This is a genomic window from Peribacillus sp. NPDC097264 (assembly GCF_050277925.1).
Lineage (GTDB): Bacteria > Bacillota > Bacilli > Bacillales > DSM-1321 > Peribacillus.
Genome location: NZ_JBNNSR010000007.1, coordinates 115,344 through 171,500, shown reverse-complemented (window position 1 = coordinate 171,500; position 56,157 = coordinate 115,344). Strand labels below are relative to the sequence as shown.

The 56,157-nt window shown below is 42.4% G+C and carries 62 protein-coding genes and 2 riboswitches (2 of these 64 running past the window's edge); of the genes, 38 read left to right on the top strand and 24 right to left on the bottom strand.

Annotated features, from left to right (window positions below):
• The 4 genes from allC to ACQKL0_RS13075 form a co-directional block, all read left to right on the top strand.
• Positions 1 to 1,010 carry the 3' portion of an allantoate deiminase gene (gene allC / locus ACQKL0_RS13090; RefSeq protein WP_427651183.1) on the top strand. Its footprint begins 238 nt before the window's first position, so 1,010 of the gene's 1,248 nt are visible here — the last part of the coding sequence; the start codon falls outside the window, past its left edge; it ends in the stop codon at positions 1,008 to 1,010.
• A 14-nt stretch (positions 1,011 to 1,024) separates the two neighbouring features.
• On the top strand, positions 1,025 to 2,281 hold the full coding sequence (locus ACQKL0_RS13085) for a pyridoxal-phosphate-dependent aminotransferase family protein (protein ID WP_427592122.1): 1,257 nt from the start codon (positions 1,025 to 1,027) through the stop codon (positions 2,279 to 2,281).
• Between the two features lie 53 nt (positions 2,282 to 2,334).
• The gene (locus ACQKL0_RS13080; RefSeq protein WP_427687996.1) at positions 2,335 to 3,684 is read left to right on the top strand and encodes an allantoinase; all 1,350 of its coding nucleotides are present in this window, start codon (positions 2,335 to 2,337) and stop codon (positions 3,682 to 3,684) included.
• Positions 3,685 to 4,068: 384 nt separating this feature from the next.
• Positions 4,069 to 4,662 carry a DedA family protein gene (locus ACQKL0_RS13075; protein ID WP_402955488.1) on the top strand — a complete coding sequence of 198 codons (594 nt, stop codon included), beginning with the start codon at positions 4,069 to 4,071 and terminating at the stop codon, positions 4,660 to 4,662.
• A 43-nt stretch (positions 4,663 to 4,705) separates the two neighbouring features.
• Here ACQKL0_RS13075 and ACQKL0_RS13070 read toward each other — a convergent pair whose 3' ends face one another.
• Positions 4,706 to 4,888, bottom strand: coding sequence for a YjcZ family sporulation protein (locus ACQKL0_RS13070; RefSeq protein WP_402955491.1), 183 nt, complete (start codon positions 4,886 to 4,888; stop codon positions 4,706 to 4,708).
• A 210-nt stretch (positions 4,889 to 5,098) separates the two neighbouring features.
• On the opposite strand from ACQKL0_RS13070, the gene ACQKL0_RS13065 reads away from it, so the two are divergent.
• The 5 genes from ACQKL0_RS13065 (at position 5,099) to ACQKL0_RS13045 (ending at position 9,442) form a co-directional block, all read left to right on the top strand.
• Positions 5,099 to 5,842, top strand: coding sequence for a metallophosphoesterase family protein (locus ACQKL0_RS13065; protein WP_427687994.1), 744 nt, complete (start codon positions 5,099 to 5,101; stop codon positions 5,840 to 5,842).
• 72 nt (positions 5,843 to 5,914) lie between these two features.
• Positions 5,915 to 6,052 carry a hypothetical protein gene (locus tag ACQKL0_RS13060; protein WP_402867602.1) on the top strand — a complete coding sequence of 46 codons (138 nt, stop codon included), beginning with the start codon at positions 5,915 to 5,917 and terminating at the stop codon, positions 6,050 to 6,052.
• 151 nt (positions 6,053 to 6,203) lie between these two features.
• On the top strand, positions 6,204 to 7,127 hold the full coding sequence (locus ACQKL0_RS13055) for a cation diffusion facilitator family transporter (RefSeq protein ID WP_402867603.1): 924 nt from the start codon (positions 6,204 to 6,206) through the stop codon (positions 7,125 to 7,127).
• A 208-nt stretch (positions 7,128 to 7,335) separates the two neighbouring features.
• Entirely contained in the window at positions 7,336 to 8,025 is a 690-nt protein-coding gene (locus tag ACQKL0_RS13050; RefSeq protein WP_427687992.1) for a response regulator transcription factor, read from the top strand.
• Positions 8,015 to 9,442, top strand: a complete 1,428-nt coding sequence (locus ACQKL0_RS13045; protein WP_402868516.1) for a HAMP domain-containing sensor histidine kinase — start codon at positions 8,015 to 8,017, stop codon at positions 9,440 to 9,442. Before ACQKL0_RS13050 ends, ACQKL0_RS13045 begins: the two co-directional genes overlap by 11 nt.
• A gap of 54 nt (positions 9,443 to 9,496) precedes the next feature.
• Here ACQKL0_RS13045 and spx read toward each other — a convergent pair whose 3' ends face one another.
• The gene (spx, locus tag ACQKL0_RS13040) at positions 9,497 to 9,892 is read right to left on the bottom strand and encodes a transcriptional regulator Spx (protein ID WP_402867605.1); all 396 of its coding nucleotides are present in this window, start codon (positions 9,890 to 9,892) and stop codon (positions 9,497 to 9,499) included.
• A gap of 179 nt (positions 9,893 to 10,071) precedes the next feature.
• Here spx and ACQKL0_RS13035 point away from each other — a divergent pair, with 179 nt between their 5' ends.
• Positions 10,072 to 10,233 (top strand): hypothetical protein, encoded by a 162-nt coding sequence (locus tag ACQKL0_RS13035; protein ID WP_402867606.1) that lies wholly within the window; start codon positions 10,072 to 10,074, stop codon positions 10,231 to 10,233.
• Entirely contained in the window at positions 10,230 to 10,883 is a 654-nt protein-coding gene (gene modB / locus ACQKL0_RS13030; protein ID WP_402867607.1) for a molybdate ABC transporter permease subunit, read from the top strand. The genes ACQKL0_RS13035 and modB overlap by 4 nt, the downstream gene beginning before the upstream one ends.
• Here modB and ACQKL0_RS13025 read toward each other — a convergent pair whose 3' ends face one another.
• Entirely contained in the window at positions 10,884 to 11,327 is a 444-nt protein-coding gene (locus ACQKL0_RS13025; protein WP_407407825.1) for a GNAT family N-acetyltransferase, read from the bottom strand.
• A gap of 109 nt (positions 11,328 to 11,436) precedes the next feature.
• On the opposite strand from ACQKL0_RS13025, the gene ACQKL0_RS13020 reads away from it, so the two are divergent.
• Positions 11,437 to 11,931, top strand: a complete 495-nt coding sequence (locus ACQKL0_RS13020) for a hypothetical protein (protein ID WP_402867609.1) — start codon at positions 11,437 to 11,439, stop codon at positions 11,929 to 11,931.
• A 203-nt stretch (positions 11,932 to 12,134) separates the two neighbouring features.
• Entirely contained in the window at positions 12,135 to 12,332 is a 198-nt protein-coding gene (locus tag ACQKL0_RS13015; RefSeq protein WP_028393295.1) for a cold-shock protein, read from the top strand.
• A gap of 65 nt (positions 12,333 to 12,397) precedes the next feature.
• Here the strand turns inward: ACQKL0_RS13015 and ACQKL0_RS13010 are convergent, their stop codons facing one another.
• Genes ACQKL0_RS13010 through ACQKL0_RS13000 form a run of 3 tightly spaced genes read right to left on the bottom strand, consistent with a single transcriptional unit; the run spans position 12,398 to position 16,196 of the window.
• A complete protein-coding gene (locus ACQKL0_RS13010) occupies positions 12,398 to 12,835 on the bottom strand; it encodes a flavodoxin domain-containing protein (RefSeq protein WP_427687990.1) in 438 nt (145 codons plus the stop codon).
• Positions 12,807 to 13,859 carry a ribonucleotide-diphosphate reductase subunit beta gene (locus tag ACQKL0_RS13005; RefSeq protein ID WP_427687988.1) on the bottom strand — a complete coding sequence of 351 codons (1,053 nt, stop codon included), beginning with the start codon at positions 13,857 to 13,859 and terminating at the stop codon, positions 12,807 to 12,809. The genes ACQKL0_RS13010 and ACQKL0_RS13005 overlap by 29 nt, the downstream gene beginning before the upstream one ends.
• 42 nt (positions 13,860 to 13,901) lie before the next feature.
• On the bottom strand, positions 13,902 to 16,196 hold the full coding sequence (locus tag ACQKL0_RS13000; RefSeq protein ID WP_427687986.1) for a ribonucleoside-diphosphate reductase subunit alpha: 2,295 nt from the start codon (positions 16,194 to 16,196) through the stop codon (positions 13,902 to 13,904).
• Positions 16,197 to 16,333: 137 nt separating this feature from the next.
• Positions 16,334 to 16,515: riboswitch (cobalamin riboswitch) on the bottom strand.
• Between the two features lie 287 nt (positions 16,516 to 16,802).
• Between ACQKL0_RS13000 and ACQKL0_RS12995 the strand changes: the two genes are divergently transcribed.
• Complete coding sequence (locus tag ACQKL0_RS12995) at positions 16,803 to 17,732, top strand: manganese-dependent inorganic pyrophosphatase (RefSeq protein ID WP_427687984.1); 930 nt, start codon at positions 16,803 to 16,805, stop codon at positions 17,730 to 17,732.
• Between the two features lie 48 nt (positions 17,733 to 17,780).
• On the opposite strand, the gene ACQKL0_RS12990 is transcribed toward ACQKL0_RS12995, so the two are convergent.
• From ACQKL0_RS12990 to ACQKL0_RS12980, 3 genes are all read right to left on the bottom strand, one after another.
• Positions 17,781 to 17,927, bottom strand: coding sequence for a hypothetical protein (locus ACQKL0_RS12990; RefSeq protein ID WP_402867613.1), 147 nt, complete (start codon positions 17,925 to 17,927; stop codon positions 17,781 to 17,783).
• A gap of 81 nt (positions 17,928 to 18,008) precedes the next feature.
• Complete coding sequence (locus tag ACQKL0_RS12985) at positions 18,009 to 19,457, bottom strand: SulP family inorganic anion transporter (protein ID WP_427687982.1); 1,449 nt, start codon at positions 19,455 to 19,457, stop codon at positions 18,009 to 18,011.
• 1,135 nt (positions 19,458 to 20,592) lie between these two features.
• Positions 20,593 to 21,807 (bottom strand): MFS transporter, encoded by a 1,215-nt coding sequence (locus ACQKL0_RS12980; RefSeq protein WP_427687980.1) that lies wholly within the window; start codon positions 21,805 to 21,807, stop codon positions 20,593 to 20,595.
• A gap of 230 nt (positions 21,808 to 22,037) precedes the next feature.
• On the opposite strand from ACQKL0_RS12980, the gene ACQKL0_RS12975 reads away from it, so the two are divergent.
• The gene (locus ACQKL0_RS12975) at positions 22,038 to 23,342 is read left to right on the top strand and encodes a CitMHS family transporter (RefSeq protein ID WP_427687978.1); all 1,305 of its coding nucleotides are present in this window, start codon (positions 22,038 to 22,040) and stop codon (positions 23,340 to 23,342) included.
• Positions 23,343 to 23,511: 169 nt separating this feature from the next.
• Positions 23,512 to 24,141 (top strand): superoxide dismutase family protein, encoded by a 630-nt coding sequence (locus tag ACQKL0_RS12970; RefSeq protein ID WP_427687976.1) that lies wholly within the window; start codon positions 23,512 to 23,514, stop codon positions 24,139 to 24,141.
• Between the two features lie 270 nt (positions 24,142 to 24,411).
• Here ACQKL0_RS12970 and ACQKL0_RS12965 read toward each other — a convergent pair whose 3' ends face one another.
• Positions 24,412 to 25,377: a rhodanese-related sulfurtransferase gene (locus ACQKL0_RS12965; RefSeq protein WP_402867619.1), complete on the bottom strand. Its 966-nt coding sequence runs from the start codon at positions 25,375 to 25,377 to the stop codon at positions 24,412 to 24,414.
• A 142-nt stretch (positions 25,378 to 25,519) separates the two neighbouring features.
• Between ACQKL0_RS12965 and ACQKL0_RS12960 the strand changes: the two genes are divergently transcribed.
• The 3 genes from ACQKL0_RS12960 to ACQKL0_RS12950 all read left to right on the top strand — a co-directional run bounded on the left by ACQKL0_RS12960 (position 25,520) and on the right by ACQKL0_RS12950 (position 27,246).
• Positions 25,520 to 26,566, top strand: a complete 1,047-nt coding sequence (locus ACQKL0_RS12960; RefSeq protein WP_427687974.1) for a nitronate monooxygenase — start codon at positions 25,520 to 25,522, stop codon at positions 26,564 to 26,566.
• On the top strand, positions 26,556 to 27,017 hold the full coding sequence (locus ACQKL0_RS12955; RefSeq protein WP_427687972.1) for a GNAT family N-acetyltransferase: 462 nt from the start codon (positions 26,556 to 26,558) through the stop codon (positions 27,015 to 27,017). The genes ACQKL0_RS12960 and ACQKL0_RS12955 overlap by 11 nt, the downstream gene beginning before the upstream one ends.
• Positions 27,018 to 27,084: 67 nt before the next feature.
• Positions 27,085 to 27,246 carry a hypothetical protein gene (locus ACQKL0_RS12950; RefSeq protein ID WP_402867622.1) on the top strand — a complete coding sequence of 54 codons (162 nt, stop codon included), beginning with the start codon at positions 27,085 to 27,087 and terminating at the stop codon, positions 27,244 to 27,246.
• A 44-nt stretch (positions 27,247 to 27,290) separates the two neighbouring features.
• Here the strand turns inward: ACQKL0_RS12950 and ACQKL0_RS12945 are convergent, their stop codons facing one another.
• Positions 27,291 to 27,869, bottom strand: a complete 579-nt coding sequence (locus tag ACQKL0_RS12945) for a GNAT family N-acetyltransferase (protein ID WP_402990276.1) — start codon at positions 27,867 to 27,869, stop codon at positions 27,291 to 27,293.
• Positions 27,870 to 27,975: 106 nt separating this feature from the next.
• Here ACQKL0_RS12945 and ACQKL0_RS12940 point away from each other — a divergent pair, with 106 nt between their 5' ends.
• Positions 27,976 to 29,370 carry a PLP-dependent aminotransferase family protein gene (locus tag ACQKL0_RS12940; RefSeq protein ID WP_427687970.1) on the top strand — a complete coding sequence of 465 codons (1,395 nt, stop codon included), beginning with the start codon at positions 27,976 to 27,978 and terminating at the stop codon, positions 29,368 to 29,370.
• Between the two features lie 45 nt (positions 29,371 to 29,415).
• Here ACQKL0_RS12940 and ACQKL0_RS12935 read toward each other — a convergent pair whose 3' ends face one another.
• Both ACQKL0_RS12935 and ACQKL0_RS12930 read right to left on the bottom strand, forming a co-directional pair.
• The gene (locus ACQKL0_RS12935; RefSeq protein WP_402867625.1) at positions 29,416 to 29,838 is read right to left on the bottom strand and encodes a MarR family winged helix-turn-helix transcriptional regulator; all 423 of its coding nucleotides are present in this window, start codon (positions 29,836 to 29,838) and stop codon (positions 29,416 to 29,418) included.
• 318 nt (positions 29,839 to 30,156) lie between these two features.
• On the bottom strand, positions 30,157 to 30,360 hold the full coding sequence (locus ACQKL0_RS12930) for a hypothetical protein (protein ID WP_402867626.1): 204 nt from the start codon (positions 30,358 to 30,360) through the stop codon (positions 30,157 to 30,159).
• Between the two features lie 127 nt (positions 30,361 to 30,487).
• Here ACQKL0_RS12930 and ytvI point away from each other — a divergent pair, with 127 nt between their 5' ends.
• A complete protein-coding gene (gene ytvI / locus ACQKL0_RS12925; protein ID WP_402990271.1) occupies positions 30,488 to 31,534 on the top strand; it encodes a sporulation integral membrane protein YtvI in 1,047 nt (348 codons plus the stop codon).
• Between the two features lie 370 nt (positions 31,535 to 31,904).
• Here ytvI and ACQKL0_RS12920 read toward each other — a convergent pair whose 3' ends face one another.
• Positions 31,905 to 33,257 (bottom strand): hemolysin family protein, encoded by a 1,353-nt coding sequence (locus ACQKL0_RS12920; RefSeq protein ID WP_402867628.1) that lies wholly within the window; start codon positions 33,255 to 33,257, stop codon positions 31,905 to 31,907.
• A gap of 601 nt (positions 33,258 to 33,858) precedes the next feature.
• Between ACQKL0_RS12920 and ACQKL0_RS12915 the strand changes: the two genes are divergently transcribed.
• The 4 genes from ACQKL0_RS12915 (at position 33,859) to ACQKL0_RS12900 (ending at position 36,309) form a co-directional block, all read left to right on the top strand.
• Positions 33,859 to 34,434 (top strand): YitT family protein, encoded by a 576-nt coding sequence (locus ACQKL0_RS12915; protein WP_427687968.1) that lies wholly within the window; start codon positions 33,859 to 33,861, stop codon positions 34,432 to 34,434.
• A gap of 88 nt (positions 34,435 to 34,522) precedes the next feature.
• Positions 34,523 to 35,236: a FixH family protein gene (locus ACQKL0_RS12910; RefSeq protein WP_427651175.1), complete on the top strand. Its 714-nt coding sequence runs from the start codon at positions 34,523 to 34,525 to the stop codon at positions 35,234 to 35,236.
• 105 nt (positions 35,237 to 35,341) lie between these two features.
• Positions 35,342 to 35,515, top strand: a complete 174-nt coding sequence (locus tag ACQKL0_RS12905) for an Lmo0850 family protein (protein ID WP_427687966.1) — start codon at positions 35,342 to 35,344, stop codon at positions 35,513 to 35,515.
• A 164-nt stretch (positions 35,516 to 35,679) separates the two neighbouring features.
• On the top strand, positions 35,680 to 36,309 hold the full coding sequence (locus tag ACQKL0_RS12900) for a DedA family protein (RefSeq protein ID WP_402955538.1): 630 nt from the start codon (positions 35,680 to 35,682) through the stop codon (positions 36,307 to 36,309).
• 43 nt (positions 36,310 to 36,352) lie between these two features.
• On the opposite strand, the gene ACQKL0_RS12895 is transcribed toward ACQKL0_RS12900, so the two are convergent.
• The 3 genes from ACQKL0_RS12895 to ACQKL0_RS12885 all read right to left on the bottom strand — a co-directional run bounded on the left by ACQKL0_RS12895 (position 36,353) and on the right by ACQKL0_RS12885 (position 40,171).
• Complete coding sequence (locus tag ACQKL0_RS12895; RefSeq protein WP_402955541.1) at positions 36,353 to 37,684, bottom strand: hemolysin family protein; 1,332 nt, start codon at positions 37,682 to 37,684, stop codon at positions 36,353 to 36,355.
• Between the two features lie 266 nt (positions 37,685 to 37,950).
• Positions 37,951 to 39,060 carry a histidine kinase N-terminal domain-containing protein gene (locus ACQKL0_RS12890; RefSeq protein ID WP_402867634.1) on the bottom strand — a complete coding sequence of 370 codons (1,110 nt, stop codon included), beginning with the start codon at positions 39,058 to 39,060 and terminating at the stop codon, positions 37,951 to 37,953.
• A 223-nt stretch (positions 39,061 to 39,283) separates the two neighbouring features.
• Positions 39,284 to 40,171, bottom strand: a complete 888-nt coding sequence (locus tag ACQKL0_RS12885; RefSeq protein ID WP_402867635.1) for a cation diffusion facilitator family transporter — start codon at positions 40,169 to 40,171, stop codon at positions 39,284 to 39,286.
• A 250-nt stretch (positions 40,172 to 40,421) separates the two neighbouring features.
• A riboswitch (TPP riboswitch) is annotated at positions 40,422 to 40,524 on the top strand.
• A 98-nt stretch (positions 40,525 to 40,622) separates the two neighbouring features.
• On the opposite strand from ACQKL0_RS12885, the gene thiT reads away from it, so the two are divergent.
• A complete protein-coding gene (gene thiT / locus ACQKL0_RS12880; RefSeq protein ID WP_403123486.1) occupies positions 40,623 to 41,204 on the top strand; it encodes an energy-coupled thiamine transporter ThiT in 582 nt (193 codons plus the stop codon).
• A gap of 52 nt (positions 41,205 to 41,256) precedes the next feature.
• Here the strand turns inward: thiT and ACQKL0_RS12875 are convergent, their stop codons facing one another.
• On the bottom strand, positions 41,257 to 41,781 hold the full coding sequence (locus tag ACQKL0_RS12875; protein WP_402867637.1) for a universal stress protein: 525 nt from the start codon (positions 41,779 to 41,781) through the stop codon (positions 41,257 to 41,259).
• 289 nt (positions 41,782 to 42,070) lie between these two features.
• On the opposite strand from ACQKL0_RS12875, the gene ACQKL0_RS12870 reads away from it, so the two are divergent.
• Entirely contained in the window at positions 42,071 to 44,047 is a 1,977-nt protein-coding gene (locus ACQKL0_RS12870) for a transglycosylase domain-containing protein (RefSeq protein WP_427687964.1), read from the top strand.
• A gap of 180 nt (positions 44,048 to 44,227) precedes the next feature.
• Here ACQKL0_RS12870 and ACQKL0_RS12865 read toward each other — a convergent pair whose 3' ends face one another.
• Positions 44,228 to 44,533: a hypothetical protein gene (locus ACQKL0_RS12865; protein ID WP_402867639.1), complete on the bottom strand. Its 306-nt coding sequence runs from the start codon at positions 44,531 to 44,533 to the stop codon at positions 44,228 to 44,230.
• 176 nt (positions 44,534 to 44,709) lie between these two features.
• Here ACQKL0_RS12865 and iadA point away from each other — a divergent pair, with 176 nt between their 5' ends.
• The 3 genes from iadA (at position 44,710) to ACQKL0_RS12850 (ending at position 47,873) form a co-directional block, all read left to right on the top strand.
• Positions 44,710 to 45,885, top strand: a complete 1,176-nt coding sequence (gene iadA / locus ACQKL0_RS12860; protein WP_427687962.1) for a beta-aspartyl-peptidase — start codon at positions 44,710 to 44,712, stop codon at positions 45,883 to 45,885.
• 78 nt (positions 45,886 to 45,963) lie between these two features.
• Positions 45,964 to 47,235, top strand: coding sequence for an MFS transporter (locus tag ACQKL0_RS12855; RefSeq protein ID WP_427688115.1), 1,272 nt, complete (start codon positions 45,964 to 45,966; stop codon positions 47,233 to 47,235).
• Positions 47,236 to 47,375: 140 nt separating this feature from the next.
• On the top strand, positions 47,376 to 47,873 hold the full coding sequence (locus ACQKL0_RS12850; protein ID WP_402867641.1) for a kinase: 498 nt from the start codon (positions 47,376 to 47,378) through the stop codon (positions 47,871 to 47,873).
• Between the two features lie 149 nt (positions 47,874 to 48,022).
• Here the strand turns inward: ACQKL0_RS12850 and ACQKL0_RS12845 are convergent, their stop codons facing one another.
• Positions 48,023 to 48,421, bottom strand: coding sequence for a carboxymuconolactone decarboxylase family protein (locus tag ACQKL0_RS12845; protein WP_427687960.1), 399 nt, complete (start codon positions 48,419 to 48,421; stop codon positions 48,023 to 48,025).
• 118 nt (positions 48,422 to 48,539) lie between these two features.
• On the opposite strand from ACQKL0_RS12845, the gene ACQKL0_RS12840 reads away from it, so the two are divergent.
• The 7 genes from ACQKL0_RS12840 to ACQKL0_RS12810 all read left to right on the top strand — a co-directional run bounded on the left by ACQKL0_RS12840 (position 48,540) and on the right by ACQKL0_RS12810 (position 52,190).
• Positions 48,540 to 48,968, top strand: coding sequence for an Lrp/AsnC family transcriptional regulator (locus ACQKL0_RS12840; protein WP_402955571.1), 429 nt, complete (start codon positions 48,540 to 48,542; stop codon positions 48,966 to 48,968).
• Between the two features lie 88 nt (positions 48,969 to 49,056).
• Entirely contained in the window at positions 49,057 to 49,638 is a 582-nt protein-coding gene (gene sigY, locus ACQKL0_RS12835; RefSeq protein ID WP_427687958.1) for an RNA polymerase sigma factor SigY, read from the top strand.
• The gene (locus ACQKL0_RS12830) at positions 49,577 to 49,924 is read left to right on the top strand and encodes a YxlC family protein (protein ID WP_427687957.1); all 348 of its coding nucleotides are present in this window, start codon (positions 49,577 to 49,579) and stop codon (positions 49,922 to 49,924) included. The genes sigY and ACQKL0_RS12830 overlap by 62 nt, the downstream gene beginning before the upstream one ends.
• Positions 49,917 to 50,135 carry a sigma-Y antisigma factor component gene (locus tag ACQKL0_RS12825; protein WP_427687955.1) on the top strand — a complete coding sequence of 73 codons (219 nt, stop codon included), beginning with the start codon at positions 49,917 to 49,919 and terminating at the stop codon, positions 50,133 to 50,135. The genes ACQKL0_RS12830 and ACQKL0_RS12825 overlap by 8 nt, the downstream gene beginning before the upstream one ends.
• On the top strand, positions 50,116 to 50,430 hold the full coding sequence (locus ACQKL0_RS12820) for a YbjQ family protein (RefSeq protein WP_402867647.1): 315 nt from the start codon (positions 50,116 to 50,118) through the stop codon (positions 50,428 to 50,430). The genes ACQKL0_RS12825 and ACQKL0_RS12820 overlap by 20 nt, the downstream gene beginning before the upstream one ends.
• 102 nt (positions 50,431 to 50,532) lie before the next feature.
• The gene (locus ACQKL0_RS12815; protein WP_402955584.1) at positions 50,533 to 51,075 is read left to right on the top strand and encodes a glutathione peroxidase; all 543 of its coding nucleotides are present in this window, start codon (positions 50,533 to 50,535) and stop codon (positions 51,073 to 51,075) included.
• Positions 51,076 to 51,260: 185 nt separating this feature from the next.
• Complete coding sequence (locus ACQKL0_RS12810; RefSeq protein ID WP_427687953.1) at positions 51,261 to 52,190, top strand: catalase family peroxidase; 930 nt, start codon at positions 51,261 to 51,263, stop codon at positions 52,188 to 52,190.
• 80 nt (positions 52,191 to 52,270) lie between these two features.
• Here ACQKL0_RS12810 and ACQKL0_RS12805 read toward each other — a convergent pair whose 3' ends face one another.
• From ACQKL0_RS12805 to ACQKL0_RS12790, 4 genes are all read right to left on the bottom strand, one after another.
• The gene (locus tag ACQKL0_RS12805; protein WP_402955590.1) at positions 52,271 to 53,941 is read right to left on the bottom strand and encodes an ABC1 kinase family protein; all 1,671 of its coding nucleotides are present in this window, start codon (positions 53,939 to 53,941) and stop codon (positions 52,271 to 52,273) included.
• Between the two features lie 15 nt (positions 53,942 to 53,956).
• Positions 53,957 to 54,259 carry a phasin family protein gene (locus ACQKL0_RS12800; protein WP_402955593.1) on the bottom strand — a complete coding sequence of 101 codons (303 nt, stop codon included), beginning with the start codon at positions 54,257 to 54,259 and terminating at the stop codon, positions 53,957 to 53,959.
• 241 nt (positions 54,260 to 54,500) lie between these two features.
• Positions 54,501 to 54,731 (bottom strand): hypothetical protein, encoded by a 231-nt coding sequence (locus ACQKL0_RS12795; RefSeq protein WP_427687951.1) that lies wholly within the window; start codon positions 54,729 to 54,731, stop codon positions 54,501 to 54,503.
• A 69-nt stretch (positions 54,732 to 54,800) separates the two neighbouring features.
• On the bottom strand, positions 54,801 to 55,592 hold the full coding sequence (locus tag ACQKL0_RS12790) for a TIGR00266 family protein (protein WP_402867653.1): 792 nt from the start codon (positions 55,590 to 55,592) through the stop codon (positions 54,801 to 54,803).
• A 251-nt stretch (positions 55,593 to 55,843) separates the two neighbouring features.
• On the opposite strand from ACQKL0_RS12790, the gene ACQKL0_RS12785 reads away from it, so the two are divergent.
• Positions 55,844 to 56,157: the 5' portion of a CBS domain-containing protein gene (locus tag ACQKL0_RS12785; RefSeq protein WP_402955599.1), read on the top strand. The gene runs 151 nt beyond the window's last position; only the first 314 of its 465 coding nucleotides appear in the window; it begins with the start codon at positions 55,844 to 55,846; its stop codon lies off the right edge, out of view.

Below are 56,157 nucleotides of genomic sequence, written 5' to 3'. Positions count from 1 at the left end.
AAACAATCCTGACGGGGTCTCATATTGATACGGTTGTCGAAGGAGGGAAGTATGATGGTGCATTTGGGGTCATCGCTAGTTTTCTAGCGGTACAAAGGTTGCATCAAACCTATGGGCCTCCCCGGAAAACGATCGAAGTCGTTTCCTTTTGTGAAGAAGAAGGGAGCCGTTTCCCCTTGACATTCTGGGGATCGAGGAATATCCAAGGGGTGTATGGTCTGGACCAAGTGAAAGGGCTGATGGATTCAGAGGGGTATCCATTTTTGAAAGCCATGAAGGAAGCAGGTTTTGACCCTGATACATATATAACGCCAGTCCGTGATGATATTGAGGGATTCGTCGAGATTCATATTGAACAGGGAAGTATCTTAGAAAAAAATCAAAAGACGATCGGGGTCGTCAGTCATATTGTTGGGCAGCGTCGCTATACGATTAGGGTTCTTGGTGAAAGTAATCATGCAGGCACCACCCCGATGCATGATCGAAGGGATGCAGTCAGTGCAGCTTCGGAATACATTTCTTTTTTAACGAGTAAGGCCAAAGAAATGGACCCTCATTTAGTGGCGACGGTCGGTAAAGTGGATGTGTTTCCAAACGTTCCGAACGTCGTGGCTGGTGAAGTGGCATTTAGTTTAGATATCAGGCATCACCAAGAAGATGTCCTTAATTCGTTTTGTCGGGAGATTTTCTCTACCTTCCAATCTCATGCGGATGGTAACGAGATACAGTTGGAAGTTGCACAGTGGATGGATGTCGTGCCGGTTGAATTAAGTACAGAGATGAATTCCTTGGTTCGGGAAATTACCGAAAATCATAAGATTCCTTATCAAGATATCATTAGCGGTGCGGGGCATGATGCACAGGTGTTTGGTTCGATTTGTCCGACATGCTTGCTCTTCGTTCCAAGTCGGGATGGAATCAGCCATTCGCCGAGAGAATTTACGAACATTCAGGACTTAGAAAAGGGAATCGATGTGTTAAGCGACCTATTATATAAATTAGCCTATTAAAGGGGGAAGATTAAATGGCATATAAAGAATTATGCACACCGGTCAGGACCATCATGACTCCAGGGCCCGTGGAGGTGGACCCCCGGGTTTTACGGGCGATGAGCACTCCGATATTAGGGCAGTTTGATCCTGCATTTACGAATATTATGAATGAAGTAATGGAAATGCTTCGTCTCGTATTCCAGACGAGCAATCACTGGGCTTTTCCAATCGACGGGACATCCCGATCTGGAAATGAAGCGATACTATGCAGCATTATTGAGCCTGGCGATAAGGTCTTGGTTCCCATTTTTGGGCGGTTCGGTCATTTGCTGGTTGAAATTTGTGAGCGATATGGAGCGGAAGTGCATACGATTGAATGTCCATGGGGGGAGGTTTTTGATCCAGCGGATGTCATTGCGGAAATCAAGAAAGTATCCCCGAAAATAACGGCAATAGTTCACGGGGAAACGTCTACAGGATGCATGCAGCCGTTAGCGGAAATCGGTAAGGCCTGTCGGGAGCAAGATGTTTTGCTTGTCGTCGATGCGGTTGCGTCGATTGGAGGAACGGAGGTAAAGGTGGATGAATGGTATATTGATGGGTTGATAGGAGGTACGCAAAAATGCTTGTCCGTTCCTTCGGGTATGGCGCCGATCACATATAATGAAAGAATCGAAAAAATCATTCAGTCCCGTAAAAAGGTGGAACGGGGGATTGAAACAGAAGAAGATCGTCAACGTATTTCTAGCCATCGTCCCATTCCCTCCAATTATTTCGATTTGGGCATGCTGCAGGATTATTGGGGGCCACGTCGTTTGAACCACCATACAGAAGCAACTTCGATGATTTATGCATTACGTGAAGGACTACGCCTTGTGCTCGAAGAAGGATTGGAACAGCGATTTGCCCGCCATAGGCATCATGAGGCTGCACTTGTTGCTGGCATCGAGGCGATGGGACTTACGTTATTTGGGGATGGGAAAAATAAATTACCATGCGTAACTTGTGTTGAAATTCCAGAAGGGGTGGATGGAGAGCAAGTCCGGTCGATGCTATTGAATGAATTTAGTATCGAAATCGCATCCTCGTTCGGTCCCCTTCACGGTAAGATTTGGAGAATTGGAACGATGGGATTCAGTTGTCGGAAAGAGAATATTCTCTTTGTGCTGGCTTCTTTGGAAGCGGTCCTTTTACGCCAAGGGTTCGAAGTAAATCGGGGAGAAGCTTTGCAGGCTGCACTCGACATATACGTAGGGGAATCGGGAAAACCGATCGGGGTGAAATCATAACGGGAAGGTGACTTCCTTTATCTTTTGCCAAACGATTTGAAGGAGTGAACAAGATGTCCACATACGAACTCATTATCCGTAATGGCTACGTGGTATTGCCTGAAGAAGTGAAAAAAGCCGATGTTGCCATCCGGGATGGCAGGATTGCCGAGATTGGCAATCTGATCGATGATAAAGGGCTCGAAGAATATGAAGCATCGGAACATTATGTTTTTCCTGGAATGATTGATGTTCATGTCCATTTCAGTGAGCCGGGACGTGCCCATTGGGAAGGGTTTGAAACCGGTTCGCAGATGATGGCAGCAGGCGGATGCACGACCTATTTTGACATGCCATTGAATGGGATCCCTTCCACGATTGATCAACTGGCGCTTCTTGAGAAGGCGAAAATCGGTGAAGCGAAGTCGGTTGTCGATTTTGGTTTATGGGGTGGTTTGGTACCCGGAAATATAGATGAATTGGAAGGGCTAGCTAAATCAGGGGTCATTGGTTTTAAGGCCTTTCTTTCTGCGACGGGCAATGATGAGTTTGAACGGGCGGATGATTTAACTCTGCTTCATGGTATGCGGGAAATCGCCAAGTTGGATAAGATCTTGGCACTGCATGCCGAAAGTGATTCAATTACTCGCTGGTTGAAGCAAGTGAAAGAGGAGCAAGGATTATACAGCGCTGACGACTATGCGGCGACTCGTCCCGTATTAGCAGAAGCAGAGGCAGTCGAACGAGCCATTACATATGCAGAATTGACAGGATGCCGACTGCATTTTGTCCACATCAGCAGTGCATTGGCGATAGAAAAGATAGAACGGGCCAAGCGACGTGGCCTGGATGTAACGGTCGAAACCTGTCCTCACTATCTACTATTCAATCAAGCTACACTCATCGAGAAAGGGTCGGTAGCAAAATGCGCACCTCCACTTCGTGAGAGGGACGAACAGGAAAAGTTAATTGCTTTATTAATAGAAGGAAGGTTTGACATGATTTCATCAGATCACTCCCCAAGTCCTTATGAAATGAAGGATCCTGCGGTGCATAACCTGTTCGAGGCATGGGGTGGAATAAGTGGCGGGCAGTTTTCCTTACTATCGATGATCGAACTGGCCATTACATACGATATTCCTTTACCGAAAGTGGCTGATTGGATAGCGGCAGCACCTGCTGAGCGATTTGGACTTTCTTCAAGGAAGGGACAAATCAAGGAAGGAATGGATGCGGATCTTGCTGTTATTTCCCTGAGTCAAAACTATACAGTCAGTAGGGACAATTTTTATGCCAAGCATAAGCAAAGTGTCTATATGGGCCACACCTTCCCCTGTCAAATAACCGCCACCTTCAACAAGGGAAAGCTAGTCTATGATAAGGGCGAAATCAGGAAACAGGCGCGGGGAACGTGGCTAAAATAGTAGGGAAATCGAATTGCACATCTAATATTACAATATTATATGAAGTGGAAAGAAGGTGATTCTCCTATATTTGGATCGCCTTCTTTCGTTGTTTTTGCGGAAAGGGTGAAATGAAAAATCTATATAGTGTAGACTAGTATAGGTATAAGTAGCGATGAATGCAGGGAAGAGACTATCTTCCAACGGTACTAGAAAAATATCCCGGTAATAAAACGTTGACTCTTTATGAACCGTTGTTATAGGATTACGGTATGAAAAAATGTGTAATAGGTATAAAATCCACACGATAGATACCGGTAACTGTCCTTTTAGCAAACAAAGGGTGCCCGTGAACAGCGGGGGCATCCTTTTTTATATGTAATTGTCAGAAAGGGGGAAACCTCTATGGAATCTTTGATCATGGATATGATCGAAGCGTTTAAATCTTTATCTTATTTCGGGGTGTTGCTTGCGTTAACATTTGAATTCATCCCAGCTGAAGTCGTTCTGCCGCTTGCCGGCTATTGGGTATATCAAGGTGAATGGAATTTAGTCTTGACGATACTGGCTGGTTCAATTGGTGGGGTAACGGGTCCATTGACACTTTACGCCCTAGGAAAGTATGGGGGAAGGCCGCTAGTAATGAAGTTTGGGAAGTACTTCTTGGTGAAAGAGGAACAGCTGAACAAGGCTGAGTACTTCTTCGATAAGTATGGAGCGGGAATTGCCTTTTTCGGAAGATTTGTTCCCGGAATCCGTACGGCCATTTCATTACCTTGTGGTATTTTGAAAATGAATATCTGGAAATTCATGCTTTATACATACTTGGCGATGCTTCCCGTGACCACGATTTATGTATATCTAGGATATAAGTTAGGGCCGCAATGGGAGCAAGCTGGAGCGATTTTCGCGCAATACGCGAATTTCTTGCTCATCCCAATCGTCCTGATCGTCATTTGGCTGTTCTTCAAAGCAAAGAAAAGAAAAACGAATCAATAACAAAGAAGGCGCCTGGTATAGGCGCCTTGTTTTATTTAGTTTGTTAGCAGCATCCGCCGTAACCTCCGCCGCCATAACCTCCGCCGCCGCCGAAGCCCCAGCTACAACCAATGATGACTAGTAAGATGAACAATACGATCAATAAGGCAAAGCCGTTATCGAAACCTCCGCCACCGCACCCATCATTGCATCCATTGTTACATCCATTATTATTATAACCACCCATTTAACTTCCTCCTCATAACATTTATGATTTACATACCTAGCAAAACATCTTTACTGGGAATACTCCATACTATGTATTCTAGGCCGAAGTGTTTGCTTATTCATTAAAAATGGGCGTGGGTAGACAGGGGGAGATGAGCCCGAATAATTTTTCCTGGATTTTAAAGATGTTATAATATACCACATATATAGAAGGGGGCTGGTCTTCTCCGTGAAAGTTGCGATTATGACAGATATACATGGCAATGCTTCGGCATTGAAAGCCGTTCTTAAGGAAATTGATGATAGAAATGAAGTGGAGCGAATCTATTGTTTGGGGGATATGATCGCAATAGGACCCGATACCAATGACGTCTTGGATTTGTTATTTTCGAGAGATGACCTAACGATGATCAGTGGAAATCATGATGAAGCCGTATTGGCCATTGTTAAAGGGGAGGAACATCCAACGGGACATGTCCATGTTAAAGAGCACCATGAATGGATTGCGAAAAGGATGGACCCACTATTCGTACCGCTCCTGGAAAAACTGCCTCGCACCCTGGAGGTTCCGGTTCATGACCGCACTCTTTTCTTCACCCATTATCATATGGAAAAGGAAAAGAGGAATGCACACATCAGTGAAAATCCCTTCAGCAAGATCGTTGAACCCAATTTAGCTAACTTGGAGGCCCTTTTTAGAAATCGGTCAGAAGATTTGATAGGATTTGGGCATCATCATCCTCTTCATCACTTTCAAAACGACCAAACGATTTTCCTGAATCCCGGATCGCTTGGGTGCAATAGTGAACCAATTGCACGGTATGCCGTGGTTACCATCGAGGACAACGGCATTCAGGTTCATCTGGGAAATGCGTCGTATGATAATGCTGCCTTTCTTTCGTCCTACAAAAAGTTACAGGTCCCGGAGCATGAATTCATTATACGTGCCTTTCATGGAAATCAGATGATATAGATCCAAGCATAAAACATCTTCCTGAGGATATGATAAAAGTCAAACTGTTACATATTCGAGGAGGAGAGTCCCATGAAGGATTCGGAACAGAACCGTCATCTTCAAGATCCCGAAAATGCAGAGCAGCAACATAGCCTCGTCTGCAATGATGAATTATTCAATAAGGACCTGCGTGCGATCGTCGATGATACCATGCAAAATGAAGGATAGCTTGTTAGGACACTGTAGGACATCGCCTGCAGTGTTTATTTTTGCCCTCCCGTACCTTTTACGCTTTAAATGGGTAAGTCAATCATTTGAAACCATTCTGAAATTATCCCATACTATATATAAGGTTATAGATACGAGAGGAGGGGAAATCATGGGACATCATGAGGGTCACTCCCATGACCACGGACACCACCATCATCATTCAGATAATAAAAAAGCTCTGCTGGCGTCGTTTGTGCTGATCTCGACATTCATGGTAATCGAAGTGATTGGAGGGTTCATGACGAATAGTCTGGCCTTGCTATCGGATGCAGGGCATATGCTGAGCGATGCAGCGGCTTTGGGGCTCAGTTATGCAGCGATTAGGCTAGGCGAGCGAAAGGCGACCCAATCCAATTCCTTTGGATACAAGCGTTTCGAAATCATTGCCGCTTGTTTAAATGGTTTGACGTTAATCGTAATCTCGGTATTCATTTTCGTAGAGGCGATTCGGAGGTTTGTAGATCCGCCTGAGGTTCAAAGTTTGGGAATGCTAATGATTTCAATCATTGGCTTGTTTGTGAATATCATTGCCGCATGGATTCTAATGAGTGGCGATAAAGAAGAGAACCTGAATGTACGGAGTGCTTTTTTACATGTAATCGGCGATATGCTCGGTTCAGTGGGCGCCATTGTGGCAGCACTATTGATTTACTTTTTCGATTGGGGAATGGCGGACCCCATCGCGAGTATGATTGTCGCAATTCTAATAGTTATAAGTGGGTATAGAGTGGTGCGCGATTCTTTCCATATTCTAATGGAAGGCACACCAGAACGAATCGACATGGAAGAAGTGAAAGAGAATTTGAAGGAATTGCCGCATGTATCGGATGTCCATGACCTCCATATCTGGACGATTACCTCCGGATTTCTCTCGTTAAGCTGTCATGTCGTCATTGATGCTGGTGGAGACCACGATTCAACCCTTGCTGTTGCCCAAAAACTGCTTCATGACCGACATGGGATTGAACATAGCACGATCCAAGTGGAAAAACAGGATGTGGGGTGCCCGAACCCGCATGAGACATGTAATTGAAACAAGGCCGGCTCATCGATGAAGCCGGCTTTTTTGATGTGTCGTATTTCGGATGAAACCGAGAAGTGTCCAAAAATGTCGAGGAATGATTAGATGAACATATTCCTGACACATTAAGGGGATATGATGGGGGATAAAAGACTGATGCACAGTTAGGTTGGATAATGCAATATGATTCAACTATAATTTAAGAAGGAGGAATTCCTTTATGAAAAAAATTCTAGTCGTTGAAGATGAAATTGCCATTTCGATGGTGTTGAAAGCATATTTACAGCGTGAAGGGATGGAAGTCGTACAAGTTTTCGATGGACTCAAGGCTATTCCGACCTTCGAAGAAACGAACCCCGATCTGGTTCTACTTGATGTGATGCTGCCTGGTAAAGAGGGCTGGGACATCTTGAAAGAAATCAGGGAGAAGGATATGTGTCCCGTGATCATGCTGACGGCATTGAATGATGTGGATTACCGCCTATCCGGCTTTAAGTCGGGAGCGGATGATTATATTTCCAAGCCCTTTGTGGCGGAAGAAGTGATGGCCCGGGTGCATGCCGTTTTAAGGAGGAGCTCGACACCTGTCGTCGAAGAAAAACATGTACATCAATTTGGCAGCTTGGCCATTGATAACAAGGCCTATGCGGTGCACTTAAAAGGGGAGGAAATCAGCTTGACGCCCCGTGACTTGTCATTGCTCATTTTTTTCGCGAAGCACCCCAATCATATTTTCACGAGAGAGCAACTCCTCGATCAGGTGTGGGGCATAGACTATGACGGAAGTGACCGTGCCGTGGATTTGGCCATCAAACGAATCAGGAAAGCCCTCGATGCCTGGCCATCATCTGAAGGGGAAATTAAAACGTTGCGTGGATTGGGGTATCAATTGAGTGTCTATGAAAACTAGGAAACGGACTACCTTGCAGCTCTATTGGACAAAAAGATATGTATTGACGTTGATTTCGGGCTTATTGCTATTATCTGTCTTTTCCTTATGGTGGATGGAAAAAACGGCCCTGGAATATAGGCTGAGCCTGCTTAAGTATTTAGCGGATGAAACGTCCGACCGGGCAATGAAGGAGAATGGCCAAATTGTCGTCGGTCCCATCCTTTCCGAAATCGTGGAAGAAAGGGAAAAAATCCTTCAGCTCAATAAGCAACCGATCATTTATATCGTTGATCCTGATGGCAGTATCATCTATACGATGCCTCAATTATATCTTAATGAAGATAATAGTAAGCTTCCTCACGCCATCATGGATAGTCAGGAATTGATCCAGAAGGTCAAGATTTCCGAAAACAAGGTATTTGTCGTCAAGTCGCCGATCACATTTGAAGGCGAGACAAAGGGGTGGGTCGTCATTGCCCAGGAAGAAGGGGCATTAAAGGAAGTCAACCAGGATCACGGTTTGCTTGCATTCCTGATAGGAGGTTTGCTATGCCTTGGGACGGGCGTCATTTATTTTCTTTCAAGAAAGATATCGAGACCCATCCAAGATGTGGCTAACGCTGCTGTCCAAGTGCGGGAAGGCAACTATGATATCCATTTTAAAGAAGAAGAGGAGATACGCGAAGAAGAGATATACGAACTCGTGGAATCCTTCAAGGAAATGACAAACCGGTTGAAACTCATGGAGAAATTACGGGCCGAATTGCTTGCTGGTGTCACCCATGACCTGAAAACACCGGTCACATCCATTAGCGGGTTGATTCAAGCGGTAAGGGATGACGTGGTTACTGGCGAGCAAAGTAAGGAATTTCTTGATATATCCTTGAAGGAAACTCAACGCCTACAGGTGATGATCGAGGATTTGCTGGATTATAATGCAATGTCGGCCGGTGCCTTTAAAATTCGATTGGAAAGAGAAAATCTAAATACATTCATTCAGGAGATCGCTTATCGTTGGCAGATTACCCAGGAGGATCAGAACTTCACCCTGAATGTGCAGGTTCCCGATGAACCGATTCATGGGCAGATTGATTCACTGCGGATGCAGCAAATTATCATAAATCTGTTGAACAATGCGAAGCATTCCCTGGATGGCAATGGTCAAATCGAGATAGGTCTCTATGATCTGGAAGATTCCCGAATAGGAATCGACGTGAAGGATAGTGGACGCGGCATTCCGCAACATGAACAACAGTATGTGTTCGAACCCTTTTATCGGGGCGAAAACAAAAAACTGAAAGTGCGTGGATTAGGATTGGGCCTTCCCTTCAGCAAGATGCTTGCTAAAGCACAAAAGGGAGACCTCGTGTTGAAAGAAAGCAATGAACAAGGGACGATTTTTACCATTACAGTAGAGAAATCAGCGCGGGTATAACAAAAAAAGGGTTGTCCATTTCTAGTGGACAACCCTTTTGTCAGGTATAGTTGATTAGGCGAGTTGGCTGATGGCACGCCACAATTGAATGTGACGGACTTTTCTTGGAAGGAAGCGGCCCATTTCTTCTTCATTATAGCCAGCATGCAAATTCTTATGATCAAAAATGATCGGGCGACGTAATAAATCTGGATTTGCTTGAATGAGCGTACAAAGGTCGTTAAGTGGGGTATTGTTTATATCGATATTCAAGCTTTTGAATTTTTTGGAACGGGTTGAGATGATTTCATCTGTACCGCCTTCCGTTTTACGTAAAATCGCTTTGATTTCTTCTATAGATAAAGGTTGAGAATATAAGTTCCGTTCATTGTAGGAAATTTCATTTTTTTGAAGCCAAGCTTTTGCCTTACGACATGCTAAACTGCTTGGTGTAGTATAAATTGTAACCATTAAAATCGACTCCCTTAGGGTTTCATATTTTTTATAGGTTTTTTTTGGGTTTTTGCTTTTTCGGTTTATGGGTTAAAATTATTTTGTATTTGTTATACTCTTACTTTAACGTTTGTATGTGTCAGCAATATGTCAAGAAAAATAAACTTAAAAGTTTTTTTGGAAAAGGGAGAATTCGAATGTGGATGTTTAAAATATCGGGAGTGCCTGCATCTGAAGGAAATCCGGGGAATAGGATGAGGGTGGCTGAGCCGTTTTTAGCTAAGGAAAACTATTTCTTAGAAGAGCAACTGTTGCGTTTTCCTTCATTGATGATGTCGACTGTGGGGCAAGGATCATGACCGCGGACTTTTGGTCACCTGTCAGACTGTCCGTTCAGATAGCCGGAATCTCGGGAATCCTCGTCTTTATTATAGGAATCATGCTTGCCCGCATCATGGCCAAAAAGCGCTTCAGAGGAAGGGTCATCCTGGAAACCGTGTTTTTGCTGCCCCTTGTATTGCCGCCTTCCGTCGTCGGGTTTTTACTGATCGTGTTTTTCGGTAAAAACGGAACGCTAGGTCAAGTCATCGAGAAGGTGTTTAGCCAACCAATCATGTTCACCTGGTGGGCGGCGGTTATTGCTTCTACCGTTGTAGCCTTCCCGCTTATGTACCAATCGGCCAAAACGGGTTTTGAGGGCATAGATGAAGAAATAGAAAATGCCGCGAGAGTGGATGGAGCGGGTGAATGGAAGTTATTCTGGTATGTATCCCTTCCATTAGCCGGCAAATCCATCCTGACCGGAGCGATATTGAGTTCAGCACGAGCCTTGGGGGAATTTGGGGCGACACTCATGTTTGCTGGTAACATCCCGGGACAGACCCAGACGATACCGACCGCGATATATATAGCCATGGATTCAGGGAATATGACTCTAGCTTGGCTATGGGTCGGTGTGATCATCGCCATCTCTTTCATTATGCTTTTCATCGTGACGTACATAAAATGATTACTTTTCGTATAAACTAATGAAAAATTGAGGTGCGACTTCTACGTCTTTCTTATGTATAAAGCCATTTTTTTCATACAGTTTACGTGCAGGCATGTTCAAGGTACCGGTCGAAACGGATAGCTTCTTCCATGGAATCGTCAGTTGTAGGTGGGTAAGAAGGGCCTGTGCAATGCCTTTTCGGAAATGATCTGGGTGTACGACCAATCGGCAAATCTCTATCAGTCCATTTTCACTTTTATAGGAAATGGCCCCGGCAACCGTATCGTCAACAAAAAAACCGATAAATGCTTCTTTGCAGCGTAAGAATTGGTCAAACGTTTCTACCAATGGAGGTATTTCGTCAAACCCAACCAATTCCGCTTCCACTGCATAGGCTTTTTTTTGAAGGGAAAACAGTTGTTGTCCATGGATGGAGCGTAATTCTGGAATATTCATCATCATGCGTAAATCATCTCCTTATAATCCATTATAATAGAAGTAGGTAAACAGAATGATGGTTTCTTGTGTTATAATCGACAAACAAGATGAACTAATGAAATGAGGAAGAAATTTGTTAACATTTGAAGAAAAATTAAGTATCATTGAAACTTTCCCGGAATTAGAACGGAAAGATGTTTCACTAGGACGCGTCAATTTCCATTTTCCCGGCAGTGTTCAGGAGAAGAAAATTGTCGTACAGCACCTGCATCCGAATGGCAATGGCTTCGTATACGCAGGGCATTTGAAAAAGAAGGAAACAGACCGCAAAGGATTCATCAATATACGTGACTATTCCGAAGAGGAATTAAAAGCATTGATCAAAACTGCCCTATCCTATTTATCCGAACCTCCTGTTATGCAAGAAGAGGAGGCGGACGATGAGTTCGCTAGGTTGGAGGGAACTTGGATTGGCCGTGAAAAGCAGGAGCTTTCGCTTGTTAGAGAAGATCAGCTTTGGAACGTATACTCAGGACCGAACTTAGAGGAGTGTTTCGAAAGTCCGATCGAAGCGGAGCGCTACCTATTGGATGAAGGATTCCGTCAAAGTAAAAAAAGAAAAATGTAGAATTTTAGGATAATTTGTCGGCAAAATTACTCCCATTAATATTGTTTTCAGTTAATTACCCATGATATAATATGGGTAATTATTTTTGTTCGGAATAAGTTGTTTGATAGAAGGATTTACCGTTTTAGGGTTCCTCTTGAGACATTATCCAGAACCAAAAATAGTATAAAAATGGATTTTTTCCAAACACAGGAGGAACTAACATGGTACAAGGTAAAGTAAAATGGTTCAACGCAGAAAAAGGTTTCGGTTTCATCGAAGTTGAAGGACAAGACGACGTATTCGTACATTTCTCAGCTATTCAAGGTGAAGGTTTCAAAACACTTGAAGAAGGCCAAGAAGTTTCTTTCGAAATCGAGCAAGGCGCTCGTGGACCACAAGCTGCTAACGTTCAAAAATAATTGAATGTTAATAAAGACCCCAATTTGGGGTCTTTTTATTTTGTATTTACAAGCTTGGGAGTTTGTTAGTTTGTAAATAGAGAGGCGAACTTTTTTATCCTGGGTAGGTCAGCTTCTTGATACATTTGTTCGATTTTCAATGTAGCGACCAATTGGCTCTTGGCAAATAGCATGTCCCGAAATTGGTCGACGGCTCCGCAAAAATGATTGTAATTGGTTTCACCCGTTCCGAAGACTCCTGTTTTCAGGTGGGAAATCGGCATTTGCTCTAGCTCCGAATAGAAGGCGGACATTCTGGCAGGAAGCTCGCCATTTCCCCAAGTATAAGTACCGACAATCAACGAATCATACTCATGCACTGTACGTATATCAAATTCAAGAACCCGAAATAGCTCTGCTTCGGGCAAAAGGGATGCAAGGACTTCAGCAAGCACCTTTGTATTGCCGCCTGCCGAATGATGGACGATGGCGGTTTTAAAGCTCATCGAACCCGTTGCTTGCATTTACTTGGCTATAGGTCCTTGATTTTTGCTCGAAGAAGTCGGTCTTAGTCAGCCCGATGGATTCATCGTCGAACGTTTTGATCCAGGGCATCGGGTTCTCGCTATACTCTTGATACAAGTTTTCAAGTCCAAGCATGCGTAATCGTTTGTTGGCGATATATTCAATATACTCGTTGAACTCGTCCAAATCGAGATCTGCTTTCGTTTGGATATCCTCAAGCATATATTCGGACCATTCCTTTTCAAGCTCGACGGCCTTTTCAATCGTCGTATAGATGAACTTCGTATTGTCTTCATTATTCAGTTCCGGATATTCATACATTAAAATTTGTACAAGCATGCCAATGAAATCGAAATGGACCATTTCATCGCGATGAATATAGGAAATCATCGTTGCCGAACCGGTCATCAGGTTTTGACGGCCCAGATTGTAGTAGAAGGCGAAAGCCAGGTAAAAATAGATCCCTTCAAGGTTCGTGGAATGGATGAGCGCCTCGAATAAGTGCTGAGGGCTAGGATCGTCCACAAATGTTTGGTAGGCATCCACGATCGGTTGGTTCCGCTTGATCACTTCCGGGTGTTCTTTGATCCGGTCAAAAAGCTGTTTTTGCTTGCCGACAGGAATCAAGGAAGCAAGGATGTAAGAATACGATTCATTATGAATGGATTCCTGCTGGGCCATGTTGGCGAGGATCGCCTTTGCTGCCGGATCCTTGATGTATCGAAGGATTTCCACTAAAGTCGGTGTCTGCAGGCTGTCCATCCCGGCAATCATCGTGAGGATGTCGAGGAAAGCGTCCTGGATATCCTCATCCAATTCACCCCACTGCTTTTTATCCTGAATCATGTTCACACTCGATGGCTTCCAAAAATTGTTGATGAGCTGTGTATACGTATCATAGAATTTTTCATACTGAATGTCGTTCCAAAGGAGAAAGCCTGAAGCTTCTCCTTTGAAAACGCCGGTTGCCTTGGTAGGATGGGTTGGTTCGAGCATCCTGATTTTCTTGATATGGTTTGTCATCTGTAAAATCTCCTTCAATAAAGTAAATTCCATTCCCACTCGTTAACTGGAGCAGCTCTCACAGGCATTGTCGTATTCGGATGAAGTAGAACGAAGATAATAAGTCGATTTCAATCCGCTTTCCCATGCTGTTAGGTGGATGTCCAATAACAATTTAGCCTTGATTGTGTTTTGAACATACAGGTTGAAGCTGATGGCTTGGTCGATATGACGTTGACGTGCTGCATTTTGCCTGATGCTTTCCTTTTGGTCCAAATGGAAGCGCGTTTTTTTATAGTATTCATACGTAGTGGGCGTCAATCCAGGCGCTGTCACTTTAAATTTGAAGTTTTTCTTTTCTTCATAAAACTCGATTTCATATAACGGGTCGACGCCATCCGTGGAATGACCGATTTTGGCAGTCGATGAATTGGGGGCGATTGCCATTAAATAGCCGTTTCGTGTACCATACTGCTGCACTTCTTCTTTTAATTCCAACCATTTTGGATCTCTATAGTCACGAAGGTCGAAATACTCCCCCGTTTGCCAATCGGACCCTTCGAAGTATGGGTAGGCTCCTTTTTCCTTGGCCAATTCATTGGATGCTTTAATGGTTAAATAAGCGATTTTCTCATATAAGGTATCGGCGTACTTAACGGCTTCATCGGACTCCCAGTAGATATTTTGCGTCGCTAGTAAATGATGCCACCCGAAAGTTCCTAAGCCGATGGAGCGGTAGCGCTTATTCGAAATGGAAGCTTGCTTGACCGGTAAGGTATTCACGTCAATGACGTTATCGAGCATGCGGATCTGAATCGGGATCAGTCTCTCCAATACATCGCTGTTCACCGCGCGAGGCAGGTTGATGGAAGAAAGGTTACAGACAACGAAATCCCCGCTTTTGCGAACTACGACGACATCGCCATCTTCCGTTTCATATTCGTCGGTGATCGTTGAAGGGCTTAAGTTCTGGGCGATTTCCGTACAAAGGTTAGAACAATAGATCATCCCTTTATGCTTGTTCGGGTTCTTTCTGTTCACTTCGTCCCGGTAGAACATATAGGGTACGCCTTCTTCTAATTGTGAAATCATGATGCCTTTCATAATGTCCATCGCTTTGATTTTCTCGAAACTATAGCCTGGAAGTATGCCATTCTCCGCCGCCTCTACAGAAAGGGCGTAATGGTCCCTGAAACTGCCTTCCCCTTTTTTCTCGTCATAAAAATCTTCGAGGGAGAACCCAAGGGTTTGCTTCACGGTATGCGGGTCGAAGAGATACCAATCTTTCCGGTCACGCACGGCTTCCATGAATAAATCGGGGATGCAGACGCCCGTGAAGATGTCATGCGCCTTTAAGCGGTCGTCGCCGTTTTGCGTCTTCAAGTCAAGGAAGCTCAGGATGTCCTTATGCCACGCATCCAGATAGATGGCGATTGCGCCTTTACGTTGCCCCAATTGATCGACGCTGACGGCCGTTTGGTTAAAGAGGCGAATCCAGGGAGTCGTGCCTGAACTGTTACCGGAAAAACCGCGGATATCAGAACCAAGCGAACGGATTTTCCCGACATATAGACCAACGCCGCCCCCGAACTTGGAAACTTTTGCGGCATCATAGTTTGATTGATAAATTCCGTCGATGGAATCCTCGATTGCATCGATGAAGCATGAGCTCAATTGCCCGTGTGTCTTTCCGGCATTTGAGAGGGTAGGGGTCGCTACCGTCATATATAGGTTCGACATTGCCCAGTAGGCTTCTTTAACAAGCTGCAGTCGGTGTTCCGTTTTTTCCAGTCTCATGATTTCCATGGCAATGATCATGAAGCGCTCCTGGGGAAGTTCATAGACCTTGTCTTTTTTTGGACGGGCCAAGTAGCGATCATTCAAAAGATAGATTCCGATATATGAAAATAGTTTATCTTTTTCCGGATCGATGACCGAACCCAATTCTTCGATTTCCGTTTTTGTGTAGGAGTCGAGAAGCTCTGCTTTATAAACAGGGTAACGTTGGCCTTCATGCTGCTGAGAGAGTTCTTGAATCAATTCATAGAAAGGTCCATAGTTCCGGCCTTCATAGCCCCGGTTCTTTTGGGCATCACGATACATGGTATTCAATAGTTCCCTTGCGGCGACGAATGTCCAGTCTGGGGCATCGATATCGACACTTTCAAGTGCAAGCTGGATCAACTTTTTCGATGTTTGTTCTTCTGAAGCATCACCTTTTCGATCGAGCCATTTAGTAAAACGCTTTTTGAACTTTTCCATATCAAGACGGCCTTCGAAATCCTTGGATAACATGTCCAGCTGGGTTGAATTTGTTTCTGTGTCATTTTTTATGGTAGGGTTATATGTTTGAGTCATAAATGTTCCTCCTCTTAAATGTACGCGAATAAAAAAAAACCGCCCAATAAATTGAGCGGATCAAACGATAGGATAAAAGAGCCATGAAAAAATAGCCGTTACACTATCGTTTCATCATCTCAATCCCCGAAGAATAAGAAACTTGAAAAAACCAGGCAGGTCTCCTGACTCATGATCATCCTACTTTGAGTCCTTCCCGTATAGAGAGCTATACAGTGGTTTTCTCATTTCGTCACATTTACAGTTGCGGGGACAGTTCCGGGTTCACACCGGATTCCCTTTTCAGCCATCTCTGGCACCTTGGTTAATAATTCTATATATAGTTATTTATGTTGTTAGAAAAGTCAATATCTAGTATGTATGCTTATATTATCGTAAGCCATCCATGCTGATAATTCAACATATATATTTGTGAAAAACTGATTCATATCTATTGACAAGGTCGGATAAAGGAAGAGGATGATGAAAGAATATAGGGAGGAATACAAAATTCCATCGCGGAATGTCAGGGTTTTTGTGTTAAAATAAATTGCATAGCAAAACTAGGGATTCTGGTTATGAAAAGAAAAATCCCTGCAAATCATTTAGGAAAAAGGAGAAAAAATCGTGGAAAAAATATTAGTTTTTGGACATAAGAATCCGGATACCGACACTATCTGTTCAGCAATCGCTTATGCTGACCTAAAAAAGCAGCTGGGCATCCAAGCTGAACCTGTTCGTCTTGGTGAAGTGAATGGTGAAACACAATATGCGTTGGACCAATTTAAATTCGAAGCACCCCGCCTTGTTGAAAAAGTGGCTGGGGAAGCGGATGGCGTGATTTTAGTCGATCACAACGAACGTCAGCAAAGTGCCGAAGACATTGACCAGGTACGCGTATTGGAAGTCATCGACCATCATCGTATCGCTAATTTCGAAACAAGTGATCCTTTATATTACCGCGCAGAACCAGTTGGCTGCACGGCTACTATTTTAAATAAGATTTATAAAGAAAACGGAATTGAAGTGCCTAAAGCCATTGCAGGACTTATGCTTTCAGCCATCATTTCCGACTCTTTATTATTCAAATCGCCTACTTGCACGGAGCAAGACGTCGCAGCTGCTATGGAATTAGCGGAAATTGCTGGCGTGAATGCTGAAACATATGGCTTGGAGATGCTAAAAGCGGGTGCTGACTTGAGTGACAAAACCATCGATCAGCTCATCACACTTGATGCAAAAGAATTTTCAATGGGAACGGCAAAAGTTGAGATTGCTCAAGTGAATGCTGTTGATCCGAATGAAGTGCTTGCAAAGCAATCAGAAATTGAAGCAGCGATTCATGCAGTTATTGCCGCGAAAGAATTGGATTTATTCTTATTCGTCGTAACGGATATCTTAACGAATGATTCCGTTGCCTTGGCTCTAGGAGCATCAGCGGATGCAGTGGAGAAAGCGTATAACGTAACATTGAATAATAACATTGCTGTATTGGAAGGCGTCGTGTCACGTAAAAAACAAATTGTACCAGTTTTAACCGATATCTTCGCTAAGTAATAAAAAAAGGACCCGATGCCACTTTGAAAGTGGCTTCGAGTCCTTTTTTCAATTCAACGCTTCTTTCTCTTTTTCATACGCAATCACGATAAGCTCTTTGTTTGATTCCTCACGTATTTTGCCTTCAAAGAGTTTTAACTCATTGAGAAGGTCAGGTGATAAATCTGCAGCAGTATAATCCTGTTCGGATGACATGATTTTCCCTCCAATCCAGAGTATCATTCACTCTAGTTTGGCGGTTCAGCAAGAATTTATGCAGGGGAGCCATGCATCCTTTTACTTTTCATATGAGGCGAGGTTCTTTAGCAGCTGAGAACTTTCCTGATCAAGTCCGAGCACTTGAACCGTTTTCCCCTGTACTCTGTATTTTAAGATGACTTTCTCGACGGCGCCTACAGCCGAGGCATCCCATATTTTCGAATTGGAAAAATCAATGATGATGGAATCTGCTTTTTCCTTCGTATCAAACTTCGAAATGAAGTCTTGGACCGATGCAAAAAACACCTGGCCTTTTATTCGATAAGTGATTTGCCTAGCCTGGTTGTCCGCTGTTTTCTCGACAGACACTTTTGAAATTTTAGCCGAGAAGAAAATCATACTCAAGAGTACCCCGGCGAATACGCCTTTGGATAAATCATGCGTATAAAGAACAACGATAACCGTTACGATCATGACTATCGCCTCGGTTTTAGGCGTGATACGGAGCCTCTTCAAGGAGGACCAATCAAAAGTCCCGATGGAAACCATGATCATGACCGCAACAAGGGCGGCCATCGGAATTTTAATGAGGACATCATTCAATAACACGATCAAGATTAACAAAAAGGCCCCGGCGACGAAAGTGGACAGTCGACCTCGTCCCCCGGACTTGATGTTGATACCGGATTGTCCAATCATTGCACATCCGGCCATCCCGCCGAAGAAACCGGCCACGATGTTCGCTATTCCCTGACCTTTGGCCTCCCGGTTTTTATTGCTATCCGTATCGGTCATTTCGTCAACGATTTGAGCCGTTAGTAAGGATTCAAGCAATCCGACAAACGCTAGGGCAATGGAATAAGGAAAAATGATGGCCAATGTCTCGAATGACAAAGGGATATCCGGAATCAAGAACATGGGAAGAGCCTCGCTCAATTGCCCCATGTCGCCTACGGTCCGTACAGCAGCACCTGTTGCAACGGCCACGATGGTCATGAAGATGATTGCGACCAGCGGGGAAGGGACGACCTTGGTTATCCGTGGGAAAAGGTAGATGATGGCGAGTGAACCAGCTGTCATGACATACATGACCCACGTTTCCCCTTTGAAATGAGTGAGCTGAGCCATGAAAATCATAATGGCCAAAGAATTCACAAAGCCAGTCATAACCGGCTTCGGTATAAACTTCATGAGTTTCCCAATCTTAAAGACGCCCAGTAGAATTTGAAGGATCCCAGTTAATATGGTTGCGGCAAGTAAATAGTTCAAGCCATGATCCTTTACAAGGTCAACCATCACGAGTGCCATCGCCCCGGTCGCCGCTGAAATCATGCCTGGTCTTCCACCAACAAAGGAGATGACGATGGCGATGCAGAAGGAAGCATACAATCCCACCATCGGGTCGACCCCGGCAATGATGGAGAAAGCTATTGCCTCAGGAATTAAGGCCAGGGCAACGACGATTCCGGAAAGTACGTCTCCGCGGACGTTGCAAAACCACTCCTGTTTTAATGTAGATATATTCAAAACGACACTTCCTTTTTCTCTATATAAGTATGGATTGGCTAATGTAACGTACTAGATTATAGCATGACTTCATTATTCTATCTATGGATTCATAATTGAATGGAAATTTCCTTATTTATATCAATTAGGCCAAATAGAAAGATCCAAGTGGGCCACCTTCAACAAAAAAAGACCCGAGATGGTCTTTTTTTGTTGAACTTACGAGTCATAAGTAAATTCCGGTTCCTTACACTGTGGGATGAATGAAATAATACTATGAAAGGGGTGGACTTGATTGCATGAGTATGTAGAAGCATTAGAGAGAGGAGGGGGCATGTCCTGCTTATTCTTCTTTATGTATAATGCTAGATTTACATGCTGTACAGGTAACTTCTTTGTAATGCTTGAAGATGATCTTTCTAAGATCTCTTCTGGTTAACATAGCGAATACATTGTATCGCGTACCACATACACACGTATGTTTGTCTTTTACGATGTGTCTTTCATCCGTTTTGATAGTAGGAAAAAGCATTTTAACCCTCTTTTAAACTAATTTTAGGCGAAAAAAAACCAAGAAAAAAGTAAATCTTGGAAATCTACCCACCGCGACAAAAGCTTGATATGTCTGGTTTGTGGATTTTCACCTTAAATAATCTTAACATAAAAAAGAATCAAATCTATAAATATACAGAAAAACACGATAATGTTTAAAAAAACAGAAGGAGGAAAACGAGGGAATGAATAGATATCCCTAGGACTTAGGGTTTTCGTTTAAGAACTTTTCCCGACAAGATCTGCAGGTGATATCGGAAACCGATTTAAACTTAACCTTCTTCAGGTCTTTTTTCTCGAATATTCCCCGGTAGTTATGAATAATTCCACATTCACAATAACGCTGATCCTTGATGATGTGAACTTTTGCATAATATGTGAAGGTCGGATACATGTTGACACCCCTTGTTAGGTATATATTACTAGGTATATTATACTATTTTATTATAGCTATGTAAAAAATAAATTTCTAAGAAATTGGGCAAAGAAAAGTTCTGTTACAGAGAGGGTCCAACCATCTTGTTGGGTAAGTTTGAATGAAAAAGAAGACACCCGTTAGATGGATCATCTAACGGGTGTCTTCTTTTTGCTAAAGGTCTTCTAATCAATGTGAATGCCGGGCCAACTCCGGGTTGCGATGCAACGCCAAATACAGGACCAGTCCTGCTAACAGCAGCAGGAAGCTGGTCGTTATAAAAACGGCTGAAAATCCATAAAATCCTGCAACCATCCCTCCCATTGCCGGGCCGATGATATTGCCTAAAAAACGGAGACTAGTATTATATCCAAGCACTTCCCCCTGCATGGCAACGGGAGCCTCTTGGCGGATATAGGCAATCCTTACAGGGATAATTCCCCCTATGACTATACCTAATGCAAACCGTACAAATACAAGTTGCCAAAAGTGATTGATGAAAGCTCCAGGCAAATATACGAGTGCTGTGAGGAAAAGAAGGAGCACCAGAATCTTTATATGCCCATGGTGGTCGCCTATCCTGCCCCAGTACCTGGCCATCAATAAGTTTCCGAGACCAGCTGCGGAAAAGGCGATGCCTGAGTAAAAAGCCAGATTAGTAGTTCCGTGCAGTTCCCCGACATATAAAGATAGAATGGGTTGGATGCTGAAATGAGCCACCTGGACAATCGTTGATATGAGCATGACATTCACTAGAATGGGGTTCCGTAAAATGTGCGAGAGGACCTCCCGGCTCGAATACCTGGCTTTTGTTCCTTTTTGTCGCTGAACTTGATATTCCTTGGTTGCGAATACAAGAAGTCCAGAGACGAAAATTGTGATGGAAGTGAACTTAAACGCTGTTGAGTAGCCGAGAGTATCCGCAAGTACGCCGCCAATCAATGGTCCGAAAAGGGAGCCGGTTATATTCCCCGTTTGAAGAGTACCCAAGACCCTTCCGGCAATCTTTTTAGGTGTCTGTGTGGAAATGAAAGCTTGTGACATGGAGATGAAGCCAGTGAATATGCCCATGAACATTCTTAATAAGAACAACTGCAGGACATTTTCTACAAATCCCATCAAGAAAATCGATAGGCCCATACCGAAGGCGCAGGCAATCAGGATTTTCTTTCTACCATAACGGTCCCCGATTCGTCCCCAAATGGGGGAAAACAAAAAGGCGGTCACAAAGGTAATTCCGAATGTCCACCCCGACCAATGCTGGACATATTGTGCCGAATAATTGCCAAATGTACCGATGTATAACGAGATGAAGGGAAGAACCATCGTCATGCTACCACCGATGAAGAAGTTGGCAAACCACATGATGAAAAGATTCCTTTTGGCCAATTTATGAACATCCATATACATGTAACACTTCTTTCTACCTGATATTTACTATTCAGTATACAGATTTACCCTATTCTATTAAATGTATTTGATTCAGACATGCTTCAGGGCAAGAAAAAAATCTAGTTTGAAAAAGTTGTTTTTTAATGAAATACCCAGTGTTATACTAACTAAATACTAATTTTTCAGAAAATATAAAATATTTGATGAAAGTTAATATTTCAAATAGTAAGGGGAGAGTCTACATGTTATCGATTCTTGGATTTTGCATGATTTTTACATTTCTTATTTTAGTCATTTCAAAGCGACTTTCTGTAGTGGTTGCCTTCATTTTCACTGCCATCCTTTTTGCATTGATCGGTGGGTTTGCGTCGGAAATGGGAGAAATGATGATGGCGGGGATTATAAAGGTAACGCCAACGGCCGTTATGATTGTATTTGCTATTTTATATTTTGGCTTGATGCTAGACGTTGGTTTATTTGAACCTATGATTACCAAGATACTAAGCCTTGTGAAGGGGGACCCACTAAAGGTTGTGATGGCCACTGCCATCATCACGATGCTAGTAGGGTTAGATGGTGACGGGTCTTCCACCTTTATGATCACCGTAACAGCCATGTTGCCGCTCTATATAAGGTTAGGAATGAATAGGCTTATATTGGCGTGTGTGGTTGCTTTAGCTGCAGGCGTCATGAATATCATCCCTTGGGGCGGCCCGTTGGTAAGAGCAGCAGCCAGTCTACAAGTGGAAGTATCAGACTTATTCATTCCGCTCATTCCGGTCATGATTGCAGGGCTGATATGGACGCTGTTTTCCGCCTATATCCTTGGGAAGAAGGAAAGAGCTAGATTGGGCATCACTTCATTGCAGACACCAATGCCTTCAGGGTTAGGTGAACAGGCTGCTGCGGTTGAAGCTACTAATGGTACAACCATGAAGTTTTGGTTTAATTGGTTATTGACGATCGCGTTAATGGTATTTTTGGTAATGGAAGTGTTGCCTCTACAAATCTTATTCGCTTCGGCTTTTGCCATAGCATTATTCGTTAACTTTCCAAATCCAAAAGAACAGCAGGAAAGGATATTAAGCCATGCCAATAGTTTTGTTATGATCTGTACACTTATCTTTGCTGCGGGTATTTTCACGGGCGTCTTCACGGAAACGAAGATGATGGATTCGATGGCTTCTTCCATCGTGACCGTTATTCCAGATTGGCTTGGTGCACATCTACCTGTTGTTGTGGCACTTACTAGCATTCCGATGGGCTTCATTTTTTCACCTGACGCCTATTACTTTGGAATTATTCCCATCATTAGCGAGGCTGCGGCGAACTTTGGAATTGCCCCAGTTGAAATCGGGAGGGCCGCTTTATTAGGTCATTCCACAACAGGCTTTCCCTTATCCCCCTTGGTTCCTGCCACATTCATTCTGATTGGGCTGGTTGGTGTGGACTTTGGTGATCATCAAAAGTTTCTATTTAAATGGGCGTGTGGGACAACGATTGTAATGACGATCGTGGCTATCACTCTTGGGGTGATTCCATTATAAGAGGTGAGTCTAATAAACTAGTATGGAAAATTTTTTACTGTGAGATTAGTTAGATTTTTATCATGCTCATAGAATCTATTTTCCCATTTATCCCTCTCTCTGTTTATCCTTTCAAAATAGTGGAAATGATTTAAGAAGACTATACATAAATGAAAGAGAGAGGGTACTGATGATGAACTATAAGCAAAAGCTGCTTTTGCCAGCATGTGCCGCCTTTTTGTTGTATGGATGCAATTCAGAGGATAACTCAACGAATGCAGACAAAACCGTGGAAGATTCAAAACCGGTACAGGGAACACAAACGGAAGTGGACCCACAAGCACAGGCGGAAGTTAAGGATACTGCGGGTAAAACTTTAGGTACTGTCAATTTTTCCGCGGAAGAGAATTCCGTCTTGATAGAAGCAGCACTGGAAGGGTTGGAACCCGGTTATCATGGGTTCCATATTCATGAAAATGCAGCATGTGAAGCGGATGCAAAGGAAGGGCCTTTTACTACAGCCGGGGGGCACTTCAATCCAACAGATGAAAAGCACTCCCATCATGCTGGGGATATGCTTCCTCTTTTTGCTAAAGAAGATGGAACAGCCAAATATACAGCCACGTTGGATAACATGACAGTGGAACAACTGAAGCAAGAAGAGCTTTCGGTCATCGTTCATGCAAATCCGGACAACTTTGCCAATATTCCTGATCATTATGAAACGGATGGAGAAAAGGGACCGAATGAGGACACGTTGAAAACAGGTGATGCCGGTGACAGGCAAGCATGCGGGATTGTAGTAAGCACAGATAAGTAAGGGATGAGCGATTCTTCTATGGAGGAATCGCTTTTTACATACTATTTGTAGCTTAGCTTAGCCTAAATCAACCACGAACGACGATAATTCGACCGCAATCCGAATTATTTCAACCATACCAAGCAATATTTCAACCACGCAACATATTAATTCAACCATAGACAAAAAAGCTGAAAAAAAAGGATTTTTCTATCGTGATATAGAAGTAAGAGAAAAGCATGAAAAAAAACCGAATCAGGACAAGGAGTCGATTGATTCGGGTTTCATGGCTTATTCTGCTGTAGCCGTTTCTTTAATAAGTTGTAGTCGTTCTGCGACTTCTTCTTCAGACAAGTTATGCTCGACTACATAGCGATTACGTGGGTGCACCCGACATTCGTGGGAACAGCTGCGTAAGTGTTTGTGCTCGTTTTCTTCACTGCAAAGGATTTTCTTGTTGCATTCCGGGTTCGCGCAGTTCACATAACGCTCACATGGTTCTCCGGAGAAGATATCCCTGCCGACGATGACATGTTCCTTTTGATTGATCGGAACGGCAATTCTTTGATCGAATACATACATTTGACCATCCCAAAGATCGCCTTGCACTTCAGGGTCTTTTCCGTACGTTGCGATGCCTCCGTGAAGCTGGCTGACATCTTCAAAGCCTTCTTTGACAAGCCATCCGGAGAATTTCTCGCAACGGATTCCGCCTGTGCAATACGTAAGGATTTTTTTACCTTCAAACATCTCTTTATTCTCACGTACCCATTCCGGAAGTTCACGGAAATTCGTGATATCTGGCTTGATTGCGCCGCGGAAGTGACCCAAATCAAATTCATAGTCATTTCTCGCATCAAGTACGACTGTATTTTCATCTTGCATTTGCTCGTAAAATTCTTTTGGGCTTAAGTAATTCCCTGTCGTCTGGTTTGGATCGACGTCATCTTCCAATCGAAGCGTAACCAGTTCATTTTTTGGACGGACATGCATTTTTTTGAAGGCATGGCCATCGGCTTCATCGATTTTATAGACCATATCAGCAAAGCGGGGATCGCTTTTCATCATGTCCATGTATTTTTCGGTTTGTTCGATTGTACCGGATACCGTACCGTTGATCCCTTCCTGGGCAACTAAAATCCGGCCTTTCAATTCAAGTTCTTTACATGCCGCAAGATGTTCGGCAGCGAACTCTACGTGATTCTCGATTGGTGTATACAAGTAATACAATAAAACTCTATATGGTTTTGTTTCCATTTTTTAATTACCACCTATGATTTATATTTGCAAGATATAAAGGGTGATCAGTTAAGACACTTTTCTCTTACAGACAATCATTATACCAAGAAAACATAACTTTGATAAGTGAATCATGAAAAATGAAAGGGGCCTCTTAAAAATGCTTCAAGATTTAATGAAATATCCCATCATTCAAGCCCCAATGGCTGGAGGCGCATCCACACCGAAACTGGCCGCAACGGTTTCTGCTGCAGGAGGATTGGGGTTTCTCGCAGCTGGATATAAAACTGCAGAGGAAATGAGAAACGAAATGGAAGAGGTGCGCCGATTGACTGGGCGGCCTTTTGGCGTGAATGTGTTCGTGCCAAGTAAAGAGGTTGTGGATGAATCCAGACTCACCGCCTACCGGGAAAAAATACAAAAAGAGGCGGAAAGTGTAGGGGCTTCAATAGGGGAACCCATGAGCGACGATGATGACTGGGTCAATAAAATAGCCGTGTTAAAAGAACTCCGGGTCGCCGTTGTGAGTTTCACATTTGGGTGTCCAGAATCCGGTATCATCAAGGAACTCCAACATGCCGGTACGCTTGTTACGGTATCGGTGACGAACCCTACAGAGGCACAAATTGCAGTTACGGCGGGAGCGGATATCCTTTGTGTACAAGGGATTGAGGCAGGCGGCCATCGTGCCAGTTTTGATAACGAGTCAGAAAGTGACCAAGCGCTTTTGGAATTGATCAAGATCGTAAAAAAAGAAACGAACGTGCCGATAATTGCCGCAGGCGGATTGATGGATGGAAAAGACATATCCGGTGTTCTTGCAGCAGGGGCAGTAGCGGCACAGTTGGGAACCGCTTTTCTATGTTGCCCGGAAAGTGGCGCAAGCCCAGCTCATAAGGCAGCGCTCCATAATCCACGGTTTACCGATACGGCGATCACCCGGGCTTTTAGCGGCCGCCGTGCTCGGGGATTGGTGAATCGCTTCTTAATGGAATATGACAGGGTCGCCCCGGCAACCTATCCTTATGTTCATCACATGACGAAACAGATGCGAAAGGTGGCGGGACAAAAAGGCGAACCTGAATTGATGGCTCTATGGGCAGGAGAAGGATACAAACGGAGTCGAACGCTTCCCGCCTCGGTATTGATGGGAGAGTTGGTTGAAGAAATGAATATAGAATCTAGGAGAGGATGTCATGAAAATTAGACCCTTGAATCCAGATGAAGTACCACCGATGGAGTTACTGTTGCTTGCTGATCCTTCAAAAGAATTGGTTGAGACCTATTTGGAGAGGGGCACGTGTTTTGTCGCTGAATCGGATGGGCTGATAACCGGCGTGTATGTCTTGAAGGGATTGACCGATGACACGATAGAAATCGTCAACGTTGCTGTCGCGGAACAATACCAAGGTGAAGGCCTGGGGAAAAGACTGGTCAATCATGCGGTTCATCATGCGAAGTCACTGGGGTATCACTCCATCGAAATCGGCACGGGTAATTCAGGGATGGGGCAGCTGGCCCTTTATCAAAAATGTGGATTTAGAATAACCGATATCGATCGCGATTTTTTCACGAGGAATTATCCAGAGCCCATTTATGAAAATGGGATACAGTGCAGGGACATGATTCGTTTATCTCAAACCATCGGGAGCACCTAATGCCGTTAGGGAAATCAATCCAATGTAGGCATCCCATCTTACTGGATAGAGCATAGGAGGAAAAATCATGCTTTTCGGCGATTCCATTTATCTATTATTTGCGTTGCTCATGCCACTTTTTTTCGCTATTGTCGTATTCATATTCATTCGTTCTATTAAAAAGCAGAATGAATCTTTACAGCAAAAGGAGAAGGAAAGTACAGCTCATAAACAATCATCCGAAAATTAATCCATGGTCAAGAGAGTGTCCAAATGAATGGGCACTCTCTTGATTCATTTCCCCAAAAACCCTTCCAACTTCTGCTTCACATTCGGCCACTCTTCTTTGAGGATACTGAACACCATGGTGTTTCTGACTCTCCCATCTTTCAGTACTTTTTCTTTTCGTAACATCCCCTCTTCAACAGCTCCAAGCCTAGCAATGGCCGCACGTGAAGCTCTGTTCAGCTCATCTGTCCTGAATTCTACGCGATTCATGTGCCACGTTTCAAAGGCATGCTGTAAAAGTAAATATTTGCATTCGGTGTTGACGGCTGTTCTCCACTTTGAAGGGTGATACCAGGTCGAGCCGATTTCCACTGTTTGATTATCGAATCGTATATCCCTTAGGCTTGTGCTGCCGATAACCGATTGAGTCGAAGAATCGATTACCGCAAAGGGATGGTGCTGATTCTTTTCCCTTGATAAGATGCCTTGCTGTACAAATTCCACAGCGTCTTGATGAGACAAAATCTTCGTCGCACTCCATACCCAGATTTCTTTGGGGAGGGAGGCTGTGTAAATCGGTTCGATATGATTTTCCATCAGGGGTACCAGTGAAACGTATTTCCCGGTTAATTCAAACGGCTTCATGTTCATTCCTCCAATCAAGTAATATCTTGATTATAAAAAAAATCTGGTACTATAATAAGAACCAGAACTGTTATAATTTATGGAACCAGTAAAAGGGGTGGGCGCCATGTACGAAATCACTTTTCAACTCGAAAAAACAAAGGATCGACCATTATATGTTCAACTGTATCACTATTTGAAAAGGGAAATTCAGAATGGGCAAATAAAGGCTGGAATGAAGTTACCCTCAAAACGAAAGCTAGCCGTTCATTTAGGTATTGGCTTGAATACGGTGGATTCAGCTTATCAGCAGCTAATCGCGGAAGGGTATGTGGAGAGCCGGGTGAGAAAAGGATATTTCGCAGCGGAAATCGATCGGATTTCTTCCATTATGGAGCAAGTAACCACGACTAGTAATCCAGAGACCATTTTGCCAAGTGTAACCAACATGATAGATTTTCATTATGGCCATGTGGATATCGACTCCTTCCCACATACCGTGTGGAAAAAGTGCATGAATAATACGCTGTACCTTCAGGAAAGGGACATGTTCATCAGCGGGGACCCTCAAGGGGAGCATGGTCTTAGGAACGAAATTGCGGACTACCTTTTTCAGTCAAGAGGGGTTCGGTGTGTCCCTAATCAAATCATCATCGGAGCGGGTACACAGTATTTCATTCATCTTTTGCGGCTTCTTCTTGGCAAGGAGAGAGTATTTGGGTTGGAAGACCCCGGGTTTCATCGGGTGAGAGAAGTATTGAAAGTGGAGGGAGCTGAGATGAGGTTCATTCCTTGTGATGAAAGCGGGTTGTGCGTGGAATCATTAAAGGAAAGCCAAGCTGATATCGCCTATGTTACCCCTTCTCACCAATTCCCGTTAGGAATGATCATGCCCATATCACGAAGGGTGGAATTATTGAAATGGGCAGGTAGAAAGAATGGCTATATTATTGAAGATGACTATGATGGGGAATTCCGACATACAGGCAAACCTATACCGTCTCTGCAAGGTCTGGATACAGGTGGAAGGGTGATCTATTTAGGCACGTTTTCTAAATCATTGATTCCCACGATTAGAGCGGGATATATGGTACTACCTCCTGAGTTAGCCGATCTTTACCAAAGAAAATTACAAGGATACAAACAGACCATTTCCAAAATGATCCAAGAAACGGTCTGTCTTTTTATAAAAGATGGCCATTGGGAACGGCATCTGAATAGAATGAGAATCCTGTATCGAAAAAAGAATCAAGTGTTGCTTGCTGAACTAGAAGAAACCTTCCATGATCAAATAACGGTAATAGGAGAGAAGTCCGGACTACATATTCTAGTGCAAGTCCATAGTGATAAATCCGAAGCCGAGCTTATTCAAACCGCTGAAAGAAAGGGAGTGAAGGTGTACCCCACTTCGGTTTATCATTCAAAGAAAGACAACCATCCAACCATTTTGATGGGATATGGCGGTTTATCTGAATCAGATATCAAAGAAGGGATTCGCCTGTTAAAAAAGGCGTGGCTCTAGCTTTTGAATCGCTTAAATAAAAGGGATTTAAAAGAATGATGGCAATTAATCTCTAATATTATTTAGAATTTTAAGCAGTGTTTGGAAAAATAAGTCCTGCTCCTCTTCGGAAATGCCATCTAAGGCTTTTCCTTCGATCTTATCCGCAATCTTCATGCATTTCATATGTACTTCTTTTCCTCTGGGCGTGAGTTCAATTCGCTTTTCCTCTTCATCCTTCCCAGGGACTTGTTTGATCATATGGTTCTCTTCCATGCTATTCACGGAACGGGTAATGATCACGCTATCAACGTCCAAATAATTGGATATGTCATTGATGGTAGAATAACCGCAGTTCTTTAAATAATTCAAGATTGTCCATTGATTATGATAAATATTCAGGCTTGTGATCTGTTCGTTCATATTTTTTACGATAGTTCTGGATAATTGTAAATGTTGATGGAATAGCTGATTTTGTTTGTTTTTCATATAATTCTCCTTCATAATGAACGGCCACTTCATTATAATTTATAAATTGAAAAAGTCTAAGATAAAGAAAGATTCATATGATTCATTTTACTCATAACCGATTTTATCTTCAAGACATGTAAGGGGTATCATTTGTCGTACTTTGTGAGTAGTTGAACATAGACAAGTGCCAAAAAGAGAATGACCCTTTGTATTATACGACAAACATACAGAAATTTTAAGTGGCGTCTTGCAAATCATGGGGAACTATCTTTTTCCAATTTGCCCCTTACAAAAATATCAACTAAAAAAACCAGCATGGAAGCTGGTTTTTTGTCGTTAAATTCTTTCGCTTGCGGAGCGGTGTTTGGTTTCTTCTTTATTTCGTTCTTCTTCTTTTTCGTATTTAATGTCTTCTAGTGGCAAATCGTCGATGGGCATGACAAGCTGGTCACGTTCTAGTTGTTTCTCTTGATTTTCTTTGAAAGCCTTGGATTTATCATTACGTTCCTGCAGAGTTTTATCTTTTTTTAAGTTATCCATAATCGATCCCTCCATCTCTTTCCTTATCTTTTCCCTTGAAATGAGAAAATAAAACGTATAACCGAAATATATGGGAGATTCTTTCATAAATATAGGAGAAATAGGAAAGGGCAAGGGGGTGTAGTAATTGAATTTCGCTATGTTTTTTCGCTGGTTTTGGAAGGCGGCTATCCTTTTAGGGATTATATTCTTGATTCCTTACTCGTGGGCGCTGATTTTTGCTCTAGTAACCGCCATCATATTGGATGGATTAGTGAACTTTATAAGCAAAATGTTAAACGTACATCGCCTTTGGGGCGTGTTGGTTTCCTTCATTATCTATGTAGGTGGCTTTATCGGCTTGATTTATTTCTCGCTTTCCGTTCTTATCAAACGGATCATCGTCCATTCTGAAAAGCTACCGATTTTAATTCGAGAAATTTATCTCACGGCAATTTTGCCGGTCATCAGGCAATGGGAGCAATATTCCCAAACGTTGCCGCCTAATCTCATTCAGTCAATCGAACTTACGATGGAAAAAGGGGTCATGGCTCTTGAAGGGTTTACGAAGGACTTTGTCCAGGACATGGTTCAGCTTGTTACGCTCGTACCCGCCTTTTTTATAGATTTCTTAATCTATTTAATTGCTTTGTTCTTAATCAGTCTTGAGCTACCGATGTTGAAGAGAAAGCTAGTTTCTTTTTTAAGGGAGTCAACCTACCAAAAAATCACCATGGTTTATCAAGATCTTAGTATGGCGGCTGTCGGGTTCTTTAGGGCGCAGATTGTATTGAGTTTATTCACGTTCTTGATGGCCTATGCGGGACTATGGATCCTAGATGTGAAATACACCTTGATCTTGGCTCTTTTAATCGTCATCGTCGATATTCTCCCGATATTGGGAACAGGGTCAGTGCTCGTTCCTTGGGCTGTCATTGTATGGACGCAAGGAAATCATCACCTTGGCATTGGTCTAATCATCTTGTTCCTGGTCATAACCGTTGTCAGGAGGACTATTGAGCCAAAAATCTATTCAGCAAATATGGGTTTAACCCCGCTAGCGTCGCTTGTCAGTCTTTATTTAGGATTTAAAGTGCTGGGGGTAATCGGACTTTTTCTAGGGCCGGCTATTCTCATCGTTTATAATACATTGAAGAGGGCTGGTGTCATCAAGCTTCATCATTTTAAAATATGAGCCATTGTTAGAAATTCTTAATGGAGTTTACTGAATTGGACATATCTTTAACCGTTTTACCTTTTCCTTTACAATGATTGCAGTTCCGTGAAAAGAACTGTAGATAGCGAGTTTTGCCTTTCCCTTTGCATTGCTGGCAAATGGTTATAACTTTCATCAGTCTTCACTCCTTAATTATGATGATGTTTCTTTAACAGTATGAAACAAGAAAGGTAGAACTATACCTCAATCACTATAAATAGAGAGGGATTTCTTACTATAATATGAAAGTTTTTTGTCTCATGTACCATAATGAAAGTGAAATCATGGAAGATGCCATGATGTAGGGTAGAAAAAACCCCGTCCTAATAAACTAGGGCGGGGTTTTCCATTAAGAAACGATTTCAGTCTGCGACATTAAAGGAAATTCCTTTACTTCGCTTACTGCTTTTGCAGGTTTATAAATCTCGATATAGCTGATATGGTGGTCTTCCATTTCTTTTATTTTAAAATGGTAAGGTCCATAATTCAGAATATCGCCTTGTTTGGCTTCGTAGTTCTCGGTAAGAATCCAGCCACCCATCGTATCGATATCTTCATCGTTGATATCGATGCCAAGTAAATCATTTATTTCACTGACCAATACCTTTGCATCGATAATATAATGATTTTCCTTCACTTTACGAACGTCAGGGACTTCATCTAAGTCGAACTCATCCCGGATATCACCGACAATCTCTTCCAGGATATCTTCAACGGTGACTAATCCCGATGTGCCGCCATATTCATCCATGAGGATTGCCATGTGTACACGTTCTTTTTGCATCTTTAATAGTAAATCGTGGATGGGGATGCTATCGATGACACGAATGATCGGGCGAACATAACGATTGATCGTAGATGTTGCCTGATTTTTCTTGTCTATCATTTCCGTGAAAAGTTCCTTGATATTGACCAGTCCGATGATATGGTCTTTATCGCCATCGATAACTGGGTATCGAGTGAAGTTTTCTTCAGCCATGATGGAAAAAAACTGCTGTATGGTATCATCTTTGGAAATCGTGGCGATTTCGGTACGAGGAACCATGATTTCCTTTGCTATGCGATCATCGAATTCAAAAATTTTATTCACATATTTAAACTCAGATTGGTTAATTTCGCCGCTTTTATAGCTTTCTGAAACAATGATGCGAAGCTCTTCTTCCGTATGAGCCAAGTCATGCTCAGAAACTGCTTTTAATCCAAACATTTTTGTTAGCACTCTTGCAGAGCCATTAAGTACCCAGATGAAAGGATACATGACTTTGTTAAATCCAATTAGCGGTTTGGCAATGAATAATGTTACTTGCTCTGCTTTTTGAATGGCCATCGTCTTTGGTGCCAGTTCTCCCACCACCACATGAATGAAGGTGATCAAAGAAAAGGCAATCGCGATTGAAAGGATATGTGAAGCAGATTCAGGGATATTTAATTGAGTGAGAAGCGGGCCCAAAATACTTTCAACTGTCGGTTCTCCCAGCCACCCAAGTCCTAATGCCGTAACTGTAATTCCCAGTTGGCATGTTGACAGGTATTCGTCGAGATTGGATGTGACCTTCTTTGCTGCTAGGGCATTCGGCTTACCTTCTTCAATTAATTGATCGATCTTCGTGCTCCTCACTTTAACAATCGCAAACTCCGAAGCTACAAAAAATGCTGTTAAAGCAATTAAAATGGCAATAAGTACCAAGTTTATTATGTCCAAAAAGTCTCCCTTACATCGCCTATGAGACGAATAAGGAGTCCACCTCCTACATTTTTAAAATATACAAGTATATTTTTTTTGTCGTGCTAAATAGCTAAAACGTACTGGAGTCGTGCATGAAGGCTGCAAGTTTACACTCCGTTTTTAAATGAATAGAGTACTAGTATATGTGTATTAGCGATACGTAGACGGGAAATAGAAGAATTTTGCAAGGAAAATGCAAGCAAGATTATTTAATACCGTGCACTTTTTCGCCAGGCAAAGCAGCGTCCGTCCGTCACAACGAACGTTCTTTAATGTCCCATCCAATCACCTCAGTTTAATTGATTTAAATACTTTCATTATAGAAAGAGTTAGTCATCCAGTCAAATTGCCTAATACTCGCAAAATGGTGGAAATGGCTTGTAAAAGGTTCATTTGTTTCACTATTTGACGGTTTTTGACCAATTCCTTTCCTATAACCATTATATAATGGAATATTCAGAAGATTAAAGGTCTATGCCTATAAAAAATAAAAAAGGCCTTTTATTAATTTTTAGCTTCTCTGTACATAGGATATAGGATTGGGACAAGATTATCCATTAAAAAGGATGTGGAAGTCATGATGATCATCGAAAAGATGGCAGCCATAATGGCCGGAAGTTTGCTTGTGGGCGTAGGAATTAATTTTTTTCTCATCCCTTATCACTTGTTGGATGGTGGCATGATTGGGATTGGTCTAATCATTCATTATTTTCTAGGGCTTCCAACTGGGTTAGGCGTTATTCTGAGCAGTGTTCCCCTATATATATATGCTTGGTATTACGAAAAAAAACTATTCCTCAACAGTTTGCATGGCCTACTTTTCTCTTCGTTATGTATCGATATTTTTTCCGAGGCTGTCATCGATTGGAATCTTCCCATCTATATAAGTGCCATAATCGGAGGGGGATTAATCGGGCTGGGAATCGGGCTCATGCTCCGGTATGGTACATCAACAGGCGGGACCGACATGCTTGCACAGATCATTTCCAGGAAAAGCGGGCTTAATGCAGGCATGTTAATTTTCTTCATAGATGGATGTGTCCTCATTGTGGGCTTGAGCGTGGTGGACCTGACTGTGTTTTTCTATTCATTTTTGACCATCATTGCTGTGGCGATGCTGACTTCGGTAACCGTGATGCGGACCGCAACTTAATAGAATGTATATATTTCAGTTATATGGGAAGGATGGTGTATAAAACGACCGTCTTATCGGTTAATTATGAAAAAGAAGGAAGTTTTCGATGAAGAAATTTTATTTGTCAGCCATATTATTGTTTGCGTTAGCAGGATGTCAGGAAACCGAAAAGCCAGAAGATAAAGAAGTGAGCAATGCCATACCTGAAACCATGGAGGCTACTATATCCGTTAAAGGGACATTGGTTTCCGGAAAAGAGGTCATCCTTGAAACCACAGTGAAGGAAGGAAGCCAACTTGTAAATGAAGCTGGTGAGGTTCTTTTTGAAGTGAGGAAATCCGGACAGGATAAACGGGAAATGTTAGATGCAAAGAATACGGGAAGCGGGACATATCAAGTGATGCACACCTTCAAGGAACAAGGGAAGTATCATGTAATTGCCCATGTAACAGCTAAAAATCAACATGTGATGCCGGAAAAAGAAGTGGTCATTACTGATAATGAAAGTGAAAACACCTCGGTACACCCAAGGTCGAATGTCTTGATCGAGTTTCATAACAATCCTGTGACGGCGGGGAACAGTTCCACCTTTGAAGCCAATGTGCATTTGGATGGGAAGCCTTTGACTGATGCAGATGTAAATTTTGAGGTGTGGAAAGAAGGCAGTGAAGAAAGTTCTTTCACCAAGGCGAAAGAAGAGGGAAAAGGGACTTATCTAAATAAAGTGTCCTTTGACGAGGCGGGAACTTATAAGATTCAGGTGCATGTGGAAAAAGAAGAAGTGCATGAACATCAGTTACAAACGATACAGGTTAATTGATGAGAATATCTACCCTTTTTGGCGAGTATTTATCCAGATAGGTTTTAGCCTTACTTTTAATGGGAACGTAAAGGATAACGAATACAGCAGGAAGGGAGGGTAAGCATGAAAAATGAAATAATCAACAAGTACAAAAATCTCGGGGTCCATATTCAAAAAACGAAATCACGTCAGGAGATTTTCACGAATATTTCTCACACTGATTCATCCTTACTCACCTTAGAGTTCGCAACTGCTTTTTCAAACGATGTACAAAAACAGGAAATAAAAGATTATTAATCACAAGGAGACCGGGAAAGACAAGCTGGTCTTTTTTTTGTTATCTAAAATCATATCCCAATCTGACTGTTCCTTTTTTCAGGAAAATGAATAGAACGGATTTTTCCGCAATAGGATAGAAGGACAACCAAGTCAAAATTAGCGGAAAAGGGAGTCATTACATGATGTCAGAGCTGATTATGAAGATACTGAATTGGTTTGCGGAGATGGGATATATCGGTATTTTATTGGGGTTGATGGTGGAAATCATCCCCAGTGAGCTCGTACTTGGATACGGTGGCTATTTGATCGGAATGGGTAAGATGAACTTTTTGGGTGCCGTTATCGCAGGGGTGATGGGAGGTACGATTGCCCAATTATTCCTTTATTGGGCTGGTTATTATGGAGGACGGACATTCCTTTTAAAGTATGGAAAATATATATTCATTAAAGAAGCTCATATGATAATGGCCGAAGAATGGTTCCAACGGTATGGGGTGGGGGTGGTGTTCACAGCTCGCTTCATTCCTGTCGTACGACATGCCATTTCCATACCAGCTGGGATTGCCCGGATGTCCGCCTGGACATTCACTTTTTATACAGTGGCAGCCGTCATCCCTTGGACGATATTGTTCTTGTCATTGGGTCGGATTTTGGGGGAGAATTGGCAACAAATTAGAGAAATCACTGCACCTTATTTGATTCCTGTAGCAGGTTTTTCATTCGTCTTGATTATGTTGTATATCATTTGGAAGAAAAAGAGCCCGCCGCCAATCGTGACGGTCAAAAAGGTTGGGTCTGATAAAAGAATATAAAAAAATGGCCCCGGTAAGAATACTAGGGCCATTTTTCTTATTCTTAATCTTGTGGAAGGTTCTCTTCAAGTGTCAGCTGTTCTACTTTTTTTGTCACTTCAATAAAACGGATGGCGTGTTCATCCATCTCAATGACTTTGAAACAGAAACCATCTTTTTCCATGATGTCGCCAACTAGTACATCATAATTTTCCGTTAAGATCCAGCCACCGATTGTATCTACATCCTCTTCATCCAGGTGAATGCCAAGTAAGTCATTCACGTCTTTTACTAGAAGTTTGGAATCCAAGATATAGTGTCCATCCTTGATCTTACGAATGGAAGGAACTTCATCGATATCGAATTCATCACGAATTTCCCCGACGATTTCCTCAAGGATATCTTCAACGGTGACGAGACCGGAAGTACCACCATATTCATCCATCAAGATGGCCATGTGAATCCGCTCTTTTTGCATTTTTAGCAGTAATGTGTGAATGGGTATATTCTCCATGACCCGAATGATCGGGCGGGTATATTGTTCAATGGTTTTGGACTGGATATCCCGGTCCTTAATTAGGTCAGAAAAAACTTCTTTCAGATTGACCAAGCCAATCACATGATCCTTATCACCTTCGACAACGGGGTAACGCGTGTATTTTTCCGTTTTGGCAACATCGACGAAACCTTGTACGGTTTCATCTTTGGAAATGGTAAGGATTTCTGTTCTTGGAACCATGATTTCCTTGGCTACCCGGTCATCAAAATCAAATATATTGCTTACATATTTGAATTCAGATTGATTGATTTCCCCGCTTTTATAGCTGTCCGAAAGGATGAAACGCAATTCTTCCTCCGTATGAGCAAGCTCGCTTTCCGAAGCGGATTTGAAGCCGAATAATCCAACGACAAACCGAGAGGAATGATTCAATAACCAGATGAACGGAAACGCGATCTTATGGAAAAGGATCAGAGGTTTGGCGATGGCCAAGGCAACCTCTTCCGCTTTTTGTATGGCAACCGTTTTAGGTGCGAGTTCACCTACGACGACATTCAAGAAGGTCATTAGGGAAAATGCAATGATAAAGGACAAAATACCTGCCACTTTGTTCGGAATATGTAATAGCTCGAATAAAGGTTCTATCAATTTATAGATTGTCGGTTGCCCAAGCCACCCAAGTCCAAGGGCGGTCACGGTAATGCCGAGCTGCGTTGCCGATAGGTACTCATCGAGATCTGATGTCACCTTTTTTGCAGCTAAGGCTTTCCTGTTTCCTTCTTCTATCAATTGGTCGATTCGCGAGCTTCGTACCCTAATGATTGAAAACTCGGAAGCAACAAAAAAGGCGGTTAAAGCGATTAAGATAATGACTAAGGCTAAACTAAATATGTCCAATAGTGAGGGATGTAATTGAACCGTTTACTTGCACCAAACGGGTGAATTATCCCAGTCACCTCCCAAAAACAAAAATGAATAAAATGTATAATGACTGTAAAAAAAGTAGATGGAATGATCTTGAAATGAATGTCTTCGAGCTTTTCTTTACGAATCTGTAGATTTATTCATCACGATTATACAAGTCACCTAATTATAGTATAAGGAACTATCAGGGAATCAGTCAAAAATTACACACTACTTCCCCGTGATTTGGTGACTTTTACTTATGATTTTGTTTTTACGCGTATGGAGAATGTAGTTAAGAAGTCCGTTGAATGACAAGTCAAGGTCCCTTGATGCTTGAGGATGATTTCCTTGCAAACGAATAGTCCCAACCCTGTGCCCCTTTTTTTCGTTGTGATGAAGGGTTCAAAGATGCTAGGAAGCACCTCGGAAGGTATCTTTGGACCGTTATTAGAAATATTCAAGGTTAGGAAACCTGATGCTACCGAACCGGAAATGTCTATGGATGGATTTGGCGTTTCCGTAACTACATCCAGGGCATTCAATATGATATTGAGTAACACTTGCCTGAATTCCTCCTTGGAGCCGGCCAACTGGGCTTCGCCCTCAATATTACAGGAGACGGAAGCATTTACTTCCAAGATGCTAGGGTATAGGAATTCAATCACTTCATCTACCAGGGGGGCGATTGGAAATATTTCAATTTGTGTAGTATCCGTTTCCCTCTTTGAAAGGTTAAGAAATTGTGTAATCCGATAATTAAGCTGATCCAATTCCTTTGAAATGATGTCCAGATACTTAATCTCTGGCTGTTCGGCTTGTAATAATTGAATGAAACCCATGATGGAAGTAAGGGGATTCCGGAACTCATGGACAAAACTTGATGTCATCTGGCCTAAAAGGGTCAAACGGTCTTTATGATTTGGATTGATCAGCTGATATTGCTCCGCAACCTGCTTCGTCTTTAAATCGGTATAACTGGATAAAGCGAAATAAATGAGTTTATCGAAGTACGCATTTATTTGGTGGATAACCGCAGATAGTTCTCCTTTGATGGCTTCGTAAGAGAGAAATTGATCAATGATGATTGATCTTCCGGTAGAGGTTATGGAAAAGAACATATCCATATTCAAATGCTGTTTAACCCGGCCGGCTGAAATCTTTTCCCCTAAATCCTTCAGCATATCATCTATGTTAGTATCTGTATTTTTCAGTTGTTTCATCAGTGAATTTAGAATTTTTTCTATTTCTTCTTCAAAATATTCTATATAGCCATCTGATAAATGCTTTAATCGCTCTTTCCATTCGGTAAGGATAGTAGTTTTATGAGAAGATAGGAAGTGAAGAGTCATTTCTCGATTCAATACCATTTTGCCCTCCATGTGTAGGAAAATGAATTTATCTTACTTAATTATGAATGAATTAGAATATAATTCCAAAATGTAATATATGGTTTTAATAATAACAGATTGAAAGCGTTCTTTAAATACTCATTCATGCGGTAAATGATCGGTAAAAGGGGAAAGGCTTTGTTTATATTAGGTAAACATTGTATTAATAGGGGGTTTACACATATAAAAAAGGCACCGTTCATTATTGACGGGTACCTTTTTTTTGAAATGTATAGGGTTCGATATGGACAATGACATGTTTGATGTCATGTTCCTTTAATAAGTTTTCTTCAACTTTCACTGTAATGTCATGACTTTGGATGACGGTCAAGAGCGGATTGACATGCACGGTTGTTTCAACCAGAATTTCATTCCCATGCATCCGTGCTTTAATTTCACTCATGTCTTTCACCCCATCCGTCAACAGGATGGTTTGACCTATTTGTTGAAGATGCTGTTCATCGAAACCGTCGGTCAAGGAAAGTGAAGCGTCGTGGAAAATATCCCAAGCCGTTTTGCAGATCATCAGACCTACCACTAAAGCCGCAACCGCATCCAACCAGTCTATGCCGATTGTGGTACCGATAATACCTACGAAAGCACCGATACTGACAAGAGCATCAGAACGGTTGTCCTGTGCGACAGCATGGATGGAGGCGCTGTTTATTTTTTTGCTTAAAGCCAAGTTGTAACGATAAACCCCGTACATGAAGATGGCGGAGAATAAAGCGACATAAGCTGTGAACATATTCGGTACAACTGTCGCATCCTGCGAAAAGAATGATTCGATGGCGCTGTATATGACCTGTAATCCGACGGTGATCATAATGAAGGCGGCAACCAGAGACGCTACGGTTTCAGCTCTCAGATGACCGTATGAATGATTATTATCAGGTGGTCGCTTTGATATTTTTAAGCCTATTAATACAGCGACAGAGGCAATGATATCGGTCGTGTTGTTTAAACCATCTGCCCAAAGTCCTTTCGAGTCTCCAAAGTAACCAAACGTTAATTTGAGGGCCGACAAGAATATGTATGCGGCTATACTGATATAGGCGCCCTTTTCAGCAGAAATTGAATGTTTATCCATGTCTTTTCCCCCTCGTGCAAAATAACCTTTATAAAGATATCAAATTGAACCCTAGTGAGTCTATAGAAAAATTGTCGTCTTTATCCATCTAACTTGGCATATGGCATGTGTATTGAGGCCATGTAAAGAAGTTGGCTGGATGAAAAAATATAACCAGTAATAGGGAAAAACGCTCGTGGATATAATCGTGTTATTTACTTGTCAATTAGAGAAACTAGTAGTATATTCTAACCGAGGAACAAAAATTAAATACTTCCACAAGGGGAGCCAAGATGGCTGAGAGTGAACGTTTGAGTTCAGACCCTATGAACCTGTTAGTTAGTACTAGCGTAGGGATGTGGTTTTGGATAGCAATACTGGGCATCCATTACCGCCCTGGTGTTGCTTTTTTGCATGCCGAAAAAGCGACACGGGACTCATGGGCACTTTTGCACGTGGAGAAGGGTGAGAGATGATGAAACATAAAACATTATTCATGACAGAGGTCGCGATTTTTTCTGCATTGGCATTACTGCTGGATATAGTCTCCGGTTTTGTTTTTGCAAGGATATGGCCACAGGGGGGATCGATTTCCATTGCCATGGTGCCGATATTCTTAATGGCCTATCGTTGGGGAATCAAGGGCGGAATGGCCACCGGTTTACTATTGGGGCTTTTGCAGATTGCCACTGGTTTGGCATTTCTGGCAACGCCGCTTCAAGGATTTATCGAATATTTCCTTGCTTTTACCGCCGTGGGATTATCCGGTTTGTTCATGAATAAATTCGTGAATAACCGTAAAGGGGGAAAACGGTTAAGAGGGGATATATATGCGGTTTGTGGCATGTTTGTGGGGAGCTTCCTGAGGTTTCTTTGCCATTTTACAGCAGGTATCGTTTTCTTTGGGGAATATGCGCCAAACGGGCAACCAGTCGTCCTCTATTCCTTGATTTACAATGGGACATATATGCTGTTTAGTTTTATTTTATCAGCAATCGTGGTAATGGTGCTTTATTCGGCTGCTTCGAATGTCTTGTTGAAGAAAGCCATCTAAGGACAGACCTATAAAAAGGGCCGGCTCGATTATGAGCCGGCCCTTTTCTCCATTATTTTGCAATAAATACCGAGCAAGGTGCCTGCTTGGCTATGGAACTGCTGGTGCTTCCGAGGAAGAACTTTTCCAGGCCGCTTTTTGCACTGTTGCCGACGATGATTAAATCGGCATTCGCCCGCTTTGCATAGTCACATATACTATCGGTGGCATTTCCCTCTAAAATCTCGATATTTCCATTAACCTGGCATTCACTGAGCAATCTCATCATATTGCTTTCAGCCATCCTCACATTGTTTTCATGAACGGTGGGAGTATCGTTCATGTGCATTTGACTTTGTTGTTCTACTTCTGTTACGGGATGCGTTTGTGAAGGGTCGACATAAAATCCTGCTGCCGGTACGAACCCAGGAGCGGATGCACTCTCGATGATGCGGCTTTCACCTTTTGGATTCAGAACTTGAACAATGGTCAATTCAGCTTCCGGAAAGGCCTTTTTTAATGAAGCTCCATATTCCACTGCGCGGTTGCTCTCTTCATTTCCATCATAAGCGGCGACGATACGTTTTAATTGTTTCATCTAAGATCATCTCTCCCCATAATTTGTCATTATAGGTTATATACCCGTTTTTATTGGTTTCATGCCTTTTTCAGGTGTATATTGATTTATAAATGTGGGTAAAGGGTATGGAAAAAGAAAAGACTAGGCATGAAAGGGAGAAATATTGTAGGCATTTTTATGGAAAAGGATAATGGGCAAAATGTTGTGGAATTTGTTTTCCCTTTTAGCCATTGCAAGAGTTTTCTTTCATAAAAAGGGCAAAATATTTTTAATGGAGCATGTCGCATCTGGGAAAATGGGGGTACAAATGAGAGCGTTATTGAAAATAGGTCTTATAATTATATCAATCATTGTCGTAGTGGGAGCTGGTTTGTTCATATATTTTAAACAAACTGTGGATATAAGCAATCTCCAGGATCAACTTCAGCAGCCGACCAAGATTTATGACGAGGATGGGAACTTAGCCAGTACCATCACGGCTAATAAATCGGAAGGCGTCGCGATAGAGGAGATCCCGGAACATCTCATTCAAGCGGTCGTATCCATTGAGGATCACCGTTTTTATGAACATCATGGCATAGATTATCAAGCGATCATGCGTGCGATGGTGAAAAATGTCAAGGCGAAAAGCGTTGTTGAAGGCGGGAGCACACTTACCCAACAACTTGTAAAAATCACCATGCTTGAATCAGATCGGACCTTGAAAAGAAAGATAGAAGAGTTTTTCATCGCTCAAGAATTGGAACGTACGTATACAAAGGATGAAATTTTGGAAATGTATGTGAATCAAGTTTATTTTGGACATGGAGCATGGGGACTCAAAAAGGCAGCGAACATATATTTTTCAAAAGATGTTTCTGAGTTAACCGTCGCCGAAGGGGCTTTGCTTGCTGGGGTCATTAACTTGCCTTCCAAGCTTGACCCGTACAAAAATCCAGAAGGGGCGGTTAAACGACGGGATTTGGTACTGTCTAGAATGACCGAACACGGATATTTGACCGAAGAGGAAGCGGCTTCTGCCAAAAAGGATGAAGTATCACTACAGTTAGGTGAAGATACAGATCCTTTAAAAGGGAAGTATCCTTATTATATAGACCATGTCCTATCTGAAGCCTCCACCATGTATGGATTGGAGCTCCAGCAATTACTCACTAGGGGCTATAGAATATATACCACATTAGATCAACCGATGCAGCAGGCTGCCGAATCAGTCTATAGCCAGGATGCCAATTTCCCTTCTGGGACAAGCAATGACATATTGGTGCAAAGTGGGACGGTCCTTCTTCATCCTAAAACAGGCGGCATTAAGGCACTTGTTGGGGGGAGGGGCGAGCATCAATTCATGGGATATAATCGGGCGACGCAACTGAAAAGATCTCCTGGTTCGTCGATTAAACCGCTCGCTGTTTATACACCGGCAATTGAAGAAGGATATGAAATGACCGACTCTTTAAAAGACGAGAAGATGGAGTTCGGGAATTATGAACCATCGAATTTGAGCGGCACTTATAAAGGGGAGGTCCCAATGTATGAAGCCGTGATGAATTCCTTGAATGTGCCAACCGTTTGGCTCCTGAATGAAATTGGAATCGACAAGGGGCTGGATGCACTCAAACGGTTTGGGATTCCTTATGACAAAAAAAATGACCGAAATCTATCGATAGCCTTAGGCGGGATGGATAAAGGGGTGTCCCCACTCCAAATGGCAGGAGCTTATGCGGCGTTTGCAAATGAAGGAAAGCGAAACGAAGCGCATGCCATTATAAAAATAGAAGACACGGATGGGAAAGAAATAGCAGCCTGGAAGGAAAAGAAGACAAAGGTGGCTTCGAAGGATGTCGTCGATAAGATGAATGCGATGCTTCTTGGGACAGTTAACTATGGAACGGCTAAAAATGCCGCGGTCTCTGGCTATGAAATCGCAGGAAAGACAGGATCCACACAGGTCCCGATCGAAGGCATATCAGGTGTGAAGGATCAATGGTTCGTGGGATACACCCCTTCTTTAGTAGGAGCTGTATGGGCTGGCTACGATAAAACGGATAAAGAACATTATTTAACCACTAACAGCAGCCAGGGAAGTACACTCATCTTTCAAAAAATCATGGCTCAGGCCTTACAGAACGAAACGGCTGAATCATTTCATGCAGAAGACATCGGACCATTGATAGCGGAACAGCAGGAAAAGGAAGAAGAAGAGGAAAGGAAGCAATATTGGATTGATAAGGGGAATGAAATCAAGGAGGGGCTTGGTAAGTGGAAAACATGGGATTTTCCTTGGTGATGATTGGGGATATATCCATATTCCCAGTAAATGAAAAAAAGCTGTCATTATTGACAGCTTTTTTTCCCTCATTAAAAGATGAAATTTACAACTAAACCGATTACGACGATAGCCCCGATAATCATTAAAATGGTTCTCATATCTATACACCTCATTTATATGTAATTTTTTTTTCGTATATTAAATCCCAACGGTTTGGTTGGAGTGAAATCCTATTTTTTCATCATTTTCTTTACAAATGGCCTGAACCTTTTCCAGCATTGCATGTACATTTTGTCCTTCTAGGATCACTTTCATATCCACACACTCTTGTAGAATGAGAACGAATGATACAAATGTTGAAAGTTTTGTGGCATCGACCATTTTATGATTGCAGATAAAGTAGATGTTTCCTTTGAATTCTTTTGTCACTTGGTATAAGTTCATGATTTGACGCATGGATAATCGTGTATTTGTTTTAATATCAGCAGAAATTACTTTGTTCATGGTTGTTTACTCCTTTAATTTTTATATAATTAAATGTTTGTGCCGTAATACTTATAAGATAGAAAAACTAAGTTAAGTTCTTTTGAATTCATGTAATTGGGTTATGGTGTATATTTACCCGCGTATATCGTTTTGAAACCTATTAGAATATTTAAACTTGGAGGGAGTTTGGCCCTATGCTGACACTGATAAAGAATGGTGAGGTTTATACGCCGGAATACATAGGTAAGAAAGACGTTTTGTTGGTCGGAAAACAAATTGGCTTCATTGAGGATAAAATCGACATCCCTGCCAATTTCGTTGAAATGCAAGTGATTGACGCGAACGGTCGAATCATTGTACCAGGTTTTATCGATGCACATGTTCATATCATCGGTGGCGGCGGTGAAGGGGGATTCAAAACAAGAACGCCCGAAATTCAGTTGACCGATGCGACGCTAGCCGGTATCACGACATTAGTCGGGGTCATTGGCACGGATGGAACGACAAGGACGATGCCGGACTTGCTTGCTAAAGCGAGGGCCCTAGAAGAAGAAGGGATTAGTTGCTTCGTTCAAACAGGTTCGTACCAAGTCCCGGTGAAGACCCTAATGGACAAGATTGAAGATGATTTAATCTTAGTGGATAAAATCATTGGAGTTGGTGAAATTGCCATTGCCGATCACCGTTCTTCACAGCCAACCGTGGCAGAGCTTGCAAAACTTGCGTCGCGGGCCAGGAATGGAGGACTTTTGTCCGGGAAAGCCGGTATCGTTAATATACATGTCGGGGATAGCCTGGATCATGTACTGGTAATCGAGGAAGTCGTCAGGACGACGGAAATTCCGATTACACAGTTCTACCCTACACATATGAACCGGAACCCGCATTTGTTTGAGGCCGGGATACAATTTGCCAAAAAAGGCGGGTACATCGATTTCACGACAAGTACCATTCAAAAATTCCTGGATGAAGGGGAAGTAAAAGCAAGCACGGCAATAAGGAGAGCCCTCGACGAAGGTGTTGATATCCGCAACATCACGCTTACATCAGATGGACAGGCTAGCCTTCCGGAATTTGATGGCAACGGAAATATATCCGGACTGAGTATGGGGACCTGCATGTCGCTGTATGAATCGGTTGTCGATGCGATTATCGATGATGGAGTTTCGATAGAGGATTCCATCCGTGTGGTCACGGAAAATCCCGCGAATATTTTGAAGTTAACTAATAAAGGACGGGTGGAAACGGAAAGGGACGCAGATATACTGATTTTGAAAAAAGAGACCTTTGAAATAGATACCGTCATCGCAATGGGTCAGATTATGGTCAGTGAGGGCAAAGCGATGGTGAAAGGCACATTTGAAAAATAATTCATTGATTTCTCTTTCTTGAATTGGAATTTTTGGGTAAAATTAACCAGAAAGTCGGATGAAGGGGGATAGAAAGAGATCATAAAACTTTTTAACAATCAAAATTATACGAAATTATTTTTAGCGAACGTAACATCACAAATGGGCGGGACCATCGGCATGACTGCATTTATGTTTTATTTACTGGACCGCTTCACCAATCAGCCGATTTATGCGACGGTTACGGAATTAATGTATTCTTTGCCTACCCTTGCTGTTTTCTTACTGGTGGGGGTTTTTGCTGATAGATTGGACAGGCAAAAGATTGCTTTGTATTGTGATTGGATTTGCGCAGGGTTGTCTGTTTTATTCTTGCTTTCGTTAGAGATAGATCTTCTCATGGTATCGTTTGCCGTCATTTTTCTGAGAAGTGCCGTCAGGAATTTCTTTGTGCCAGCGGAGTCAGCGTTGATTCAAGGCATTTTGCCTAAAGAGGATTATACGATGGCGGCTGGTTTAAATCAGATGGTATCGAGTCTGTTCATGCTTTTCGGAAACGGAATCGGCATTTTTATCTATTGGTCAGTCGGCATCGAGGGAGCCATTATCTTCGATGTGATCGGATTTATAATCAGTGGTTTCTTGATCCGTTCCTGTCGGATTTCAAAAGAAGTCAGACAGCCGAATGGAGTTTACAATTTGAAGGAACTGAGTGTAACAGGCGTTTGGGCAGATTTTAAAATTGGCTGGCAATATATATGGCAGTATAAGCTATTGTTCACGTTAATCAGCGGTTTTCTAGTATTTGGGATTGTGAATGGTGGATTTTCCGTGATGCAGGTTTTTATCTTGAAGTACAAACTTGAACCTGTTGATTATGAAAAGTATGCCGTCATCTTTGGTGTCATTTTTGGGACAGGAGTATTGCTGGGAAGCATCTTAGCTTCGGTACTGGCCAAAAAAATGAAGCTTCATCATATGATGGTCGTAGGCTTGCTGATATCGGGAGTGGGCACGGTGGCCAGTGGCCTTGTCGAAACAACCCTGCAATATATGATTGGGTTAGCCATCGTGGCTCTATCGCTTCCCATACTTAATGTGTCCCTTGGCGGGTGGCTGCCAAGCCTCGTTGCTCCCGAAATGATGGGGAGGGTCCAAGGATGGATCAACCCCTTGGTGATGTTATCGCAATCAATCACGTTATTCTTGATAGCCGTTGGATTCCCCACCTACATAGCAGTAGAAACGTTATATTGGGTAGTGGGAGGGTGTCTGATCTTCGTAGGCTTCCTATATATGGCCATTATACCGAAGTTCATCCATGAAAAGGCGCCAGAAGCTACTGTGATGATGAAGGATCAAGCGAAGTAATTAAGCAAGTAAGGAATGGAACAAGGAACTTCTTGTTCCATTTACCTTTTCTAAACGGTACAGGTTCAACTTCAATCCGAGAAAATGTCTTGCTAACTATCGGGGTTTATATAAAGAGCGCAAGGTTATGGGGGGAGACCATGAAATCGAAGCTAATCATCATACGAGGGAACTCTGGCAGTGGAAAAACAACGATAGCAAAGAGCCTTCAAAATCAGTTAGGAATAGGTACCCTATTGGTTTCTCAGGATACTGTTCGCCGGGACATGTTGAATGTTCGTGATAGAGAAGGCAACCTTTCAATTGATTTGATCCGTCAAATTACGGAATACGGAAAAGGAAAATGTGAATATGTCATTTTGGAAGGAATCTTACATAAAGATCTTTATGGTGATATGCTACATCACTTAATACGGTTCTATAACGAAAAGGTTTTAATTTGTTATTTTGATTTATCCTTTGAAGAAACCGTCAAACGTCACAACTCTCGTTCAAAAAAGATGGTGTTTGGAGAAGAGTCTTTACTTGCTTGGTGGAAGCCGAATGATTATCTAGGTATCAAAAATGAAATGATATGGACTAACGAAACGTCACAGGATGATGTATTGAATCAGGTTTTTGATCATTTAGAAGATTAATTGATGTATAACGAGAATGAGTATAAAAGCAGAGTGAATTCACTCTGCTTTTATATATGTATAGCGAAGCGGTGTTTAGCTTCTTACACTATATTCATAACATGTACCAATCAACTGCAAGTCCAAGAAATTGTAACTGAATGCAGACGTTATTTTAATCCCATCAAGGCCCCGAAGTATTGTTGTGCAGTGGAAAAACAAATGAAGGCTATTAATTCTGATATTTCTTCGTCGCTGAATACTTCCTTTAATACTACCAAAAAGCGTTCTTCTGTTTTCTCGCGTTGCACTAAAAATATTTCTGCAAAGGCGATTGCGTAGCTTTCTTTTATATCGGCCGGTTCCATTGGAATGCCTTTGGCCTGACAGTACGCACAGCCATTTCCGTAGGCTAGAACTCTTCTGACATTTTCCTTCAATTGCTTTGTAAGCACCCCATCAGCCGAAATGGTTTCTGAGAGGTCATTCCAATTCTGAGCAATTCCTTCGTTATGAAACAATTGCTGAAATGGACTTGTTCCAAATTGTGAACTTTTAATTCTTGGCATCGATATCTCCCCTTTGAGATAATCATAATCTAGAAGAAATGAAAAATTAATCGCATATGAAAAGTGATAGGAACAAAAAAATACTAGATGAATGGAAAATAAGGAGAATAGTATTCATATGAAATTAGACGATAAAGACCGCAGCATTTTAGCCGTACTGAAGAATGATAGCAGGGTTTCCATGAGGGAATTGGCAAAGAAAGTGGAGATGTCAGCACCCGCCGTTACAGAACGTGTCCGGCAAATGGAGTCTTTTGGTATCATCAAGGGTTATGGAGCCGAGATTGATTATAAAAAAATGGGCTTTCCGATAGAATGCATGATTGAAGCGACGGTGAAAAATGGGGAATATGACCGATTCAGAAAGTTTATCTTGGGTCAAGAAAATGTGGAATTTTGCTATCGAATCGCGGGAAAGGCTTGTTTCATGCTCAAGATTCGCTGTGAAAGCCTTCAAAGAGTGGAAGAATTCATTAATCTCGCCATTCCTTTTGCATCGACGGTGACGCATGTAATTCTTTCTGAAGTAGAGAGACTTTCTGAATGAAAAATTTTTTTACAAGTCAGTGAACGAATTCATTTCCTTAACCGTCATATAAGTAACAAGCTAAGGATCAGGGAGCAGGTGATGATAGATGGAAGAACTGGAGCTGATTAAAGCGGCGAAAAAGGGGGATGATCAGGCGTTAGGCTCACTATTTCAAAACACGTATCCTTTTCTGCTAAAATACTTGCTTAAATTGACTTATGATTTACAAACTTCAGAAGATGTAGCTCAGGAAACCTTTTCTAAGGCCATCGAGAATCTTTCAAGGTACAAAGGGACTTCCAAGTTTTCCACATGGCTGATTTCCATTGCGACTCGGGTTTACTTGGATCAGAAGCGGAAGGAGAAGCGGGAAGAGTCCTGGTTAAGGCAAGAGCAATCGGTCAGAAAGCTCAAATGGGAGACGCAGGCCAACAATCAAGCATGGGATGATGTAATGGAAGCATTGGGGAATGTAGAGGATGATCTGCGAATTCCAATCATCTTGAAGCATTATTACGGATTTTCTTACGAAGAGATTGCGAAGATCATCAAGATACCAGAAGGTACCGTGAAGTCACGTGTCCATATTGGATTAAAGAAGATTAGAAAGGAGTTGGTCAGTAACGATGAAAAAGAACCATCCGGTTTATCAAAACCACTCAGACAAGAGAGATCAAGAGACGGTTAGTCAAATCAAGAAAAGCTTGGAGGAATTTGACGATACGATTTCCATCGATGTCCCACAAGTATCTTTTTTTGAGCAAACCATTAAACGAAAGCGTCAAAAAGCCAGAAGGGAATGGCGGAAAGAAGTGCTTATGTTTCTAGTGACGGCTGCTCTCATTCTCTGCTTCTTGTTTCTATCTTTATTTCATCAACCTGAAGTATTTCTCACATTACAAGTGTTGAGCGTGATTTTCATCGGCATATATACGTTTTATGTAAAAAGGAAGGTGGAAAGCAGTCATGGATAGAATGCAGATGTATGTATTGATTGTGTGTGGGCTTATCTTGTTGGCCCAAAGCATATATTTATTCACCGATGCAAAGAAGAATGGTTTCAATCATTGGTTATGGGGCATTCTTGGTTTGATTCAAGCACCGGTTCCGCTAATTTTTTATTTAATCGTAAAAAAAATAAGAAAACGGGAAGAGGATGAGCTCAATGATTATCGTGACTACTAATGAAGTGCCGGGTAAAGAAATAAAGGAACTGAAGGGACTCGTTAAAGGGAACTCGGTCCAATCAAAGCATATCGGGAAAGATATTATGGCGGGTTTGCGGACCATTGTCGGTGGGGAAATTTCTGAGTATACAGAAATGATGAAGGAAGCTAGGCAAAAGGCCATTGGCAGAATGGTGGATGAGGCGAAGGAAAAAGGTGCGAATGCCATCGTTGCGATGCGCCTTGAAACATCCGCTATCATGCAGAATGCTTGTGAAATCATTGCCTATGGAACTGCCGTATATGTTGAGTGAAGATTTTTATGAGCAATTAGTCATAGGTATTTAAGCTTATTTCTTTCGTTCCTTCTATTCCTATCGTATAATTCTAGATAGAAATATAAGGGGGAATGAAGAGTGGGGATTTATGAATTTTCTGCAGAGCGAATCAATGGACAGGAAGTTTCTTTAGAGAAGTATAAAGGTGAGGTCCTTATCGTCGTCAATACGGCAAGTAAATGTGGGTTTACCCCGCAATACGAGGATTTACAAAAGCTTTATGACCGATATAAAGATAAAGGATTGAACATTCTTGGTTTTCCTTGTAACCAGTTTGGAGAACAGGAACCAGGCCAAAACCAAGAAGTGGAAACATTTTGTCAGTTGAATTACGGCGTGAATTTCCCACTATTCAGTAAAGTGGATGTCAGGGGAAGCCAGGCACATCCATTATTTCACTATTTAACAATGAATGCGCCATTTACCGGTCTTGTCGACAAGCCAGGCGGAAGAATGCTGCATGCAAAATTGCAAGCGGAGCATCCAGAGTTTTTGATAGATGATTCAATTAAGTGGAACTTCACGAAGTTCCTTATCGACCGCGAAGGAAATGTCGTGAAGCGTTTTGAATCGGTGGAAGCCCCATTTGATATGGAACAGGATATTGAAGCCCTTTTATAACACCCTAATGGAAAAACGGCAGCGCTTGGATTCTTTCAGGCGTTTTTGTCGTTTTTACGTTAAAAATATCTGTATATGGAAATAAAGAGAAGGACGATGTGTTATCCTGCGTTTTATATGGAATAGGCGATTGAGATTGAGGGTACTGGTAAAAGATAACTTTAGCGGAAAGAAGGGTGATGAACGTGGAAAATGAAAAGGCAAAACCCGAATTAGCTAATCAGGCGGTGGATGCCATTGAAAAAGTCGTGGGTACGTTTCCGGGCAATCGTCGAGCTCACGCAAGGGGAAATTACTATGAGGGTGTGTTTACCCCAAATGGACAAGCCGCATTGTTAACTGACGCACCACATCTTCAGAATCAGGCAGTTAAGGCCACCATCCGATTCTCCAATAGTTCCCCGAACCCCAATCATACGGATACCCATTCTCCCGTCAAAGGGATGGCTGTCAAGTTCCATTTGCCTGATGGGGAGGAAACAGATCTTATTGCCGTGACGATTCCGTTGTTCTTCGCGAAAAAACCAGAAGCGTTTGTTGAGATACTTGAGTTTGTCAAATCGGCCAAAGATGGATTCCCGAATTTGAAAGAACTCACAACGATTGCGATGAAATACCCTGAAAGCAAAGCGGGTTTGAAGATGATTAAAGAAATGCGTTCACCTGCCAGTTATACAATGGCACGATACTTTTCCATACACGCCTATTATTTCGTGAATGAAAATGGGAAGCGCCAGGCCATCAAATATCAGTGGGAGCCGGATGCCGGGTTAAGTATGCTGGAAAAAGATGAATTGGCCAAGCTTCCACCAGACTTTTTGACTGGAGACATGGAGGAAAGGCTGAAACGAGGACCAGCCGGCTTTACTTTAAACATTCAAATCGGTAAGGAAAATGCTCCGACTGATGATCCTACCGTCGTGTGGCCGGAAGATAGTCAAATCATTTCGGTTGGGAAGTTATCCATCACAGGCAAATTGGATTCGCAGAAAGAGGCAATCCGGTTTGATCCAACGAATGTGACGGATGGAATTGAGTGTTCGGAAGATCCCATCTTGAATTTCCGTCATAGCGCCTATGCCGTATCTTATGACCGACGCACACATAACCAGTGAGTGGGCAGGCAAATTTGTGAATGTCCATGAAAAAAAGAGAAAATGCCAAGAAGGGATTTTCTCTTTTTTTCATGATGAAACTACATTCTCCCCGATCTAAAGATGGTATAGATCATCAATAAGAACATGAGGGTTGCGACGACAAACCCGATTTCGATGGCCGGTATATTCCAAAGGATGTTTGCTTGGCCGGCAATGGCAGAGCCGACGATTAGACCGACCATGATGATGCTAAAGGCCAACAGGATTATACTGAAAGACAGCCGATTCGAGATTTGATCAAGTTTATGTAAGAAAACCTGGAGTTCGGGGATGTTGATGTCCAACCGTAACTTTCCTTTTTTGATGATATCTGAAACGTCTCTTATATCCTTAGGAAGCTCGGAAATAGCTTCTGCGGATTCAATAAATTGATTCCATGTTTTCTTTGCCAGGTTCTTAGGATGGAAACGCTCTTTCAATAGCCTTTCACCAAAAGGTTCAGCGGCTTTCATGATACTGAAGTTCGGGTCCAATTCTTCGACAATGGCTTCCATGGTAAGCAAAGCCTTACCAAGCATCGTGAATTCGGGTGGAATCATGACCTTGTGTTCATTGGCCACGGAAAACAGATCATTGACTGCACCACCCAAGCTTATCTGGCTCAAGGGGATGTCATAATATTTATTCCGCAATTCATCAATATCATATCGTAACGAAGACATATCCGTTTCGTCCGTGAGAAGTCCCATATTGGAAAGCGTATTGATCAATCCAGTGGTGCTTCCTCGCTTTAGATTGATGACAAGGGAAGCAAACTGATACTTCATCTCTTCCTCAAGACGGCCGACCATACCGAAATCCATCAGAGACACTACATTCCCAGGTAAGATGACGATATTCCCTGGATGAGGGTCACCGTGATAAAAACCATCAATCAAAATCTGCTGAAGAATGGAATTGGCTAATCTATCCGCGATTATCCTGCGATCATATCCTTCTTCATCAAGCTGTTTGTAATGATTGATCTTGATGCCTTTGATGAAGTCCATCGTCAGGACCTTTTTGGTTGAATAATCCCAGTGAATCTTCGGTATCTTGATACCTTGATTGTCGATGAATTGCTTGGCTATCCTTTCTCCGTTCCGCCCTTCTGAATTATAATCGAGTTCAGCTCGCAGGGACTTAGCGAACTCATCAATCATTTTTCTGATTTGATATCGCCTTGCCCAAGGTATCCGGGCTTCCATAAGCCTGGTCAAATCATCGAGGATTTCCAAATCCGTTTCCACGTTGGGCAAAATGTCGGGTCGTTGGACCTTGATGGCGACCACTTCCTGTGAGTGAAGCCGAGCAACGTGGACCTGACCGATTGAAGCGGTCGCAAGAGGGGTTTCTTGAAATTCAAGAAAAAGGCTTTCCAAGGAATCCCCCAATTCAGCTTCAACAATCTGGCGTGCTTTTTCAAAAGGGAAAGGTGTGACCTGATCCTGGAGCTTCTCTAGCTCGCGGACAATTTCTTCCGGTACAATGTCACGTCTGGTACTGGCAATCTGACCAAGCTTGATGAAAGTCGGGCCTAAACTTTGTAATATCTTATGTAGCCGTTCCCCGATCGACCGCAGGTTCAGGTTTTCTTCGGGTGCGACTTTCGATGTGGATTTTCCATCAGATAATCCCAATCGATAGATGAAATAACCCATGCCGTTTTTTAAAAAGGCATTCGTGATTTCCTGGTACCGATGTGCATGTTTCAATCGCTTGCCAAACATTCATTTTCCTCCAGATCAAGGTTGTATGGATTGGTTTTTTTGTTCTAAAGCAGCTATCCGGCGCTCTAATGCCTGAACTTCTTCTCTTGTGGCCAAATTGAGGCCATTCAAAGCCTGGTTGACTTTCACTTTGACTGAATCATCGATTTGCTTTTGGGCCTGTTCTCCTTTTTCTACCCACTGTTTAATAAGGTCCTTTGATTCTTCTTTACTGATATCGCCTTTTTTTACCAGGGTATCCACCGTTTTCTCAATCTGCTCTTTCGTTGCTGCAGCAGCACCTATGCCTAAGGAAAATATGTTTTTTATTAAGTCCATGTTTACATTCCTCCAATATAAAGTTTTTACACCTTAAACTCCAAGAGTAAACCATGCTTTTCTTCTATCATACATGAATCATGAACACTACTAAAATATTATGGGTTAGAGTATTCGAAATGATGGGAAGAATGTGTCTACAAGGTGAAAGGTGAACATGCACTAAAGATTTGTTAGAAACCGACTTGATACGGAGAACCATTCAATATGAAAGCCACTGACAAGATAAGTAGAATGAAGGTCATTTTTTACGGTAGAGGTATTGCCATTCGGTTCCGAGCTCCCGGTTAAGCAGTCGTTCCATTTGTTCGAGTTCGTTTCTGCCAATAGGCTCATCGGCAGGTGTCCACTGAATGGTGTAAACAAAATAGTACTCTCTTATTTTTCTGAAGATGACGGGGGAGTTGGGGTATTGGTCAAAAATCGCTTTGATATTGTATCGTCTCATGTAGGACCATTTAACAAGCTGCATGTCGATTCCACCCTTTTCTGCTAGATGATATCTGTGGCCGAAAAGCCTGCCGGCCACAGACTGCATCAATTATTTATCGTTGAATAAGCCGAACAAGCCTTTTGCTATGCTTCCTTCATCGGATGACCCGCCATTTTGTGGCATCGCAGCAAACACACGGCTGGCCAGGCGGCTGAACGGAAGGGATTGAATCCAGACGGTTCCAGGACCCTTCAATGTCGCAAAGAAAAGACCTTCTCCGCCGAATAGCGCAGTTTTTACACCTTTGACGAATTCGATGTTATAATCCACCCCGCTGGTCATGGCGACTAGACAGCCGGTATCCACACGGAGTACCTCACCTGGCGCCAATTCCTTTTGGTGGATCGTACCCCCTGCATGGACAAAAGTCATTCCGTCCCCTTCGAGTTTTTGCATGATGAACCCTTCACCACCGAAAAAGCCTGTCCCAATTTTCCTCTGAAATTCGATTCCAACCGATACACCTTTCGCTGCGGCTAAAAAAGCATCTTTTTGACAAATGATTTTTCCGCCGAGCTCACTCAAGTCCATAGGGATGATCTTACCTGGATAAGGGGAGGCGAAAGAAACATGCCTTTTTTCATGACTTTCATTGGTAAAGGTGGTCATGAATAAGCTCTCGCCCGTAAGCAGCCTTTTACCGGCACCAAAAAGTTTTCCCATCATCCCTCCATCACTGCTAGATGACCCATCGCCAAAGATTGTTTCCATTTTGATTTGATCTTCCATCATCATTAAACTGCCTGCTTCGGCAATCACCGTTTCTTTGGGATCCAATTCGACCTCGACAAACTGCATGTCATCCCCGTGTAATTTGTAATCTATTTCATGATTATTCATTGTTTATCCTCCATTCTGATCTTATTTTCATTGTAAAAGAAATTCATCCAATCTTCCAATATTATTCAATGATTTGTATTACGGAAAAAGAGGGGGCTGATTGTCCAATAAGAGGGTGGGGCAGATGAAAGTAGAAAAATTGACAAAGAATGCAGAAGTACCAATGTTTTTTAATGGTATGATTAAATGGAAAGTAAGTGAAAATATAGATATTGGATATGGAACATCAACTTAATAAAAGGGGTGGTTGGATGTTAGTCAAGGATTATATGATCAAAGAGGTATATGTGGCTCGCCCGAATTTTACATTAAAGGAAATCATGGGGCTCTTTATAGAAAATAAGGTTGGTGGGGTTCCTGTGGTCGATGATCAGGATAAGCTTCTAGGGATGGTATCGGATGGAGATATTTTACGCTACCTGGCACCCGCGGAAGAATCCGTCAAGGGATATTACACGTACATCACGATTTTGCCTGGCGAAAACCTGGACGAAAAGGTCGCCTCTAAAATGAATGATAAAGTCTCGCAAATTATTAAGAATAAGAAAATCACGAAGTTATCCCC

Coding starts and splice junctions, on each gene's coding strand:
- modB (WP_402867607.1), top strand. CDS start 10,230: ATGACCGCGGACTTTTGGTCACCTGTCAGACTGTCCGTTCAGATAGCC.
- spx (WP_402867605.1), bottom strand. CDS start 9,892: ATGGTTACAATTTATACTACACCAAGCAGTTTAGCATGTCGTAAGGCA.
- ACQKL0_RS13080 (WP_427687996.1), top strand. CDS start 2,335: ATGTCCACATACGAACTCATTATCCGTAATGGCTACGTGGTATTGCCT.
- ACQKL0_RS12990 (WP_402867613.1), bottom strand. CDS start 17,927: ATGTCATCCGAACAGGATTATACTGCTGCAGATTTATCACCTGACCTT.
- ACQKL0_RS13045 (WP_402868516.1), top strand. CDS start 8,015: ATGAAAACTAGGAAACGGACTACCTTGCAGCTCTATTGGACAAAAAGA.
- ACQKL0_RS12975 (WP_427687978.1), top strand. CDS start 22,038: ATGTTATCGATTCTTGGATTTTGCATGATTTTTACATTTCTTATTTTA.
- ACQKL0_RS12820 (WP_402867647.1), top strand. CDS start 50,116: ATGATTATCGTGACTACTAATGAAGTGCCGGGTAAAGAAATAAAGGAA.
- ACQKL0_RS12900 (WP_402955538.1), top strand. CDS start 35,680: ATGTCAGAGCTGATTATGAAGATACTGAATTGGTTTGCGGAGATGGGA.
- ACQKL0_RS13060 (WP_402867602.1), top strand. CDS start 5,915: ATGAAGGATTCGGAACAGAACCGTCATCTTCAAGATCCCGAAAATGCA.
- sigY (WP_427687958.1), top strand. CDS start 49,057: ATGGAAGAACTGGAGCTGATTAAAGCGGCGAAAAAGGGGGATGATCAG.
- ACQKL0_RS12875 (WP_402867637.1), bottom strand. CDS start 41,781: ATGAAACAATTAAAACGTATCGTCGCCGCTTATGATGGAAATGAAGAG.
- ACQKL0_RS13010 (WP_427687990.1), bottom strand. CDS start 12,835: ATGCAAGCAACGGGTTCGATGAGCTTTAAAACCGCCATCGTCCATCAT.
- ACQKL0_RS12890 (WP_402867634.1), bottom strand. CDS start 39,060: ATGGTATTGAATCGAGAAATGACTCTTCACTTCCTATCTTCTCATAAA.
- ACQKL0_RS12805 (WP_402955590.1), bottom strand. CDS start 53,941: ATGTTTGGCAAGCGATTGAAACATGCACATCGGTACCAGGAAATCACG.
- ACQKL0_RS13015 (WP_028393295.1), top strand. CDS start 12,135: ATGGTACAAGGTAAAGTAAAATGGTTCAACGCAGAAAAAGGTTTCGGT.
- ACQKL0_RS12840 (WP_402955571.1), top strand. CDS start 48,540: ATGAAATTAGACGATAAAGACCGCAGCATTTTAGCCGTACTGAAGAAT.
- ACQKL0_RS13050 (WP_427687992.1), top strand. CDS start 7,336: ATGAAAAAAATTCTAGTCGTTGAAGATGAAATTGCCATTTCGATGGTG.
- ACQKL0_RS12795 (WP_427687951.1), bottom strand. CDS start 54,731: ATGCAGCTTGTTAAATGGTCCTACATGAGACGATACAATATCAAAGCG.
- ACQKL0_RS12930 (WP_402867626.1), bottom strand. CDS start 30,360: ATGGATAACTTAAAAAAAGATAAAACTCTGCAGGAACGTAATGATAAA.
- ACQKL0_RS12790 (WP_402867653.1), bottom strand. CDS start 55,592: ATGAATAATCATGAAATAGATTACAAATTACACGGGGATGACATGCAG.
- ACQKL0_RS12870 (WP_427687964.1), top strand. CDS start 42,071: ATGAGAGCGTTATTGAAAATAGGTCTTATAATTATATCAATCATTGTC.
- ACQKL0_RS12935 (WP_402867625.1), bottom strand. CDS start 29,838: ATGAAAAACAAACAAAATCAGCTATTCCATCAACATTTACAATTATCC.
- ACQKL0_RS13070 (WP_402955491.1), bottom strand. CDS start 4,888: ATGGGTGGTTATAATAATAATGGATGTAACAATGGATGCAATGATGGG.
- ACQKL0_RS13075 (WP_402955488.1), top strand. CDS start 4,069: ATGGAATCTTTGATCATGGATATGATCGAAGCGTTTAAATCTTTATCT.
- ACQKL0_RS12845 (WP_427687960.1), bottom strand. CDS start 48,421: ATGCCAAGAATTAAAAGTTCACAATTTGGAACAAGTCCATTTCAGCAA.
- ACQKL0_RS12830 (WP_427687957.1), top strand. CDS start 49,577: ATGAAAAAGAACCATCCGGTTTATCAAAACCACTCAGACAAGAGAGAT.
- ACQKL0_RS12915 (WP_427687968.1), top strand. CDS start 33,859: ATGATGATCATCGAAAAGATGGCAGCCATAATGGCCGGAAGTTTGCTT.
- ACQKL0_RS12980 (WP_427687980.1), bottom strand. CDS start 21,807: ATGGATGTTCATAAATTGGCCAAAAGGAATCTTTTCATCATGTGGTTT.
- ACQKL0_RS12960 (WP_427687974.1), top strand. CDS start 25,520: ATGCTTCAAGATTTAATGAAATATCCCATCATTCAAGCCCCAATGGCT.
- ACQKL0_RS12865 (WP_402867639.1), bottom strand. CDS start 44,533: ATGAACAAAGTAATTTCTGCTGATATTAAAACAAATACACGATTATCC.
- ACQKL0_RS12940 (WP_427687970.1), top strand. CDS start 27,976: ATGTACGAAATCACTTTTCAACTCGAAAAAACAAAGGATCGACCATTA.
- ACQKL0_RS13055 (WP_402867603.1), top strand. CDS start 6,204: ATGGGACATCATGAGGGTCACTCCCATGACCACGGACACCACCATCAT.
- ACQKL0_RS13000 (WP_427687986.1), bottom strand. CDS start 16,196: ATGACTCAAACATATAACCCTACCATAAAAAATGACACAGAAACAAAT.
- ACQKL0_RS12850 (WP_402867641.1), top strand. CDS start 47,376: ATGAAATCGAAGCTAATCATCATACGAGGGAACTCTGGCAGTGGAAAA.
- ACQKL0_RS12955 (WP_427687972.1), top strand. CDS start 26,556: ATGAAAATTAGACCCTTGAATCCAGATGAAGTACCACCGATGGAGTTA.
- ACQKL0_RS12885 (WP_402867635.1), bottom strand. CDS start 40,171: ATGGATAAACATTCAATTTCTGCTGAAAAGGGCGCCTATATCAGTATA.
- ACQKL0_RS12800 (WP_402955593.1), bottom strand. CDS start 54,259: ATGGACTTAATAAAAAACATATTTTCCTTAGGCATAGGTGCTGCTGCA.
- ACQKL0_RS12910 (WP_427651175.1), top strand. CDS start 34,523: ATGAAGAAATTTTATTTGTCAGCCATATTATTGTTTGCGTTAGCAGGA.
- ACQKL0_RS13085 (WP_427592122.1), top strand. CDS start 1,025: ATGGCATATAAAGAATTATGCACACCGGTCAGGACCATCATGACTCCA.
- ACQKL0_RS13025 (WP_407407825.1), bottom strand. CDS start 11,327: ATGATGATGAATATTCCAGAATTACGCTCCATCCATGGACAACAACTG.
- ACQKL0_RS12825 (WP_427687955.1), top strand. CDS start 49,917: ATGGATAGAATGCAGATGTATGTATTGATTGTGTGTGGGCTTATCTTG.
- thiT (WP_403123486.1), top strand. CDS start 40,623: ATGATGAAACATAAAACATTATTCATGACAGAGGTCGCGATTTTTTCT.
- ACQKL0_RS12945 (WP_402990276.1), bottom strand. CDS start 27,869: ATGAAGCCGTTTGAATTAACCGGGAAATACGTTTCACTGGTACCCCTG.
- ACQKL0_RS13035 (WP_402867606.1), top strand. CDS start 10,072: ATGTGGATGTTTAAAATATCGGGAGTGCCTGCATCTGAAGGAAATCCG.
- ACQKL0_RS12950 (WP_402867622.1), top strand. CDS start 27,085: ATGCTTTTCGGCGATTCCATTTATCTATTATTTGCGTTGCTCATGCCA.
- iadA (WP_427687962.1), top strand. CDS start 44,710: ATGCTGACACTGATAAAGAATGGTGAGGTTTATACGCCGGAATACATA.
- ACQKL0_RS13005 (WP_427687988.1), bottom strand. CDS start 13,859: ATGACAAACCATATCAAGAAAATCAGGATGCTCGAACCAACCCATCCT.
- ACQKL0_RS12970 (WP_427687976.1), top strand. CDS start 23,512: ATGATGAACTATAAGCAAAAGCTGCTTTTGCCAGCATGTGCCGCCTTT.
- ACQKL0_RS12965 (WP_402867619.1), bottom strand. CDS start 25,377: ATGGAAACAAAACCATATAGAGTTTTATTGTATTACTTGTATACACCA.
- ACQKL0_RS12905 (WP_427687966.1), top strand. CDS start 35,342: ATGAAAAATGAAATAATCAACAAGTACAAAAATCTCGGGGTCCATATT.